A 57,671-nucleotide genomic window follows, 5' to 3' on the forward strand; every position below is an offset into this window, starting at 1 on the left:
ACGCCCGCGCCCAGCAGCATCCGCACGCCCACCGAGCGCACACGTGGAAATGCCGGACGCCGCACGCCTACGCGTGAGCCGCTTCGCGCCACAACACCCTCCCTACTGCTGCGACCGAACCCGGCTTTCCACCGGACCCGTGCGGGGAGGAGCGCTACCGCGGACGGTGCCCACGACGACGCGCAGACCACGCGACCTTTCAACAGCCACATGAGTCGTCACATCACTCTCGCGACACTTCTTCCCCAAAAAGTGCCACTGGCACCGTACGACACTTTGCGCTCGCTGGTGAACTCTTGTCACAAATGACGTCGACGTAATTCGACCAGCGGAAACAGTTCGAGAAGGGCGGGTCAGGAACCGGCGGGATGCTCGTCGGCGACCGGCGTCGCCTGCCGCGAGACCGGCGCATCTGCTGCATCTGCGCGACCTCGGCGGGCCTTGGCCACGAACGAGACTCCGGCGACGGCCGCGACCAGAACCACGAGCAGCGCCGTCACGAGCCCCCACTTGGGCGCCGGCTCGGCGATCCCGTCGACGAAGTTGTTCGCCGAATCGACCGCGTTGCCCGTGAACGTCCGATCCTGGGCACGCTCGAGCACGACGCGGCTCACGGTGTCGCTGTAGGTTCCGTTGGCCGACGGGCTCAGCACCAGGACCGTGCCGCCCTCGACGGTCCCGACCTCGGTGGCCAGGTCACGCAAGGGTTCGGGACCGCGCGGATCGGATTCGACGACGACGATGTGCAGATCGATCCCGTCGTCCTGCGCCCGCGCGACGACGGCGCGCAGGCCCTCGACGTCCGAGGCAGGGGCCGACACATTGTCGTCGGACAGATCCGCGAACACTGCGTCGAGAGAGACGTCGTCGGGGATCTTGGCGATGTTCGGCAGCAGGACAGGCGCGATAGAGGCAGACATCTCTCATCCGGGGTCGGGTACGACGGGCAGACTTGAATTGCACAGTACGTGACGTATCGACCCGGGCGCGCCGCCGCCGTTGCACCCGCGTGCCGACTGCGTGAGGATTGAAGCGACGCGGACGACATGGCAGTTCGATGGCAGTTCGATGGCAGTTCGAGGGTGCGACATCCGGCCCGAGCGCGCCCCCACAGCCTCACAGGACAAGCGTACTGTTAGACTCCTGGCGAGACGCTCGCGGAGCTGCCGGGCTCGGTCTGTGATCGAGCCAGTGCCTGCTCGCCTGCCTCGCTTCAGCCGTCGACACAGCCCCGTCGATGGCGAACCTCAAAGACGAGTGGAGCTGACGTGACCACCAGTATTGATTCGTTCGGCGCCAAGGGAACGCTCGAGGTCGGAGACAACTCGTATGAGATCTTCCGCCTCGCGTCCGTCCCCGGCACCGAGAAGCTGCCCTACGCGCTGAAGGTTCTCGCCGAGAACCTGCTGCGCACCGAGGACGGCGCCAACATCACCGCCGATCACATTCGCGCCATCGCGAACTGGGATCCCTCGGCCCAGCCGAGTGTCGAGATCCAGTTCACGCCCGCCCGCGTGATCATGCAGGACTTCACCGGCGTGCCCTGTGTCGTCGACCTCGCCACGATGCGTGAGGCCGTCACCACCCTCGGCGGCGACCCGAACAAGGTCAACCCGCTGTCCCCCGCCGACATGGTCATCGACCACTCGGTGATCCTCGACGTCTTCGGCCGCGCCGATGCACTCGAGCGCAACGTCGACCTCGAGTACCAGCGCAACGGCGAGCGCTACCAGTTCCTGCGCTGGGGCCAGGGCGCGTTCGACGACTTCAAGGTCGTCCCCCCGGGCATGGGCATCGTGCACCAGGTCAACATCGAGTACCTGGCACCGACCGTCATGACCCGCAACGGCCAGGCGTACCCCGACACCTGCGTCGGCACCGACTCGCACACCACCATGGTCAACGGCCTGGGCGTGCTGGGCTGGGGCGTCGGCGGCATCGAGGCCGAGGCCGCGATGCTCGGCCAGCCGGTCTCCATGCTGATCCCGCGCGTCGTCGGCTTCAAGCTGACCGGTGAGATCAAGCCCGGCGTGACCGCGACCGACGTCGTGCTGACCGTCACCGACATGCTGCGCAAGCACGGCGTGGTCGGCAAGTTCGTCGAGTTCTACGGTGCCGGCGTGGCCGAGGTGCCGCTGGCGAATCGCGCAACCCTGGGCAACATGAGCCCCGAGTTCGGTTCCACCGCAGCGATCTTCCCGATCGACGGCGAGACCATCAACTACCTGCGTCTGACCGGACGCTCCGAGGAGCAGCTCGCGCTCGTCGAGGCGTACGCCAAGGAGCAGGGCATGTGGCACGACGCTGCCCACGAGCCCGCATACTCCGAGTACCTCGAGCTGGACCTGTCGACGGTCGTGCCGTCGATCGCCGGCCCGAAGCGCCCGCAGGACCGCATCCTGTTGTCGGAGTCGAAGGACGCGTTCCGTCGCGACATCGTCACCTACGTCACCAACGGTGCCGAGGCTGCCCACTCGGACCTCGACGAGGCCGTCGAGGAGTCGTTCCCGGCTTCCGACCCCGCTTCGACGGCCGGCGTCTCCGACGTCGCCTCGGTGGTTCCGTCGGCGGCCAACGGTTCGCACGGGCGTCCGAGCAAGCCGGTGAAGGTCACGACCGAGCGCGGCGAGTTCGTTCTCGACCACGGCGCGGTTGCGGTTGCCGGCATCACGTCGTGCACCAACACGTCGAACCCGTCGGTCATGCTCGGCGCCGCACTGCTCGCCCGCAACGCGGTCGAGAAGGGCCTCGAGAGCAAGCCGTGGGTCAAGACCAACATGGCGCCCGGCTCGCAGGTCGTCTCCGACTACTACGAGAAGGCCGGCCTGTGGCCGTACCTCGAGAAGCTCGGCTTCTACCTCGGTGGCTACGGCTGCACCACGTGCATCGGTAACACCGGACCGCTGCCGGAGGAGATCTCCAAGGCGATCAACGAGAACGACCTGTCGGTCACCGCGGTGCTCTCCGGCAACCGCAACTTCGAGGGTCGCATCTCCCCCGACGTCAAGATGAACTACCTTGCGTCCCCGCCGCTCGTCATCGCGTACGCGCTGGCCGGCACCATGGACTTCGACTTCGACTTCGACGCTCTGGGCCAGGACAAGGACGGCAACGACGTCTTCCTGAAGGACATCTGGCCTTCGGCCCAGGAGATCGACGACACCATCAAGTCGTCGATCAGCCAGGACATGTTCCGCAAGTCCTACGCCGACGTCTTCAAGGGCGACGAGCGCTGGCAGAACCTGGCCACCCCGGCCGGCGACACCTTCGAGTGGGACGAGAACTCGACCTACGTCCGCAAGGCGCCGTACTTCGACGGCATGACGATGGACCCGGCCCCGGTCACCGACATCAGCGGCGCTCGTGTGCTCGCGCTGCTCGGCGACTCGGTCACCACCGACCACATCAGCCCGGCCGGCCCCATCAAGCCCGGCACCCCGGCCGCGCAGTACCTGGACGCCCACGGTGTCGAGCGCAAGGACTACAACTCGCTCGGCTCGCGTCGCGGTAACCACGAGGTGATGATCCGCGGCACGTTCGCGAACATCCGTCTGAAGAACCAGCTGCTCGACGATGTCTCCGGCGGCTACACCCGCGACTTCACCCTCGAGGGTGCGCCGCAGTCGTTCATCTACGACGCGTCGCAGAACTACCAGGCCGCCGGCATCCCGCTGGTCGTCCTGGGCGGCAAGGAGTACGGTTCCGGTTCGTCGCGTGACTGGGCCGCCAAGGGCACCAGCCTGCTCGGCGTCAAGGCCGTCATCGTCGAGTCCTTCGAGCGCATCCACCGCTCGAACCTCATCGGCATGGGCGTCGTCCCGCTGCAGTTCCCCGCCGGAGAATCTGCTGCCAGTCTCGGACTGGACGGCACCGAGACCTTCGACATCTCGGGCGTCGCCAAGCTCAACGAGGGCGTCACCCCGGAGACGGTCAAGGTCACCGCGACCAAGACCGACGGCTCCACGGTGGAGTTCGACGCGGTCGTTCGCATCGACACCCCCGGCGAGGCGGACTACTACCGCAACGGCGGCATCCTGCAGTACGTGCTGCGCAACATGATCCGGGGCTAGTCACCTGATCGTGTGATCTCGGTTCCCGCAGATCACTCAGCGCGTTGACGGCGGGCTCGGGACGTCAGTCTCGGGCCCGCCGTTGCAGTTTCGTACGAAAGGAAGTCGGCTGTGCCCAAGGTCAGTGAAGACCACCTCGCGGCGCGGCGGAGCCAGATTCTCGACGGCGCCCGCCAGTGCTTCGCGCAGTACGGCTACGACGGCGCCACTGTGCGCCGCCTGGAGGAGACCACCGGGCTCTCGCGCGGTGCGATCTTCCACCACTTCAAGGACAAGGACGGCCTGTTCCTCGCCCTGGCTCACGAGGACGCGAAACGCATGGCCGACGTGGTCGCCGAGGGTGGCCTCGTGCAGGTGATGCGGGACATGCTCGCCTCGCCCGAGCAGTTCGACTGGCTCGGCACCCGCCTCGAGATCGCCCGACGGCTGCGCACCGATCCCGAGTTCGCGCGGGACTGGACCCAGCGCAGCGCCGAACTCACCGAGGCCACCGTGCGTCGTCTCGAACGTCAGAAGTCCGCCGGACGCCTGCGCGACGACCTGCCCACCGATGTCCTGCTCGACTACCTCGACCTGGTGCTCGACGGTCTCATCGCCCGCATCGCGTCCGGGCACGGCGCCGCGAATCTCTCGGCCGTCCTCGATCTCGTCGAGGAATCGGTGCGACGCAGGGAAGCCTGACGCGTTCCCCACTGCCGAGGGTGCTTGTCGGCGGCAGACACTGCCCGATGCACCCCACGGCGGGCGTCACCCCGACTTCTTGCGCCGATTCGGCCCGCCCCGACGCCGCAGTGTCACGTCGGCCTCGACGAGCACGTTGTGGATGAACCCGTAGGAGCGGCCGGTCTGATTGGCGAGCGTGCGGATGCTCGCACCGGCCTCGTACTGCGTCTTGAGGTCATCGCGGAGCTTGTCACGCGATTCCCCGGTGATGCGGGCTCCCCGCGAGATTCCCGTGCTCTCCGCCATGACGACCTCCGGTCAGCTGAGCGAGCCTCGGTTCCAGGCTAGATCACCGATCGACGCGTGATCAACAAACCGAAAACTCGCTCAGCCAGCGGAGACGGGACGAATCAGGCGAGCTGGATGAGCTCGAGATACTCCTGCGACCAGTGATCCTCCTGGCCGTCGGGCAGCAGGATGACGCGCTCGGGGTTGAGTGCCTCGGCGGCGCCCGGGTCGTGCGTGACGAGGACGACTGCGCCTTTGTAGCTGCGCAGCGCGTCGAGCACCTGCTCACGCGAGATGGGGTCGAGGTTGTTGGTGGGCTCGTCGAGCAGCAGCACGTTCGCCGCCGACGACACCAGACCGGCCAGCGCCAGACGCGTCTTCTCACCACCGGACAGCGTTCCGGCCGGCTGCTCGAGCTGCGGGCCGGTGAACATGAAAGCACCGAGCAGAGAGCGCAGTTCCTGCTCCCCCGTGTCCGGCGCGGCGTGCCGGATGTTCTCCCACACGCTCGCGTCGTCGTCGAGGGTGTCGTGCTCCTGCGCGAAGTACCCGATCTTGAGACCGTGACCGGGGACGAGCTCGCCCGCGTTGGGCGTCTCGGTGCCCGCCAGGATGCGCAGCAGCGTCGTCTTGCCGGCGCCGTTGAGCCCGAGCACGACCACCCGGCTGCCGCGGTCGATCGCCAGATCCACGCCGGCGAAGATCTCCAGGGACCCGTACATCTTGGTGAGGTTCTCGGCCATCAGCGGGGTCTTGCCGCACGCGGCCGGCTCCGGGAAGCGGATGTGCGCCACCTTGTCGTCCACCCGGACCTCGTCGAGCGCGGCCATCATCTTGTCGGCCCGCTTGGCCATGTTCTGCGCGGCCGTCGCCTTGGTGGCCTTGGCACCGAGCTTGGCGGCCTGCACGCGCAGCGCGCCCGCCTTCTTCTCGGCGTTCGCGCGCTCACGGCGGCGGCGCTGCTCGTCGGTGGCGCGGGCGTCCAGGTACTTCTTCCAGCCCATGTTGTAGATGTCGGCCTCGCCGCGGACGGCGTCGAGGAACCACACCCGGTTCACGACGTCGTTGAGCAGGTCGACGTCGTGACTGATCACGATCAGGCCGCCGTCGTGGCTCTGCAGGAACCCACGCAGCCACGTGATGGAGTCTGCGTCGAGGTGGTTGGTGGGCTCGTCGAGCAGCAGCGTCGTGTTCGACTTGCCACCGGAGCCGTCGGACGCGGCGAACAGGATGCGAGCCAGCTCGACACGGCGACGCTGACCGCCGGAGAGCGTGCGCAGCGGCTGCTCCAGGATGCGATCCGCCAGCCCGAGGCTGTTGCAGATCCGCGCGGCCTCGGACTCGGCGACGTAGCCACCGAGCGCGGAGAACCGGTCCTCGAGCGAACCGTACTTGCGCACGGCCTTGTCGCGGACGGCGTCGTCGACGGCCTCGGCCATGATGTTCTGCTGCTTCTCCATGCTGCGCAGGATCTCGTCCAGCCCGCGCGCCGAGAGGACACGGTCCTTGGCGAGGACGTCGAGGTTGCCCTCCTTGGGGTCCTGCGGCAGGTAGCCGAGCTCACCGCTGCGGATCACCGCGCCCGCGTAGGGCTCGCCCTCGCCCGCGAGAATGCGCAGCGTGGTGGTCTTGCCGGCGCCGTTGCGTCCGACCAGACCGATCCGGTCACCGGCCTGGACACGCAGCGCCGGACCCGGAGCAGACAGCAGGGTCCGCACACCGGCACGAACTTCGAGGTCGGTGGCGGTAATCAAGCAAAACTCCTCGAGTGGACAAACAGTGGAACGGCCCCGGGCGTGGTGCGCACGAGCCTCAGGCGTCATCGTGCCCGTGGATAAGCACAAGAACCACCGATTTTACCGTGAGTCCGCGTAGCCGCCACACCCCGGTCGAGTGAGTCCGCTAACGTTCGGCTCCATGACACGTGCGAACGATCTGCAGGGACGAAACGCTCTGGTCACCGGCGCGAGCCGTGGCATCGGCAAGGCGATCGCCGCCGAGCTCCTGTCCCGCGGGGCCAACGTGGTCGTCACGGCCCGCAAGCCCGAACCGTTGGAGGAGGCGGCGAACGAGTTGCGGGTGCTCGGGCACGCAGGCAAGGTGCTCGCGATCGCCGGCAATTCCGGGGATGCGGCGGCCCGCCACGACGCCGTCGCCCGGACCGTGTCCGAACTCGGCTCCCTCGACATCCTGATCAACAACACCGGCATCAACCCGGTGTACGGGGCGCTGATGGACGCAGACCTGGACGCGATCCGCAAGATCTTCGACGTCAACGTCGTCGCCGCACTCGGCTACGTGCAGGAGGCGTACCGGGCCTGGATGGGCGAGCACGGCGGGGCGGTCGTGAACCTCGCGAGTGTCGCCGGTATCCGCTCGACCGGCGTCATCGCCGCATACGGCGCCTCGAAGGCCGCGCTCATCCGGCTCACCGAGGAACTCGCGTGGCAACTCGGCCCGAACATCCGGGTCAACGCGGTCGCCCCAGGCGTCGTGAAGACGAAGTTCGCGGCCGCGCTCGTCGCAGCCGGCGAGGATCAGGCGTCGTCGATCTACCCTATGAAGCGGCTCGGCACTCCCGAGGACGTCGCGGGCCTGGTCGGCTTTCTGGTGTCCGACGAGGCCGCCTGGATCACCGGTGAGACGGTGCGCGTCGACGGCGGCCTGCTCGCGACGGGCGCGCTCTGACCGGGACGGTCGATCTCGCGGTCGTCGGGCTGGGCCCCGCCGGGCGCGCCCTCGCTCACCGCGCGGCCGGCAGGGGGCTGAGCGTCGTGGCTGTCGACCCGCATCCGGACCGGCCCTGGTCCCCCACCTACGCGGCCTGGGTGGACGAGCTACCGCGCTGGCTCGGATCCGGTGTGCTGCGCTCTCGGGTGCCGCACCCGCAGGCCTTCGGAACGCGCACCCACCTGCTCGATCGGGCGTACGGGGTGCTCGACAACACCGCCCTGCACCGCGCGCTCGACGTCGCGGACGTCCGCCTGGTCCGTGGGCTCGCGGACACCGTCACCGCCGAGACTGTCGTGCTGCGCGACGGCACCGAGATCCGCGCGCACCGGGTGATCGACGCCCGCGGACTGCGCCCGGATCCGGCGCTCGCCGAGCAGACGGCATTCGGGATCGTGCTGCCGACGTCGGCGGCGGCGCCCGCGCTCGGCGACGCCGACTGCTGGTTCATGGACTGGCGGCGCGACAACGGCACGTCGCAGACCGATCCGCCGTCGTTCCTGTACGCCGTTCCGCTGAGCGACGACGCGATGCTCCTCGAGGAGACGTGCCTCGCCGGACGGCCGGGGCTGACGCAGGGCGAACTGCGCCGACGGCTCGACACCCGCCTGCGCAACCGCGGCGTCGAGCCGCCCGCCAATCTCGAGGTGGAGCGGGTCCGGTTCCCTGTCGAGGCGCCGCGCCACACGTCCGACGTGGCCGCGTTCGGCGCCCGGGCGGGGCTGATCCACCCGGGCACCGGGTACAGCGTCGCGGCGTCGCTGTCGGCGGTCGACGACGTCGTGGCCGCGCTCGTCGCCGGTCACGACGTCGGAAAAGCTTTGTGGCCGTGGCGGGCCCGCGCAGTCCTGTCGTTGCGCGAGGTCGGATTGGCCGCACTCTTGCGTCTCGATCCGGCGAACACCGCCGTGTTCTTCGATGCATTCTTCGCGCTGCCCGTCGAGCGTCAGCGCGCCTACCTGTCGGGACGTGACGACCTGTCCGGGACGGCCACCACGATGTGGACGCTGTTCCGGACCGTGCCGCCGCCGATCCGCCGGACGCTGGCCGAGGCCGGCATCCGGCGGTCGTGACTCAAGAGCCGAGCGAACCCGTCGGGATCCACGACGGCAGCCATCCGAGCGATCCGGTGGCGGGCGCTGCCGACTTCGGCAGCGGCGAACCGTCCAGGTCGACGGGCTGGGCGATCCCGAGGTTGTCGAGCACGGTGGGCGTGATGTCGGCGATGGTGACGTCGTCGTCGGTGGCGCCCGCCTGGTAGCCGGCACCGCGCGCGATGACGAACGTCGTTGCCTCCTCGGCGCTCTGGCCGCCGTGTCCGCCCGTCACCTTGTGACCGTGGTCGGAGGTGACGAGAATCGTCCACTTCTCGCCTGTCGCCCTCGAACGAGCGTCGACGGCGTCGACGATCCGGCCCACCTCGGCGTCGACTCGCTCGAGCGCCGGCACGTACTCCGATCCGGCAGTCCCCGACGAATGGCCGGCGCCGTCCACCTGATCGAGCTGGGTGAACACGAAATCTGGACCGTTGGTGGCGATCTCGGCGGCGACTGCTGTGGCGGTCGCCGTGTCCGTCGCAGCGTCACTGCCGGCGCCCGGCGTCGAGACGACGACGTCGGCCTTCGGTGTGCCGGAGTTCGAGATGGTCGCGATGCCGCCCCACGTCGCGATCGACGCGGTGCGCAGTTCCGGCTTGACCTGCTCGATGCGGGTGAACGCGGTCGGGTACAGGTCGTAGCGGGCGCCGTTGTACGAGTTGTCGACCACACCGTGCTTGGTGTGCCAGACACCGGTGAGAATCGTCGACCACGACGGCCCGGAGATCGTCGGGTGGCCGAGGATCGACGATTGGCCACTGGTGCCCTCGGCGACGAGACGGTGCAGGTTGGGAGTGTTCGCGGACTTCACGTGGTCGAGCATCGTGCCGTCGAGGCCGATCACGACGGTCTTGGTGACCGGTGCGGGTGCGGCGGCGGCGGTTCCGGCCGTCGCCGAGGCGACACCGGCGGCGAGCGTGCCTGCGACGAGGAGGAGGGACAGGGTCTTGGGGGAGGTGATTGTGTGGGTCACGAGCATCAGCCTGGATCGGACTAGACCAATTGTCTCCCCTTTGTCGCAACTGTTGTTTCAGCGTTCGCCGGTCGTTCGCCGGAGATGCCGCACGGTAGCCGGACGGTCGTTCGGACGTCGCCGAAATGTCTCGAGATGGTGATGATCTCCGCCGCGCACCACCCGCGGCGTCCCGTTCTGGGCGATAGTGGGGTGCATGCGATCCATCTGGAAGGGCTCCATCGCGTTCGGGCTGGTCAACGTGCCGGTCAAGGTGTATTCCGCGACGGAGGACCACGACATCCGCTTCCACCAGGTGCACGCCAAGGACGGCGGTCGGATCAAGTACAACCGCACGTGCAGCGAGTGCGGTCAGACGGTGCAGTTCGCGGACATCGACAAGGCGTACGACTCCGAGGAGGGTGACCGCGTCATCCTCACCGACGAGGACTTCGAGAAGCTGCCGGCGGCCGAGATGCACGAGATCCCGGTGCTGCAGTTCGTGCCGACCGAGCAGATCGACCCGATTCTGTTCGAGAAGAGCTACTACCTCGAACCGGACTCGGCCACGCCGAAGGCGTACGTCCTGCTGGCGAAGACACTGGAAAAGGCCGATCGCACCGCACTCGTGCACTTCACGCTGCGCCAGAAGACCAGACTCGCCGCGCTGCGCGAACGCAACCGCGTGCTGGTGATCCAGACGCTGCTGTGGCCGGACGAGGTGCGGGCCGCCGAATTCCCGTCGCTCGACGACGCGGAGGAACCGAAGGCCAAGGAACTGAAGATGGCGGGCACGCTCGTCGAGAGCATGGCCGAGGACTTCGATCCCACGGAGTTCACCGACGATTACCAGATCCAGCTTCGGCAGCTGCTCGACGACGCGATCGCGAGCGGCGGAAAGAAGGTGATCCCCGCCGCCGAACGCACCGAGGGCGGCGAGGACGCCGAAGTGGTGGACCTGGTTGCTGCGCTGCAGCGCAGCCTCGAGGCGGCGGGCGAGGACGTCAAACCCGCGCCGGCGAAGAAGAAGGCCGCCGGCCGCAAGCGTGCGTGACGGCTGCCCCGTCGACGGGCGGCTATCGCGCCCACTCGCCGGCGAGCGCCCGCAGATAGCGCCGGGTCATGTACCGCTGCACGGAACGTCCGATCGGACCGCCCACGCGCGTGAACCATCGGCCCGGCCGGGAGAACGCGGTGACGGTCGCGACGACCGGCCCGTCCGGTAGCCGCGACACACAGAACAGCTCCTCCCCCGTCTCCGGGTGCCCGGTGAGAGTGCCGTAGGCGAAGCCGCGGCGATCGGGCTCGTCGATCGCATGGACAACGCGACACGGGATCGAGAACCCGCACCAGCGGAGCAGCACATCGGTGCCGGGCTGCGCGGTGGGCGTGGCGGCCTCTACCCGCAATCCCGCGCGCCGGTGCACGTCCCACCGCATCAACGCGTCGGACGCGGCGAGGAACGTGTCCTCACCGCGTCCGATGTGTATCGATTTCCGGAAGTGCCGATACCCCGCCGGCAGCTCTCCGGCGGTGGCACCGACCTCCCGATAGGTCAGATCCCGGATGGACAGGCTAGACCGTGAACCCGAGGGCGCGCAGCTGCTCGCGACCGTCTTCGGTGATCTTGTCCGGCCCCCACGGCGGCAACCAGACCCAGTTCATCCGCAGCTCGTCGCACAGGCCGCTGTTCACCAGGGCCCGCTTCGACTGCTCCTCGATCACATCGGTCAGCGGGCAGGCAGCCGACGTCAGCGTCATGTCGAGCTGCACGACAGCGACGCCGTTGTCGTCGATCTCCTTGAAGTCGTAGACCAGACCGAGGTCGACGACGTTGATACCGAGCTCGGGGTCGACGACGTCACGCATCGCCTCCTCGAGCTCGTCGAGGCGCTCCGGGGTGAGGTTCGCGCCGTACTCGGCGGTGGCCGTCTCCTGCTCCGGGTTCTCGGGCTGGGCCTGCTCGGCCTGCGTGTCCGTCATGATGTCTGTCCTCCGGTTCGAGCCAGGTCGTTCTCGTCGTCGACTATTCGAACAACGGCGTCCTTGAAAGCCATCCATCCCAGCAGCGCGCACTTCACGCGCGCCGGGTACTTCGACACCCCACTGAACGCGATGCCGTCGCCCAGCACGTCCTCGTCGCCCTCGACAGTGCCGCGACTGGCCACCATCTCGTTGAACGCGTCGACGGTGCGCAGCGCCTCGTCGAGCGGCATCCCGACGACCTGGTCGAACAGCACCGACGTCGACGCCTGGCTGATCGAACAGCCCTGGCCGTCGTAGGAAATGTCGGAGACGACCGGACGACCGTCCTCGCCGTCGGTGAGGTGCGCACGCAGCGTGATCTCGTCGCCGCACGTCGGGTTGACGTGGTGTACCTCGGCCCCGAACGGGTCGCGCAGACCGCGCCCGTGCGGATGCTTGTAGTGGTCCAGGATCACTTCCTGGTACATCTGCTCCATACGCATGCTCAGTTCCCTCCGCTCACGCCGAAGAAATCCTGTGCCCGCCGGATACCGGCGATGAGTGCGTCGACCTCGTCGAGGGTGTTGTACAGCGCGAACGACGCTCGGGCGGTCGCGGCGATACCGAACCGCTGGTGCATCGGCCACGCGCAGTGATGTCCGACGCGGACGGCGACGCCGTCGTCGTCGAGGACCTGCCCGAGATCGTGGGCGTGGATCCCGTCGACGAGGAAGGACACGGCCGAACCGCGGTCGACACCGTCGGTAGGACCGACGATCCGCACGCCGTCGATTCCGGCGAGACCCTCGAGCGCCTTGGTGACGAGCTGGTGCTCGTGCGCCGCGATCGCATCCATCCCGATGTCCTCGAGATACTCGACGGCCGCCCCGAGCCCGACGACCTGCGAGGTCATCGGAACGCCGGCCTCGAACCGCTGCGGCGGCGGGGCGTACGTACTGCCCTCCATCGTGACGGTTTCGATCATCGAGCCGCCCGTGATGAACGGCGGCATCGACGTCAGGAGTGCACGGCGACCGTAGAGCACGCCGACACCGGACGGGCCGAGCATCTTGTGCCCGGAGAACGCCGCGAAATCGACGTCGAGCGCATGGAAGTCGACGGCGATGTGCGGCACCGACTGGCACGCGTCGAGCACCGTGACCGCGCCGACAGCCCGCGCGCGGCGAACCAGTTCGGCGACCGGCGAGATCGCACCCGTCACGTTCGACTGGTGCGTGAACGCGACAACCTTGACCTTGTCGGTCAGTTGGAGCGAGTCCAGGTCGATGCGACCGTCGTCGGTGATGCCGTACCAGCGCAACGTTGCTCCGGTTCGACGCGCAAGCTCCTGCCACGGAACGAGATTCGCGTGATGCTCGAGTTCCGTGACGACGATCTCGTCACCGGGACCGACGACCTTGTCGAACCGGTCGTCGCCGAACACGTACGCCACCAGGTTGAGCGACTCGGTCGCGTTCTTGGTGAACACCAACTCGTCCGGATCGGCACCGACGAACGATGCGATCGCGGCGCGCGCACCCTCGTACGCGTCGGTGGCCTCCTCGGCCAGCTGATGCGCGCCGCGGTGCACCGCGGCGTTGCACGTCGTCAGGAATTCCCGCTCCGCGTCGAGCACCTGCACCGGACGCTGCGAGGTGGCACCCGAATCCAGGTACACCAAGGGCTTTCCATCGCGCACGGTCCGCCCCAGGATCGGGAAGTCCTCCCGGATCCTGGTGACGTCCAGCGCAGCCGCCGTCGTGGTCATCGTCGACTACGCTCCGGCCGCAGCCTGGGTGAAGCGCACGTAGCCGTTGGCCTCGAGCTCGTCGGCGAGCTCGGCGCCGCCGGACTCGACGATCTGGCCGTTGACGAACACGTGCACGAACTCCGGCCCGATGTAGCGGAGAATGCGGGTGTAGTGCGTGATCAGCAGGATCCCGCCGTCCTCGCGCTCCTTGTAACGGTTGACGCCCTCGGACACCACGCGCAACGCGTCGACGTCGAGACCGGAGTCGGTCTCGTCGAGGATCGCGATCTTCGGCTTGAGCACGCCCAGCTGCAGGATCTCGTGGCGCTTCTTCTCACCACCCGAGAAGCCCTCGTTCACGCTGCGCTCGCCGAAGGTCGGATCGATCTCGAGCTCGCTCATCGCCTCCTTGACCTCCTTGACCCAATGGCGAAGCTTGGGGGCCTCGCCACGGACCGAGGTGGCCGCGGTGCGCAGGAAGTTCGACATCGAGACGCCGGGCACCTCGACCGGGTACTGCATAGCCAGGAAGAGCCCGGCGCGGGCGCGCTCGTCGACGCTCATCTCGAGCACGTTCTCGCCGTCGAGGGTGATGGAACCGGAGGTCACCACGTACTTGGGGTGACCGGCGATCGCGTACGACAGGGTGGACTTGCCGGAACCGTTGGGGCCCATGATGGCGTGCGTCTCGCCCGAGCGGACGGTCAGGTTCACACCCTTGAGGATGTTGATCGGCTCGGCGTTCTCGTCCGAGTTTGCGACGTTGACGTGCAGGTCGCGAATTTCAAGCGTAGACATTCGATTTCCTATACGGGTATCGGCGAAATATCGGGAAGGTGGCGAACCGGATCAGGCGCCGACCGCGGCCAGTTCGGCCTCGACCGCGGCCTGGAGACGCTCGCGCACCTCGGTGACCGCGATGCGGTTGATGATCTCGTGGAAGAAGCCACGCACGACCAGCCGCATCGCCTGCTCCTCGGGAATGCCCCGGGCGCGCAGGTAGAAGAGCTGCTCGTCGTCGAAACGTCCCGTGGCGCTGGCGTGCCCGGCACCGACGATCTCGCCGGTCTCGATCTCCAGGTTCGGCACCGAGTCGGCGCGAGCGCCGTCGGTGAGCACCAGGTTGCGGTTGAGCTCGAAGGTGTCGGTGCCCTCGGCCGCCGCCCGGATCAGCACGTCGCCGATCCACACGGTGTGTGCATCCGGCTTACCCGAGGTCGGATCACCTTGCAGCGCACCCTTGTACACGACGTTGGACTTGCAGTGCGGCTGCGAATGGTCGACGAGCAGACGCTGCTCGAAGTGCTGACCGGCGTCGGCGAAGTACAGGCCGAGCAACTCGGCGTCGCCACCGGGGCCGGCGTACTTGACCGTCGGGGTGATGCGAACCAGATCGCCACCGAGGCTCACCGACGTGTGCCGCAGCACCGCGTCGCGCCCGACCAGCGCGTGGTGTGCCGCGGCGTGGACGGCGTCGTCGGCCCAGTCCTGCACAGCGACCACGGTCAGTGAGGAACCGTCGCCGAGCACGAACTCGACGTTCTCCGCATAGGTTCCGCTGCCCTTCTGATCGAGCACGATCGTCGCCTTGGCGAACTCCTCGAGCCGGATCTGCAGGTGACCGAACGCGACCTCGCCCTCACCGGGGCCGGTGACGACGATGTTGATCGGCTCCGCAACCTCGGTCTCGCGACCGACGGTCACGACAGTGGCGGTCTCGAACGACGAGTACGCCTGCGCGGCAACACGATCGAACGGGACGCCGCCCTGTCCGAGACGCGCGTCATCGCGACCGACGGTCTCGACGGAGGCCTCGCCGCCGGTGATCTCGATCTTCGCGGAGCCCAACGGCCCGGCGGCGGCCGTGCCGTCGTGCAGTCCGCGCAGGCGGCGCAGCGGCGTGAAACGCCACGCCTCGTCGCGGCCCGCGGGGACCTCGAATGCATTCACGTCGAACGAGGTGAAGACCTCGCCCTTGTTGGTTGCGGGGGCGACATTCTCGCCGGCCGCCGCGCCCTGTACTCCCGTCACGGGGGTGCTCGGCGTCATTTCCCTCGTCGCTTCGCTCGTCACTAGCCCACCGCCCCTTCCATCTGCAGTTCGATCAGGCGGTTGAGCTCGAGGGCGTATTCCATCGGCAACTCCTTGGCGATGGGCTCGACGAACCCACGCACCACCATGGCCATGGCCTCGTCCTCGGTCAGACCGCGGCTCATGAGGTAGAACAACTGGTCGTCGCTGACCTTCGACACCGTCGCCTCGTGGCCCATCGTCACGTCGTCCTCGCGGACGTCGACGTACGGGTACGTGTCGGAGCGGCTGATCTGGTCGACCAGCAGCGCGTCACACTTGACGGTCGCCTTCGACCCGTGCGCACCCTTGTTGACCTGGACCAGGCCGCGGTACGACGCGCGACCGCCACCGCGGGCCACCGACTTCGACACGATGGTCGAGGAGGTGTGAGGTGCCAGGTGCAGCATCTTCGCGCCGGTGTCCTGGTGCTGACCCTCACCGGCGAAGGCCACGGAGAGGACCTCGCCGCGGGCATGCTCGCCCATCATCCACACGGCCGGGTACTTCATCGTGACCTTGGAGCCGATGTTGCCGTCGATCCACTCCATCGAGCCGCCCGCCTCGACCTTGGTGCGCTTGGTCACCAGGTTGTAGACGTTGTTCGACCAGTTCTGGATCGTCGTGTAGCGGCAGTGGCCGCCCTTCTTGACGATGATCTCGACGACCGCGGAGTGCAGCGAATCGGACTTGTAGATCGGAGCGGTGCAGCCCTCGACGTAGTGCACCGAGGCGCCCTCGTCCACGATGATCAGCGTCCGCTCGAACTGACCCATGTTCTCGGTGTTGATCCGGAAGTACGCCTGCAGCGGGATGTCGACCTTCACACCCGGCGGGACGTAGATGAAGGAGCCACCGGACCAGACGGCGGTGTTGAGCGCGGAGAACTTGTTGTCGCCGGCCGGGATGACCGAGCCGAAGTACTCCTGGAAGATCTCCGGGTGCTCGCGCAGACCGGTGTCGGTGTCGAGGAAGATCACGCCCTGCGCCTCGAGATCCTCACGGATCGAGTGGTAGACGACCTCGGACTCGTACTGCGCCGCGACACCGGCGACGAGGCGCTGCTTTTCCGCCTCGGGGATCCCCAACTTGTCGTAGGTGTTCTTGATGTCCTCGGGCAGGTCCTCCCAGCTCTCGGCCTGCTTCTCGCTCGAGCGCACGAAGTACTTGATGTTGTCGAAGTGGATACCGTCGAGGTTGGAACCCCAATGCGGCATCGGCTTCTTGTCGAAGGTCTTGAGCGCCTTGAGCCGGATGTCGAGCATCCACTCGGGCTCGTTCTTCTTCGAGGAGATGTCCCGCACGACAGCCTCGGACAGCCCTCGTTGCGCGCTGGCACCGGCGACGTCGGAGTCCGACCAGCCGTAGCCGTAGTGGCCCAGCGACGCGATCGCTTCTTCCTGCGTGAGCGGCGCCGCGGGTGTCACCTGGTCTGGTGTGACGGTCATGCGAGCTCCTTCCGGAGTCTTGTTACGTACCGGTGTGAGCTGTCCACCGGGGAGTACATCTATGAGGTCTTTCGGGGTAATGCGAGCGGAACGTGGGTAGTGCAGGCGCAGTCGCCGTTCGCGATGGTCGCCAACCGCTGGACGTGAGTGCCGAGAATTTCCGCGAACGCGGCCCGCTCCGCCTCGCAGAGTTCGGGGAACTCCTCCGCCACGTGCGAGATCGGGCAGTGATGCTGGCAGATCTGAACGCCGTTGCCGACGGGGCGGATCGACGCGGCGAAACCGGCTGAGGTGAACGCCTCCGCGATCTCCTCCGCGGTGGACTCCACTTCCTCCGGCTTGTCCTCTGCCACCGGGGCGACCTCGCCGACGATGGACTGCACCCGACGCCGGGCGAAGGCCTCGATGGCCGCGTCGCCACCGATCTCCCGCAGCTGCCGCATCGCGGCCCCCGCAAGGTCGTCGTACGTGTGGCCGAGCTTTCCCCGGCCGGCCGCAGTGATCTGGAAGAGTTTCGCGGGCCGACCACGGCCACGCTGCCGGCGGCTGGCCGCGCTGGCCTCCTGCGCCTCGCCGGCCTCGATGAGCACATCGAGGTGGCGTCGAACCCCCGCCGCGCCGAGTCCAAGCCGCCCGCCGATATCGGTGGCCGAAATCGGCCCCTCCTCGACGAGCAACCGCACCACCGCGGCGCGGGTATGTCCCTCGTGCGCACCGGCGGTGGACCCCGTCGAAGCAGCAGAGAATTGAACAGGCGCGTGACCTGCACTTTCCCCACTGGAACGTCGAGCCGCTTCCGATTTCACAACACCAGTGTGACGGAATTAAGCGCTTCGGTCCACGAAGGGTTACCTGCGTGATGTGGGACACAGCCTGCGCCCCACCCGCAGACACAACCGCGGCGGGAGCCCATCGTTCGCACCGCTACGCTGCACCGTGTGCCGCAGACCGAGATGGAACACGAGTCGGAAGCCCCGGCCCCGACTCGGGCCGCGAGGGCTGCCACGTTCGTCAAGCGTGCAATCGGCGTCGAGGGGCGCTCCCACCGGCCGTCGGTATCCGACCGCCTGCACGGCGACGAACCCGAAGCGCCCGGACTGAACTCCCGCGAGACGCGCCAACTGCACTGGATCCGACTCTTCGGCGCGACAGGCGCAGTCCTCATGGCCGTCGGCGCGCTCGGTGCCGGCGCGCAACCCGTCCTCCAGAACCCCGTCCAGGGCCTACGCATCCTCGGGCTACCCGCGCGCATGCCGAGCGCGACCCTGAGCATGGCCATGACCGGAACCGTCATGGTGGTGCTGGCCTGGCTGCTGCTCGGACGGTTCGCAGTCGGCAGCATGCGCGGCGGGCGGGCGCTGCGTCAGCTCAGCCGATCCCAACTCGACCGCACCCTGCTCCTGTGGGTGATTCCCCTCACAGTGGCGCCCCCGATGTTCAGCCGGGACGTCTACTCCTACCTCGCCCAGAGCGAGATCACAGCCCGCGGACTCGATCCGTACGAGATCGGCCCCGCGGGTGCCCTCGGCGTCGACCACGTCCTGACCCGGACCGTGCCGAACATCTGGCGCGAGACACCCGCACCGTACGGGCCGCTGTTCCTCTGGATGGGGCGCGGCATCACGTCGATCACCGGCGACAACATCGTCGCCGGCATCTTCCTGCACCGCCTGCTCGCCCTGGCCGGTGTCGCAATGATCGTGTGGGCGCTCCCCCGGCTCGCCCGCCGCTGCGGCGTCTCCAGCGTCAGCGCACTATGGCTCGGCGCCGCCAACCCACTCTTGCTGTTCCACCTGGTCGCGGGCATTCACAACGAAGCACTCATGCTCGGGCTGATGCTCGCAGGTGTCGAACTGGCACTGCGGGCGGTGGAGGGCACCGATCCGATACGCGGACGAACCCTGATGCTGTTGCTCGCCGGTGCATCGCTGATCGCGCTGTCGTCGACGATCAAGGTCCCGTCGCTGCTGGCGCTCGGGTTCGTCGGGATGGCACTGGCCAGACGATGGGGCGGCACCGCGAAGGCGCTCGCGAGCGCCGCAGCATTGTTCGCGGTGGTGGCCATCGCGGTCACGATGTTCGTCAGCGTCGCGAGCGGCCTCGGTATGGGCTGGACGCAGACACTGGGCACCGCCACCGAGGTCCGCAGCTGGATGTCGATCCCCACGCTCCTGGGGCTCGGGACGGGCCTGGTCGGGGTCCTGCTCGGGCTCGGTGACCACACCACCGCCGTCTTGAGCCTCACCCGTCCCATCGCTTCTCTGGTGGCGGCGTTCATCACGCTGCGCATGCTCATGTCGGTACTCGTCGGACGGATCCACCCCATGGGCGGACTGGGCGTCTCGCTCGGTGCGATCGTCCTGCTGTTCCCCGTGGTCCAGCCCTGGTATCTGCTGTGGGCGGTGATCCCGCTCGCAGCCTGGGCAACCCGGCCCGTGTTCCGGATCCCGACAATCGCCTTCTCGTCGGTGGTCTGCGTCATCCTGATGCCCAACGGCGCCGAGTACGAGCCGTTCATGATCGTCCAGGCCGCGGTCGCCACGACCCTCGCAAGCGTCGCCATCATCTTCCTCACGCGGAACCTGCTGCCGTGGCGCGCGCAGCAGACCACCGCACCGGCCTGAACGGGCCGGGGCTTACGCTGGTTCCTCGTGATTGGCAGAACGTCGGAGACGGCGTTGAAAAAGGGCGAGCCCGCAGTGCGCATCGAGGGCGTCGTCAAGACGTTCGGCGAGGTCCGGGCCGTCGACGGGCTCGATTTCACGGTCGCACCCGCGCAGGTGCTCGCGCTCCTCGGACCGAACGGCGCGGGCAAGACCACCACCGTGGAGATGTGTGAGGGCTTCGTCACACCCGACGCCGGTTCGGTGCGGGTACTCGGCCTCGACCCCATCGCCGACTCGGCGGCGCTACGCCCCCGGATCGGGGTCATGCTGCAGGGCGGTGGCGCGTATCCCGGCGCCAAGACGGGCGAGATGCTCGACCTCGTTGCGGCGTACTCCGCGGATCCCCTCGATCCCGACTGGCTGCTGCGCAGCCTCGGACTCCAGGACGCACGCCGGACGCCGTACCGGCGGCTGTCCGGCGGCCAGCAACAGCGTCTGTCGCTCGCGTGCGCGCTCGTCGGCCGTCCGGAACTCGTGTTCCTCGACGAACCAACCGCAGGCCTCGACGCGCAGGCGCGGCTGCTCGTCTGGGAACTCATCGACGCCCTGCGCCGCGACGGTGTCAGCGTGCTGCTGACCACACACCTGATGGACGAAGCCGAGGAACTGGCCGACGAACTGGTCATCATCGATCATGGCCGGATCGTCGCGTCCGGCACGCCGTCGGAGGTCACCCGCACCGGCGCCGAGGGCCGATTGAGCCTCGTCGCGCCGCCCGGCCTCGACCTCGCGCCGCTCCGGGCCGCGCTGCCCGCGGAGTTCCAAGCCCAGGAACTGTCCCCCGGCGACTACGTGGTGCGCGGAACCATCGATCCGCACGTCGTCGCGGCGGTCACCTCGTGGTGCGCCGGGCAGGACGCGCTGGCCACCGAGATCCGCGTGGACCAGCGCCGCCTCGAGGACGTCTTCCTCGAACTCACGGGACGGGAACTGAGGGGATGAGCGTGACGAATCACGACCGCCTGGCCGACAACCGATTCGCCGCCGGCACGTTCACCCCGCGCCCGCAGGCCGCACCGCCGCTGCAGATGCTGGTCGCACAGTCCAAGCTCGAACTGACGCTGCTGCTCCGGCACGGCGAGCAGTTGTTGCTGACGATGCTCATCCCGATCACGCTGCTGATCGGCCTGACGCTGCTGCCCATCGGCGACTTCGGCGGTGACCGCGTCGCCACGATCGTCCCGGCCGTGATGATGGTCGCGATCATGTCGACGGCGTTCACGGGACAGGCGATCGCGGTCGGCTTCGACCGTCGGTACGGCGCGCTGAAGCGTCTCGGCGCCACCCCGCTGCCCCGCTGGGGCATCATCGCGGGCAAGAGCGCGGCCGTGGTCATCGTGGTCGCGATGCAGACACTGCTGCTGGGGGCGATCGGCTTCGCTCTCGGCTGGCGTCCGAGTCTCCTCGGACTCGCGCTCGGCGCCATCGTCATCGCGCTCGGCACCGTGACATTCGCTGCGCTGGGTCTGCTGCTCGGCGGGTCGCTGCGCGCCGAGATCGTGCTGGCGCTCGCGAACATCCTGTGGTTCGCGATGGCCGGCATCGGCAGCGTCATCTTCGCCGACCAGATCAACGACGGCGTCCGGATCGTCGCCCAACTGATTCCGTCGGGCGCGCTGGCGCAGGCCCTCGAGGACGCGACCGCCGGGAGCCTCAATCTGGCCTGCATCGCGGTACTCGCGGCTTGGGCTGTGGTGGCCGGATTCGTCGCGACCAGGACGTTCAAGTTCGTCTGACACGAGTATTCGTGCATTCGGCTCGTGTCCGGCGAAACGGTTCACGGAACCGACCGTCCAGAACGACAATGACCGGCGTGACCCACTCCCTGATGACCGGCATCCGGCGAACCTCCATCGCGGCGTGCGGCGCACTCGCGCTGGCGCTCGCACCGCTGACGGCCGACGCGGCCCCCGTGTGGGGCCCCCTCGCGCCCGCGAACCCGTACCTGGGACCCGATGGGACCTCGACCATGCACGGCGACGCCGGATCCTCCGACGCCACCGAGCTGGCGGGTCCGGGCACCGGCGACGTCTCGATTGCCCAATACCCGTTGGCCTCGGCCTGCCCGACGTTGCTGCAGGGCTCGGACGGCCTGGTCGTGGCGTTGTGCACGACGATGATCGGCCAGAACCCGACCGTGCACCTGCTCGATCCGAACGCCTCGACGTTCCCGATCGGCGGCACCCTCGCGCAACTCCAGCTCACCAAGGGCAGCCTGCTCGGCGGCGTGTACGCGTACCTCGACTCGGAGGATCGCCTGGTCGTCGTCGACGGCACGCGGCACCTGCTGCGCATCGGGCACCAGCAGACCGGCGGCAGGTGGACGCTGAGTGTCGACGAGAACGTCGATCTGACGTCGGGGATCCCCGACGGCGACAACGTCACCGGCCTGGCGCCGGACTGGGCCGGCAACGTCTGGTTCGCGACGGGCGGCGGCGTCGTCGGCACGGTCGACGCCGCCAGTGTCACCCGGACCATCGACCTGCCCGACGGCGAGCAGGTGCAGAACAGCATCTCGACCTCGGAGGGCGGGACCGCCGTCGCGACGACGCACGCGACGTATCAGCTCAGCGCCGGGCCCGACGCGCAACCCGTCATCGACTGGCACCAGGACTACGACCGCGGCTCGGCCCGCAAGCCGGGACAGCTCAGCTGGGGTACGGGTTCGACGCCCACCTACTTCGGCCCCGTGACCGGCTCGGAGTACCTGACGATCGTCGACAACACGGACGGCCAGGTGAATCTGCTCGTGTACCGCTCGGCCACCGGCGAAGAGGTGTGCAAGGAGCCGGTCCTGCCGCCCGGCGACGACAACGGCAGTCTTTCGGGCAGTAGCGGCAGCCTGTCCGGAAGCACCGGAGGGTCGGGAGGCAGCCTGTCCGGCAGTGTCGGCGGCAGCACCGGTTCGGGCAGCGGCAGCGAGAACTCCCCCATCGGCATCGGACGTTCGGTGTTCGTCGCAAGCACCTACGGCTACCCGTACCCCACGGTTCCGGCCGGCGCCGGCGAAGCCGTTCCCGCATCGGCGCCGTTCCGCGGCGGCATGACCCGCGTGGACGTGGACACCGACGGCAACGGCTGCAGCACGGTGTGGCAGAACCAGGTCCGAAGCTCCGCGGTGCCGCACCTGTCCACGGCCGACGGGAACATCTACACGATGGTCCGCCAGGGACTCGACACGACCACGCCGCTGGACGGGTTCGCATACGCCGTCCTCGACCCCGAGACCGGCGCGGTGAAGTCCACCAAGACCGTCACCGGCACGCTGCTCGGCGACACGCTGCAGATGTCGGCGCTCATCACCGCCGACGGGCGCTACATGCAGGGCACCATCTCGGGAATCGTCTCGGTCAACCCGCCGGGCAGTGGCTCGGGCGGGTCGTCGGGGTCGTCGGAGTCATCGGGGTCGTCAGGGTCGTCGGGGTCGTCGGGGTCATAGCCTGCGCGGAGAATCACACCGGATGATGCGGGGGCAACTACACCTCGTAGTGGATGGACCTCTACCATCGGGGCGTGTTTTATCGCGGGTTTGTGAACCTGGTCAACCGTCTACCGCTGCCGTCGTTGGCGGTCCAGAAGTGGATCGCGATCGCGGTGATCGTGACGCAGGGCGGCATCGCCGTCACCGGATCCGTGGTCCGCGTGACGGCGTCCGGCCTGGGCTGCACCACGTGGCCGCAGTGCTACCCGGGCAGCTTCATCCCGACCGGTGATTCCACCGCACCCTGGTTCCACCAGTCGATCGAGTTCGGCAACCGGCTGCTCACGTTCCTGGTGGTCGCGACTGCGGCGGCCGTGGTCCTCGCGGTGACCCGCGCGGGACGCCGCCGTGAGGTGCTCGCCTACGCCTGGCTGATGCCACTGTCGACCATCGCTCAGGCCGTTCTCGGCGGCATCACCGTGCTCACCGGCCTGCTCTGGTGGACGGTGGCGCTGCACCTGCTGGTGTCGATGGCGATGGTGTGGCTGTCGGTGATGCTCTACCACAAGATCGACCAGCCGGACGACGGCGTCGAGGTCACGACCCTCCCCAGGCCGCTGAGCTGGCTCACCGCCCTCTCCGGTGTCGCCCTGGCCGGAACGCTCGTCGCCGGAACGATGGTGACCGGTGCCGGCCCGCACGCCGGCGACAAGAATCCGGAGCGCACGGTCGAACGCCTCGACCTCGACATCACGAACCTGGTGCATCTGCACGCCGAACTGCTGGTCGCCTATCTGGCGCTGCTCGTCGGTCTCGGCTTCGGCCTGTATGCCGTCGGCGCGAGTGCCGCCGTGAAGCTGCGATTGAAGGTCGTGGTCGCGCTGGTCGCGGCGCAGGCGTGCGTCGGCCTGGTGCAGTTCTGGACCCACGTACCTGCCGCGCTGGTGACCATTCACGTCGCACTCGCCGGTGCCTGCACCGCCGCCACCGCAGCCCTGTACGCGGCGGGCCGGATCCGTGAGCCGGTCAGCGACCGCACCGACGCCGAAGCAGTCGCGCCCGCCTGACCCGGCGTCACCCGCGAACGACGAAGGCCGGGGTCCTGCACATGTGCAGGACCCCGGCCTTCGAACGTGTCAGCGCTCGTTGCGCGCCTTGGGGAAGCGCGTCTGATGCGCCACCCAGCCCGCCATCTTCGCGTAGTGGCCCTTACGCGGGGTCACCACGCTCGTCAGGGCGCGATCCCACTCGGAGACAGTGATCTCGTCGAACGACGCCACGACCGCATTCGCGATCGCAACGGTGTCGACCACCTGGTCGCCGAGGATGCCGTCGGCGCCGACGAGGGTGATCCGCACACCCGCACGACCGACCGGCTGGATGACCGCGCTCGCGGTTCCGCCGTGCTCGGAGACGAACTTCCGGATGGCGGCGACCGTGCCCGAGGGCAGGACCGGGGCCGCAGCGGTGCTCTGGGTATCGGTGCTCATGGGGTCAGACTACTGTGCGGTAGCCGAGCGACCGCTACGACCGTCCCATCGATCGATGTGTGGCGCGGTGTAGAACAAGAACATGCGTGCAATCGTGGTTTCCGAGAACGGCGGTCCCGAGGTCCTCACTCCCACCGATGTGCCCGATCCGCAGCCCGGGCCCGGCGATCTGCTGGTCGCCACCGATGCCATCGGTATCAACTTCATCGATACCTACATTCGCGCCGGAACCTACGCCTCGGAGCTGCCCTACATCCCGGGCAACGAGGGCACCGGAACCGTCGTCGCGGTGGGATCCGACGTCACCGAGTTCGGTGTCGGTGATCGCGTCGCCTGGGCGGAGGCGCAGGGTAGCTACGCCGAGAAGGTCGTCGTGCCGGCCGCCCTCGCGGTGGACGTGCCCGCCGGCGTCGCACCCGAGCAGGCCGCGTCGGCGCTCCTGCAGGGCATGACGGCGCACTACCTGATCGAATCCACGTATCCGGCGCGCGCGGACGAGACGATCCTCGTCCACGCCGGAGCAGGCGGTGTCGGACTGCTGCTGACCCAGATGGCTGCCGCGAAGGGCGTCAAGGTCATCACTACGGTGTCGACGGACGAGAAAGAGTCGCTCTCGCGTGACGCCGGCGCCTGGCGGGTGCTCCGCTACGGAGACCGACTCGCCGCGAAGGTGCGTGAACTGACCGGCGGCGAGGGGGTCGCCGCGGTGTACGACGGTGTCGGCAAGGACACGTTCGACGCCAGCCTGGAATCGCTGCGGATCCGCGGCACCCTCGTGCTGTTCGGGGCGGCGAGTGGACCGGTTCCGCCTTTCGATCTGCAGCGCCTCAACGCCGGCGGGTCCCTGTTCGTCACCCGCCCGACCCTGGCCCACTATGTGCGGGACCGCGAAGAACTGACGTGGCGTGCGGGCGCCGTGCTCGACGCGATCGCCGCGGGCACGCTGAAGCTGCGGGTCGGTGGAAGCTATCCCCTGGACGAGGCCGCGCAGGCACATCGCGATCTCGAGGGCCGCAAGACCACCGGTTCGATCGTGCTGGTGCCCTAGGACGCGACACCCGTACGACGACGAAGGCCCCGGTCGCACCCGACCGGGGCCTTCGTCATATGTGTTGTCAGAAGTAGCTGGCGATGGTGTTCCAGCCGAGCACCGAGTCCACGGCGAGGCCGCAGCACACCACCGCGAGGTAGTTGTTCGACTGCAGGAAGAGCTTGAGCGGCTTGACCGAGCCGCCGCCGCGGACGCTGTTGTACAGCTGGTGCGCGACGAAGAGGAACCAGGCACCGGCGAGCAGTGTGACGACCGCGTAGATCCATCCTGCGGCCGGGACCAGCGCGAGCGAGGCGAGAACCGTGGCCCACGTGTAGATGACGATCTGCTTGGTGACGTGCGTTTCGGTAGCGATGACCGGGAGCATCGGCACGCCCGCGGCCTTGTAGTCCTCCTTGTAGCGCATCGCGAGGGCCCACGTGTGCGGCGGCGTCCAGAAGAAGATGATCAGGAAGAGGACGACCGGCTCCCAGCTGAGCGATCCGGTGACCGCCGCCCAGCCGACCATGACCGGCATACAGCCGGCCGCGCCGCCCCAGATCACGTTCTGCCACGTGCGGCGCTTGAGCACCATCGTGTAGACGAGGACGTAGAAGGCGATCGTCAGGACGACGAGCAGACCCGCGAGCAGGTTCGTCCGCCACCACAACCACACGAACGACGCGACACCCAGGGTCATGCCGAACACGAACGCGTGCCGGGTCGGAACGGCCTGACGAGCGAGGGGACGCAGCGCTGTCCGCTTCATCACCTTGTCGATGTCGGCATCGACGACGCAGTTCAGGGAGTTGGCGCTCGCGGCGCCCAGCCAGCCGCCGAACAGCGTGCTCAGGATCAGTACCAAATCGATGTGACCGCGATCCGCCAGCAACATCGCCGGAATCGTCGCGACGAGCAGCAGCTCGATCACCCGCGGCTTCGTCAGCGCGATATACGCCAGAATCGTCGACGACATCCGACCCCAGAGCGTGGTGGTGTCCCGCGCAGCCTTCGAATCCGATGCGTCGGTGGGGCTGCCGAAACCATGTCCGCTCGGCCGATGCCCTGTACGCACGCTATCTCCTTGCCCCACGCGACTACATCCTCGCTTACTACTGCACTACTACAAACGATGGTAGACGGCGGCAACCCCTGAACCGAATCGACCCGATCGGGGCGGCACACTAGGCTGGAAGCGCACTCGAGGTACGGCGGCGCCCACTGCACCCTCGGGACACCCTCCGGCTCCACGTACAACCATGTCAGGAGACATCTGCCCGTGTCGATCACAGACGAGATCCGCGTCCTCACGCAACCGGTCCACCCCACCGACTGGACCGACCTGGACACCAAGGCCGTCGACACCGCCCGCGTCCTCGCCGCGGACGCCGTCCAGAAGGTCGGCAACGGCCACCCCGGTACCGCGATGAGCCTCGCGCCGCTGGCGTACACGCTGTTCCAGCGTGTCATGCGGCACGATCCCGCGGATGCCGACTGGATCGGGCGTGACCGATTCGTCCTCTCCTGTGGCCACTCGAGCCTGACCCTGTACGTCCAGCTGTACCTGGCGGGCTACGGCCTCGAACTCGACGACTTGAAGTCGTTGCGCACGTGGGGCTCCAAGACGCCGGGCCATCCCGAGCATGGGCACACGCGCGGCGTCGAGATCACCACCGGACCGCTCGGCCAGGGTCTCGCGTCGGCTGTCGGCATGGCGATGGCGGCCCGCCGCGAGCGCGGCCTGTTCGACCCTGACGCGGCTCCGGGTGAGAGCCCGTTCGATCACCACATCTACGTGGTCGCCTCGGACGGCGACATCGAGGAGGGTGTCACGTCGGAGGCGTCCTCGATCGCCGGTGTGCAGCAGCTGGGCAACCTCACGTTGATCTACGACGACAACAAGATCTCGATCGAGGACGACACGGCGATCGCGCTGTCCGAGGACACCGCCGCCCGCTACGAGTCCTACGGCTGGCACGTTCAGGTCGTCGAGGGCGGCGAGAACGTCGTCGCGATCGAGCAGGCGCTGGAGAAGGCTCGCGAGGTCACCGACCGCCCCTCGCTGGTCCTGCTCCGCACCATCATCGGCTACCCGGCGCCGACCAAGATGAACACCGGTGCCGCGCACGGTGCCGCGCTGGGCGCCGACGAGGTCGCCGCAGTGAAGACGGCGCTCGGGTTCGACCCCACTCAGACCTTCGAGGTGGCCGCGGAGGTCATCGCCCACACCCGCAAGGTCGTCGACCGCGGCGTGCGTGCGCACCAGGAGTGGCAGGCGCAGTACGACGAGTGGGTGCAGCGCGCGCCCGAGGGTAAGAAGCTTCTCGACCGCCTGACCGGCCGGGACCTGCCCGCCGGCTGGGCCGATGTGCTTCCGACATGGGAGCCGGACGCGAAAGGCCTGGCCACCCGCAAGGCGTCTGCCGCCGTGCTCAACGCCGTCGGCCCCGTCCTGCCCGAGTTGTGGGGCGGTTCGGCGGACCTCGCGGAAAGCAACAACACCACGATCAAGGGCTCCGATTCGTTCGGCCCCACCTCCATCTCGACCGACATGTGGAACGCCCAGCCGTACGGCCGCACCCTCCACTTCGGTGTGCGCGAGCACGCGATGGGCTCGATCCTCAACGGCATCGCCCTGCACGGACCGACCCGCCCCTACGGTGGCACCTTCCTCGTCTTCAGCGACTACATGCGACCCGCGGTGCGCCTCGCGGCGATCATGAAGACCCCGGTCGTCTACGTGTGGACGCACGACTCGATCGGTCTCGGCGAGGACGGGCCGACGCATCAGCCGATCGAGCACCTCGCAGCCCTGCGGGCGATCCCCGGCCTGTACGTCGTCCGACCCGGCGACGCCAACGAGACCGCACACGCTTGGCGCGCTGTGCTGGAGAAGGGCTCCGACGAGGCGACTCGCGCGCCCGCCGGTCTGGCACTGACCCGACAGGATCTGCCGGTCCTCGAGGGCACCGACTACGACGGTGTCTCGCGAGGCGGCTACGTTCTCGCCGAGGCATCCACCGGGAGCCCCGAAATCGTCCTCATCGGCACCGGTTCGGAGCTGCAGCTCGCGGTCGCAGCTCGCGAGGCACTCGAGGCCGACGGGGTCCCCACCCGGGTTGTCTCGATGCCGTGTGTCGAGTGGTTCGACGCCCAGGACCAGGCCTACCGTGACGGCGTCCTGCCGCCCACCGTCAAGGCCCGGGTCGCGGTCGAGGCCGGTATCGCGATGCCGTGGCACCGATTCGTCGGCGACGCCGGTGAGATCGTGTCGATCGAGCACTTCGGCGCGTCCGCCGACTACAAGACCCTGTTCCGCGAGTTCGGCATCACCGCCGAAGCCGTCACCGCGGCTGCGCAGCGCTCGCTCGCTCGAGTGAAGGGATGAATTGCACGATGACTCAGAACGCGAATCTGCAGAAGCTGTCCGAGGCCGGCGTCTCGGTGTGGCTGGACGATCTGTCCCGCGACCGGATCGAGTCGGGCAATCTCGCCGAACTGATCGCCACCAAGAGCATCGTCGGTGTCACCACGAACCCGTCGATCTTCCAGGCAGCACTCAGCAAGGGGCACGTCTACGACGCTCAGGTCCGTGAACTTGCAGCACGCGGCGCCGACGTCGAAGCCACCATCCGCACGGTGACCACCGACGATGTGCGTGCTGCGTGCGACGTGCTCGCCCCGCAGTTCGAGGCGAGCCACGGCAAGGACGGCCGCGTGTCGATCGAGGTCGATCCACGACTGGCCCACGACGCAGACAAGACGGTCGCACAGGCGATCGAGCTGTGGAAGATCGTGGACCGCCCCAACCTGTTCATCAAGATTCCGGCGACGGAGGCCGGTCTGCCGGCGATCACCCGAGTGATCGGCGAAGGCATCAGCGTCAATGTGACCCTGATCTTCTCGGTCGAGCGGTACCGGAAGGTCATGGAGGCCTACCTCGACGGGCTCGAGGCGGCCAAGGTTGCCGGACACGATCTGTCCGGAATCCATTCGGTGGCATCGTTCTTCGTCTCCCGGGTGGATACCGAGATCGACAAGCGACTCGACAAGATCGGCACCCCGGAAGCGCTCGCGCTGCGCGGTAAGGCCGGTGTCGCCAACGCCCGCCTGGCGTACGCCACGTATCAGGAGGTCTTCGAGGTCGACTCGCGGTTCCATGCCCTCCTCGACAGCGGCGCTCGTCCGCAGCGCGCACTGTGGGCATCGACGGGCGTCAAGAACCCCGCCTACCCCGACACCCTCTACGTCACCGAGCTGGTCGCCCCCAACACGGTGAACACGATGCCGGAGAGCACCCTCGACGCGGTCGCTGACCACGGCGATATCACCGGCGACACCACCTCGGGTACCGCGGTCGAGTCCCAGAAGATCTTCGACGAGCTCGCGGCCGTCGGCATCGATCTCACCGACGTCTTCGTGGTGCTCGAGAACGAGGGTATCGACAAGTTCGAGGTGTCCTGGAACGAGCTGCTCGACGCGACCGCTCAGCAGCTCTCCGCTGCTCGAGAGAGCTGATCCGTGAGCGGACCCGCGGCGGACGGTTGGATCAACCCACTACGGGACAGCAGGGACCGGCGACTGCCTCGCATCGCCGGCCCCTGTGGCCTTGTGATCTTCGGTGTCACAGGCGATTTGGCGCGCAAGAAGCTGATGCCCGCGGTGTACGACCTCGCCAACAGAGGCCTCCTGCCGCCCGGGTTCGCTCTCGTCGGGTTCGCCCGGCGGGACTGGGCGGACCAGGATTTCGCTCAGGTCGTGCACGATGCGGTGCGCGAGCACGCGCGCACCCCGTTCAGCGAGGACGTCTGGGAACAGCTGTCGAAGGGCATCCGCTTCGTGCAGGGCAGCTTCGACGACGAGGCAGCCTTCACGGAACTGTCGAACACGTTGGCGACCCTCGATCGTGAGCGGGGCACCCGCGGCAATCACGCGTTCTACCTGTCGATTCCGCCCGCCCAGTTCCCGACCGTGTGCGAACAGTTGTCGAACTCGGGCCTCGCGAAGTCGGCGGACGGGCAGTGGCGGCGCGTCGTCATCGAGAAGCCGTTCGGACACGACCTCGAGAGTGCACGGGAACTGAACGCCGTCGTGAACAACGTGTTCCCCGAGGACATGGTGTTCCGAATCGATCACTACCTGGGCAAGGAAACGGTCCAGAACATCCTGGCGCTCCGTTTCGCGAACCAGTTGTTCGATCCGATCTGGAACGCCCACTACGTCGACCATGTGCAGATCACGATGGCCGAGGACATCGGCCTGGGCGGCCGCGCCGGCTACTACGACGGCATCGGTGCCGCGCGCGATGTGATCCAGAATCACCTGCTCCAACTGTTGGCGTTCACCGCGATGGAGGAGCCCGTCAGCTTCGAGCCGTCCGAGCTGCAGGCCGAGAAGATCAAGGTGCTCTCGGCGACCCGCTTGGCCGAACCGCTCGACGAGACCACCGCGCGCGGGCAGTACGTGGGTGGCTGGCAGGGCGGACGCAAGGTCATCGGGCTTCTCGAAGAGGAGGGCTTCGCTCAGGACTCGACCACCGAGACCTACGCGGCCATCACGCTGGAGGTCGACACCCGACGCTGGGCCGGGGTTCCGTTCTATCTGCGGACCGGAAAGCGGCTGGGCCGCAGGGTCACCGAGATCGCGGTCGTGTTCAAGCGCGCCCCGCATCTGCCGTTCGACGCGACGATGACCGAGGAACTCGGACAGAACGCGCTCGTGATCCGGGTCCAGCCCGACGAGGGCATCACCATGCGCTTCGGATCCAAGGTCCCCGGGTCGAGCATGGAGGTCCGCGACGTCAACATGGACTTCAGCTACGGGCAGGCGTTCACCGAGTCGTCACCCGAGGCATACGAGCGCCTGATCCTCGACGTCCTGTTGGGCGAGCCGTCGCTCTTCCCGGTCAACGCCGAGGTCGAGTTGTCTTGGAAGATCCTCGACCCGGTCCTCGAGCAGTGGGCGAAGCAGGGACGGCCGGAACCGTACGAGGCAGGCACCTGGGGTCCGCCGTCGGCCCAGGAAATGATGCGCCGCACCGGTCGCGAATGGAGAAGACCGTGATCATCGAGCTGCCGGGCACCACCACAGGCGCGATCAACAAGAAGCTCGTCGAGCTGCGAGAGACGGGAGGCGCGGTCACGCTCGGCCGCGTCCTCACGCTCGTGGTCTGCACCCGCGAGAGCAAGAACTCCGAAGACGTCATCGACGCCGCCAACGAGGCGAGCCGCGAGCACCCCTGTCGCGTGATCGTCGTCGCTCGCGGATCACGTTCGGAGGAGACACATCTCGATGCGGAGATCCGTGTGGGCGGCGACGCCGGCGCCTCCGAGGTCGTGATCCTGCGCGTGTACGGCGAGCTCGCCGACCACGAGGCCAGCGTCGTGGTCCCGTTCCTGCTGCCCGACACCCCCGTGGTGGCGTGGTGGCCGGAGGACGCTCCCACCGTGCCCGCACTGGACCCGGTGGGCCGGTTGGCCATTCGCCGTATCACCGATGCAACAGGTGCCGACGATCCGACCGCGACCATCAAGAGTCGTCTCGGGTCGTACACGGCCGGCGACACCGACCTGGCGTGGAGCCGCGTCACCTACTGGCGTGCGCTCCTGACCTCCGCGCTCGATCAGCCGCCGCACGAGCAGATCGTGTCGGCGACCGTGTCCGGTCTCGCGACCGAGCCGGCGCTCGATATCCTGGCGGGCTGGCTCGCCGGTCGCATCGACGGTCCTGTCCGGCGGCAGACCGGTGAGCTGTTCGTGGAGTTGAAGCTCGCGAACGACACCATCGCGATCAGCCGCCCGCAGGTGGAAACCACTGCGACACTGACCCGTACCGGCCAGCCCGACGCCCTCGTCGCCCTGGCGCGCCGCGAGACGCGGGACTGCCTGGCTGAGGAACTCCGGCGCCTGGACCCGGACGAGATCTACGAAGCCGCCCTGACCGGACTGTCGAAGGTGGAATATGTCTGACCTGAACGAGATTCAGCGCTTCGCCGACACCGATGCCCTCGTGCGTGCGGCGGCCGAGCGATTCGTCGACACCGTCGTGGCCGCACAGCGCGAGCGCGGTTCGGCCTCGGTGGTACTCACCGGCGGCGGCACCGGCATCGCCCTGCTCGAGCACGTGCGCGCCAACCCCGGTGCCATCGACTGGTCGGCGCTGGACGTGTTCTTCGGCGACGAACGCTTTCTGCCCACCGGCGATCCCGAGCGCAACGAGGTGCAGGCGCACCACGCACTGCTCGACCACGTTCCGGTCGATCCCGCCCGCGTCCACGTCATGGCGGCCTCCGACGGCGCCTACGGCAGCGATCCCGTCACGGCCGCCGCCGCGTACGGCGAGGTGCTCGAGACGTTCGGCGCCGACCGCACCGGCCCGCTGTTCGACGTCCATCTGCTCGGCATGGGCGGTGAGGGGCACGTCAATTCGCTGTTCCCCCACACCGATGCGGTCCGTGAATCGGAGCAGTTGGTGGTCGCGGTCACCGACTCCCCCAAGCCGCCGGCGGTGCGCGTGACCCTCACGTTGCCGGCGCTGCAGTCCGCGCGCGAGGTGTGGCTGATCGTCTCGGGTGAGGCGAAGGCCGACGCGGTCGCCGCGGCGGTCGGCGGCGCCCACCCGGACGAGATCCCGGCCGCGGGTGCACGCGGCAGCGAGAAGACCGTGTGGCTGCTCGAAGAGTCCGCGGCGAGCGCACTCCCCCGCTCCTGACCTCGCACGTCATTCCGGCTGGTCCTCGACGGGCTCACCCGGAATCGGCGGCGGGAACTGACCGGTGTCGGCCACGATCGATCGTGGCCGACACCCAGTAGACAACAGTGCGCCGCTGCGTGGTCCGCCGGCGCCGCGTGATCCGAGACGCCGATACGTCGTTTCCCTCGGGCATCGCTCCATAGATTGGCTCCCTCCCTGGCAGTCCCCGATCACTTCCGTTCGATCAGTAGGACGTGCCCTGGCTCCGATCGGTTCCCTCGGTCGTACACGCGAACCGGGCGGTAGCCTGTGGCGTGTGGATCGCGATGAGTATCTGGCGGCGCTCGCCGACGTGCTGAACCGTCACACCGACGCCGCTGCCACCAAGCTTTCAGCGATCCTCGACGTGCTTCCGGCGGAGGCCACCGAGCTGTGTATCGACGTGTTTCCCGACCAGGACGGTGAGGGCACATTCGATGTGTGGGTTCGCCTCGATGGACCGGACTACTTCACGCTGAACAATCGGATCGACGCCCACCGCCATCTCTTCGGCGTCGTCTACACCGAGGACGGCGTCGAACCTGACGTCCCGCTCATGTCGGGAGACGCGCCCTTCGTGGTCGAGGATGCCGTCGTCGATGCCGCCGCGACCTGGCTGACGGAATTATGGTCCCGGGTGGGCGCAGGCCGCTCCTCGCTACCGTGGCCCGTCGACGGCGAGGACGGCTGCGGGACCGTCACACCGTTGCTGTTCGAGCCGACTCGGCGCTGAGACAGAGACTTCGTCACCGGCGCAGCGCGTCCGACAGTTCCGCGATCAACCCCGTCGCCGGGCTCATCGGGTCGGCCCGGCCACTCGGGACAGTGCCGCGCCCGTTCTGACCTCCCGCGGACGCGATCGCGCGGGCAGCGGGTCAATTCGGGAGCGGCGTCCACCGGCCGACATCCGTCGCCGACGGTCACCCGCTGTTGCGCAGCGCCGTCGCGAGACCGTTCATGGTGAGCTGGATGCCGCGCCGGACACCATCGGAGTCGTCGCCGGCGCGGTAGCGGCGCAACAACTCGACCTGCAGGTGGTTGAGCGGCTCGAGGTACGGAAAGCGGTTGTGCACCGACCTATCCAGCGCCGGGTTGTCCCACAGCAGGTTGTCATGACCGGTGATGGCCCGGTACATCGCGAGGGTCCGCGCATGCTCGGCCGCGATCTTGCCGAACACCTCCTCGCGCAGCGCCGCGTCGGGCACCAGCTCGGAATACCGTGCGGCCAGGCCCATGTCGGACTTCGACATCACCTGCGCCATGTTCGAGAGCACCGTCCGGAAGAACGGCCACCGCTCGTAGAGGTCGGTGAGCGTCGCGAGACGATCCTCGTCGTCGCCGACCCACCGCTCGAAAGCCGTTCCGGTGCCGTACCAGCCGGGCAACATCACCCTCGACTGGCTCCACGAGAGCACCCACGGGATGGCGCGCAGGTCCGAGATCGACTCCGTCGGTTTGCGCGATGCCGGACGGCTTCCGATGTTGAGCGCGCCGATCTCTGCGACGGGTGTCGACGCCTTGAAGTACTCGACGAATCCGGGGGTATCGTGCACGAGGTCGGCGTAGGCCACGCGTGCCAGTTCGGCGAGTTCGTCGAGGATCGCGTATGCGGGGACGGCGTCGTCGCCCAGGCCCTCGACGTCGAGCAGCGTCGACTCGAGGGTCGCGGAGACCAGCGCCTCGAGATTGCGGCGCGCCAGGCGGGGTTCGGCATACTTCGCGGCGATGATCTCGCCCTGCTCGGTGATCCGCAGCGAGCCCTCCACCGCACCAGGTGGCTGCGCAAGGATCGCGTCGTAGCTGGGTCCGCCGCCGCGGCCGACGGTGCCACCGCGACCGTGGAAGAGCCGCAACCGGATTCCGGCCTCCCGCGCGACCCGCACGAGGTCCAGTTCGGCCCGGTACAGCGCCCAGTTCGCGGCGAGGTATCCGCCGTCCTTGTTCGAGTCGGAGTAGCCGAGCATCACTTCCTGGCTCTGTCCGCGATTGGCGACCAGCGCCCGATAGACCGGGACATCCAGGGTCGCGGTGAGAGTCTCCGCGCCGTGCCGCAGGTCCTCGATCGTCTCGAACAAGGGCACGATCCCTACCGTGCACCGCGGACCCTCGGCGCCGTCCGGATCGAACAGTCCCACCTCCGCGAGCAGGATCGCGGCCTCGAGCATGTCGCTGACCGACTCGCACATGCTGATGACGTAGTTGGGGATCGCCTCGGGCCCGATGCGGTCGACGGCGTCGGCCGCGGCCCGCAGGATGCCGAGTTCCTTCGTGGTGAGTTCACTGAACTCGGCGTGCGGCCCGGCCAATGGACGGCGGGTCGCCAACTCTCGCGACAGCAACGCCACCCGCGCGTCCTCGGGCAGCGACCGGTAGTCCGGATGAACGCCGGCCCACGCGAGCAACTCGGCGACGACGGTCTCGTGGACCTCGGAGTTCTGCCGCATGTCCAGGCCGGACAGGTGGAAACCGAACACCTCCACCGAGTTCCGCAACTGCGCCAGGCGGTCGTCGGCGACGGCGCCGTCGCCGTGCGAGCGCAACGACGCATCGACCACCTCGAGGTCCGCGAGCAATTCGGCCGGTCCGGTGTAGCCCTGCAGTTCGCCGGCGACCGCGTGCACCGCGGGGTGCCCGAGAATCCGCGCGGCCGTGACGGTCAGGCGGGCACGCATGCCCCGCACGGCCCGCCGGTACGGTTCGTCCGCCCGGAACGCCGATTCATCTGCCGACTCGTCCGCCAGCGCTTCGAGGTCCGGGGTGACCGTGACCAACCGGGCCGACATCGACAGTTCCCGTTCGAGTACCTCCAACTCCGCGAGGTGGTGCTCGATCGCGGTCTCCGCGGCGCGGTGCGTAGCCCGCGCAACCACGTCGGCGGTGACGTACGGATTACCGTCGCGGTCGCCGCCGATCCAGGATCCGGGTCGCAGCATGGGGTCAGCGAGCACTTCGGACTCCGGCCACCGGGCCCGCAACGCGTCCCTCAGTTCGGCATTGATCCGGGGCACCACCTCGAACAGCGAGGCATCGTAGTATCGCAGCCCCACCTCGATCTCGTCCTGGATCCGCAAGCGCGACAGCCGAATCAACGCGGTCTGCCACAGCGTGAGGACCTGCCGCCGCAATTGCTTCTCGACGACGTCCGACTCGCCGGGGTCGCCGGACACCCACTCACGCCGCCGCATCAGTTCCATGATCCGGTTCTGCGTCTCGAAGATCGTGCGGCGCCGAGTCTCGGTGGGATGCGCGGTGATCACCGGCGCTACGAGCGCCCCGGCCAGCGCCGCGGCCGCGATCTCCGGATCGACCGGCGCCGCATCGAGTTTCGCGTAGGTGGCGGCGAGGCTGCTGTCCTGGGGTGGTTCTCCGGCCCGGACATGGATGGCACGCCGTCGTTCGCGGTGAACGTCTTCCGCAACGTTTGCGAGCAACGCGAAATGACTGAACGCGCGGATCACGGGGATTGCGTCAGCGGTGTCGATGGTCGCGAACATCTCGGCCAGATCGGCGCGGTCGATCTCCGACCGGCGGACCCGGAACGACTCCACCCGAGCGCGTTCGACCAGGTCGAAGACGTCCTCGCCCGCCTGTTCGCGGACAATGTCGCCGAGGATTCCGCCGAGCAGTCGAATATCTTCGCGCAGCGGCTCGGTGGCCGCGCGCGACGCGGAAGGTGCCGAAGTGGTTGCCGACGAATCCGAGGTCCCGGTCATCACCTGATTATCGGCTGACGACCGGCCACCCGCACGACAACGAGGAGGCTGGCCTCAGCCCTTGGAACGCACCTTCGATCGGGGTGAGCCGGACGACCACCCACGGGGTGTCGAGGGCGTCGTGCGCCCTCCGCTCAGTACCTGCGTGTCAGCTGAACTTGATCTCGAGCCCGATGCCGAGGATCGCGATGACCCAGATCGCGGCCGTGAACACCGTCATGCGGTCGAGGTTCTTCTCGACGACGCTCGATCCGGCCAGGCTCGACTGGACGCCGCCGCCGAACAGGCTGGACAGACCGCCGCCCTTGGCGCGGTGCAGCAGGATCAGCAGGATCAGCAGCAAGCTGGTGATGACCAGCAGGATGTCCAGAAACAGTGCCATCTCGGTATTCGCTGCCCTTCACGCACGACGGATTCGGCCACTAGCGCGCCCAGCTTACCTGTTAACTGCGCGATCGAACGCGAACTCGGCCTTCGTGGCGTACCAGTCGAACCTGACCAAAGGGACGCATCGCCCGATCAGGCGTGAAGCCCTCCTCGCTGGGGTGCTGACTGCCCGGAAGGTAGTGGGGCACGTTGTGCCACAAAAGTGGGGCATCTCACTGCGCCCACAGCTCTGCGCCGCACCACCCGAGCCGCCGTGGCAAAACACACCTACCAGGGGCATCGTCGCGAGCCGGGGCCGGGCCGTCGCCGACATCGACCACCCCTTCTGGACGTCGAAGCCGGCTATCTGCAGACCGGGCTCGCCGAGCTGGCGGTGAAGTACGGGACGGTGGACAACTATCTGCGCGGCGGTCTCGATCTGTTGCCGGTGACCATCGAGAAGCTGCGCATCAAGCTCTTCGGCTGAGCTAGGCCGTGAACGGTGCCGGGCACGAATGAGATCCGCCCGTGCCCGGCGACTCGTCGACTCACTGAGTGAGACAGATCACTCACAGGGTGGAGTGCGGCGATACCTTCCCGGCAGAACACACCACATTGCGGAAGGAATCTCTGTGACGAAGCCTGTGCACCACAAACGTTTCCGACGTAGCCGGACAACCGCCGCCCTCACCCTGACCGGGGCCCTGCTGCTCGCCGGATCCGCCATCGCCGACGCAGCCTCGTTGCCCGCGTTCGGCTCCGCGGACGCCGGCTCGACCGCGCCCGCCCGAGAAGACACACCACGCCTGGCGTCGGTGAACAACTTCCGCGATATCGCGGGCACCGGTGACGGGTACGTCGGCCTCGGCGGTCTCCGCGTCAACGGCGGCCTCTTCTATCGTTCGAACACGCTCGCGCCGAACCCCGCCGACCTCGCGACTCTCGAGTCGCTCGGCCTGACGACCGTGTACGACCTGCGCACCGACCAGGAGATCGCGGCGAAGCCGGACGTCCTGCCCGCCGAGGTCCGGTACCGCCAGATCCAGGTTCTCTCGGCCGATCCCAGCGGCGACATCGCCGGGCTGCGAACCCCCGAGGAGGCCCGCGCCTACGTGCAGGACGGCTACCGTTCCACCGTCAACGATGCGACATCGCGGAGCGGATACCGGCAGTTGCTCACCGAACTTGCCGATACAGCGGGACCGCAGGTGTTCCACTGCACCGCCGGCAAGGATCGAACAGGCTGGGCGACGGCTCTACTGCTCGGCATCGCGGGCGTGTCGCGGGAGACCATCCTGGCCGACTATCTGCTGTCGAACGACTACTCGGCCGACACGATCCGAGCGACGCTCGATCGGATCACCGCCGTCAAGGGTCCGGAGGCGGCAGAGATCTACCGGCAGCTGATCGGGGTCGACGCCAGCTACCTCGAGGCGTCGTTCGCAGAGGTCGACGCCAACTACGGGTCGTTCGATCGATACCTCGTCGATGGCCTCGGGCTCTCCAAGAGCACCATCGTGAAGCTCGCGGCGAAGCTGCTCGTGTGACCCGATCCACGACGAACGCGGGGCTCGGCGCCAGGTTCGCTCGCCGGGCAATGCTGACGGTGCGGGTCAGCGTCACACCTTCCAGGTACGTGATCCGCAGCCCCGGATAGTGCAGTGCCGCCATTCGGGGCGCGACGCTCACACCGATACCGCGGGCCACGAATCGGAGTACCGCGTCCAACTCGGCGCCCTGCACCACAGTGTTCGATCGCAGCCCTGCCACAGCCAACGTCTGGTCGAGGGACGATCGAAGGTCGTAGCTGTCGTGGCACGCCACGAACTCCTGTGCGGAGAGTTCCTCGAGGGTGATCGTGCCGCCGTCGGTCGGTGGCGGCAGAGCCGCCGACGACACAACCACGAGTTCCTCCTGCAGCAGCGTTGTCAGGTCGAGGCCGGAACCAATCGTGCCGGGCTCGGCGACCACCAGCGCCACATCCAACTCCCCCTGTTCGATTTTGCTTGTCAGGGTGCGTGATCCGGCTTCGGTGACGTGCAGGTCGACACCGGGATGTGCGGCGCGATAGCGGCTGAGGACGTCGGCGACGAGACTGATGCACAGGCTCGGTGTGGCCCCGAGCCGGAGTCGCCCCCTGGTCAGTCCGGCGAGTTCACCGATCTGCCGGTACGCCGCTGCCCTGTCCTCGAGCATCCGCAGGGCCACGGGCAGCAGTACCTCGCCCGCAGCGCAGAGGGTCACCGCGCCCACGCCCCGGTCGAACAGGCGGACACCCAGATCCTTTTCGAGCGCGGCTATTTGGCGGCTGAGCGACGGCTGCGCGATGCCGACCTCGTAGGCGGCCTGGCTGACCGACAAGCCGCAGTGCTGTCGAAACGAAAAACGCGGGGCGCGTGACCTTTCCGGCCACGCGCCCCGCGTTCGTTCGGTTGCTACCCGATCACGGGAGCGGTCCACCGGCCGCGATGGCCGACAGGGTGGCGAACTCGTCCGCCTTGAGCGATGCTCCGCCGACCAGTCCACCGTCGACGTCGGGCTGAGAGATGAGCTCGCCGACGTTCTTGGCGTTGACCGAGCCGCCGTAGAGCACCCGCACTGCCTGCGCGATCTCCGGCGAAGCCAGTTCGCCCAGGGTGGCACGCACCGCGGCGCACACCTCCTGGGCGTCGGCGGCCGAGGCCACCTTGCCGGTGCCGATGGCCCACACGGGCTCGTACGCGACGACGATCTTGGCGATCTCGTCGGCCGACAGACCCGCGAGCGAGCCCTTCAGCTGCGCGACGTTGTACGCCACGTGCTCACCGGCCTCGCGGATGTTCAAACCCTCGCCGATACAGACGATCGGGGTGATGCCGTTCGCCAGCGCCGCCTTGGTCTTGGCCAGCACCGTCTCGTCGGTCTCGCCGTGCAGCGTGCGCCGCTCGGAGTGCCCGACGACGACGAACGTGCAGCCCAGCTTGGCCAGCATGGAACCGCTGATCTCGCCGGTGTAGGCACCCGACTCGTGGGCGGAGACGTCCTGCGCACCGAAGGTGAGCGGGAGCTTGTCGCCCTCGATCAGCGTCTGCACGCTGCGGATGTCGGTGAACGGCGGAATCACCGTTACGTCGACCTTCTCGAAGTACTTGGCGGGCAACGAGAAAGCGATCTTCTGCACCAGGGCGATGGCCTCGAGGTGATTGAGGTTCATCTTCCAGTTGCCGGCGATGAGTGGCTTCCGTGCCATGCCTCAGTCCTCCAGTGCTTCGATGCCGGGCAGGGTCTTGCCCTCGAGGTATTCGAGGGACGCGCCGCCGCCGGTCGAGATGTGCGAGAAGCCGTCCTCGGGCAGGCCGAGCTGGCGCACGGCCGCCGCGGAATCGCCGCCGCCGACGACGCTGAACGCGCCCTTGCCGGTGGCCTCGATGATCGCCTCGGCGACACCCTTGGTGCCGGCTGCGAACTTCGGGAACTCGAACACACCCATCGGGCCGTTCCAGAACACCGTCTTGGCACCCGAGAGGATCGCCGCGAAGCGCTCCACCGACTCCGGTCCGATGTCCAGGCCCATCCAGCCGTCCTCGATCTCGAGGACGGAGACCGTCTTCGACTCGGCATCCGCCGAGAAGGAGTCCGCGATCACCACGTCCTGCGGGATGTGGATGACGTCCGCGAACCGCTCGAGCAGGTCCTTGCAGGTGCCGATCATCTCTTCCTGGCACAGCGAGTTGCCGACCGAGATGCCCTGCGCGGCAAGGAAGGTGTAGAACATGCCGCCACCGATGACGAGCGTGTCGACCTTGGGAGCCAACGCCTCGATCACGGCGAGCTTGTCCGACACCTTGGAGCCACCGAGCACGACCGCGTACGGACGCTCGGAGTCCTGGGTCAGCTTCTGCAAGACCTCGACCTCTTCCGCGACCAGGTTGCCCGCGTAGTGCGGGAGCAGCTGGGCCACGTCGTAGACCGACGCCTGCTTGCGGTGCACGACACCGAAGCCGTCGGAGACGAACGCGCCGTCGCCGTCGACCAGGTCGACGAGCGCCTTGGCCAGAGCCTGACGCTCGGCGTCGTCCTTGCTGGTCTCGCGCGGATCGAATCGGATGTTCTCCAGCAGCAGGACATCGCCGTCCGTGAGGCCCTCGGAGCGCGCGAGCGCATCCTGACCGACGACGTCACCGGCGAGCTGGACGTTGCGGCCCAGGACCTCGCCGAGCTTCGCGGCGACCGGCGCCAGAGACAGCGCAGCGTCGACCTCGCCCTTCGGGCGGCCGAGATGCGCCATCACGATCACCTTGGCGCCCGCCTCGGCCAGCGCCGAGATGGTCGGCGCGGACGCGACGATGCGGCCCGGGTCAGTGATGGTGCCGTTGTCCAGCGGGACGTTCAGGTCGGAGCGCACCAGCACGGTACGGCCCTCGACGCCCTCGTCCAGCAGGTCCTTCAGCGTCTTGACTGCCACGGCGTCAGAGGGACTTCGCGACGAGACCGATGAGGTCCGCGAGACGGTTCGAGTAGCCCCACTCGTTGTCGTACCAGGAGACGATCTTGACCTGGTCGTCGATGACCTTGGTCAGGCCGGCGTCGAAGATCGAGGAGTGCGGGTCGGTGACGATGTCCGACGACACGATGGGAGCCTCGGTGTACTTCAGGATGCCCTTGAGCGGTCCCTCGGCAGCAGCCTTCATCGCGGCGTTGATCTCGGCGGCAGTGGCCGGCTTGCGCAGGTTCGCGGTGAGGTCGGTGACCGAGCCGGTCGGGATCGGCACGCGCAGGGCGTAGCCGTCCAGCTTGCCCAGCAGCTGCGGGAGGACCAGGCCGATGGCCTTGGCCGCACCGGTGCCGGTCGGGACGATGTTCAGCGCTGCGGCGCGCGCGCGACGCAGGTCGCTGTGCGGCGCATCCTGCAGGTTCTGATCCTGGGTGTACGCGTGGATCGTGGTCATCAGACCCTTGACGATGCCGAACTCGTCATCGAGGACCTTGGCGATCGGTCCGAGGCAGTTCGTGGTGCACGAGGCGTTCGAGATGATGTTCTGGCTGCCGTCGTACTGATCGTCGTTGACGCCCATCACCACGGTAAGGTCCTCGCCCTTGGCGGGCGCAGAGATGATGACCTTCTTGGCGCCGGCCTCGAGGTGACCCTTGGCCTTCGCGGCGTCGGTGAAGATGCCGGTGGACTCGACGACGACGTCGACGCCCAGCTCGCCCCAGGGGAGCTCGTTGAGCGGGCCGCGGTGTGCGAGCGCCTTGATCTTGGTGTCACCCACGACGATGGTGTCGTCGCCCTCGAGCGAGACGTCGTACGGCAGACGACCCAGGATCGAGTCGTACTTGAGCAGGTGAGCCAGCGTGGCGTTGTCGGTGAGGTCGTTGACCGCCACGATCTCGATGTCGGTGGTGCCGAGCGCCTTCTGCGCGTCGACCGCCCTGAAGAAGTTACGCCCGATACGACCGAACCCGTTGATGCCTACCCGGACCGTCACAGTTAGCTCCTTTGCCCATCTACTCTGGTGTGCAGTTTTAGCCCGCGCGAATGTCGCGAGCACGTCGATAGCCACGACGATCGAACCGATATGCAGGACCCATCGGTCGATGTGTGTCCCACCCTAGTTGGCGGAGCGCGGTCGGCGCGCATCTGCCCCGGTCACCGGAACCGGTGCCCGTCACAGCAAGGTGAACGAGACCTCGACGAGACCATTCGGCCGCCGTCAGGCCTCTTCGAGCAACTCGGGGGTCACGGCCGACTCCGTGTCGGGGAGTCCGAATTCCTTCGCCTTGCGATCGGCCATCGACAGCAGACGACGGATCCGTCCGGCGACCGCGTCCTTCGTCATCGGCGGGTCCGCGAGCTGACCGAGTTCCTCGAGCGAGGCCTGTCGATGCTTGACACGGAGAGAGCCCGCGGCCGCGAGATGATCGGGCACGTCCGCGCCGAGGATCTCGAGCGCACGCTCCACCCGAGCAGCGGCCGCGACGGCTGCCCGTGCCGAGCGGCGCAGGTTGGCATCATCGAAGTTCGCCAGACGGTTGGCCGTCGCACGCACCTCGCGGCGCATGCGCCGCTCCTCCCACGTCAGGCGCGTGTCCTGCGCACCCATCCGCGTGAGCAGCGCACCGATGGCCTCGCCGTCCCGGACGACGACACGGTCGGTGCCCCGGACCTCACGGGCCTTGGCCGCGATGCCCAGCCGGCGCGCGGCGCCGACCAGGGCGAGCGCGGCCTCCGGACCCGGGCAACTGATCTCGAGCGCAGACGAGCGGCCCGGTTCGGTGAGCGACCCGTGTGCCAGGAACGCACCCCGCCAGGCGGCCTCGGCGTCTCCGACGCTGCCACCGACCACCTGCGCGGGAAGGCCCCGCACCGGCCGACCACGCATGTCGAGGAGCCCGGTGCGTCGGGCCAGCGCCTCACCGTCCTTCGCGACGCGAACCACGTAGCGCGAACTCTTGCGCAGGCCACCGGCACTGAGCACGTGTACATCCGTCTGGTACCCGTACAGGTCGAGGATCTCGCCGCGCAGCCGCCGCGCGGTCGAACCGAGGTCCACCTCGGCCTCCACCACCACGCGGCCGCCGACGATGTGCAGACCGCCCGCGAACCGCAGCAGCGCCGACACCTCCGCCTTGCGGCAGCTGATCTGGGTGATCGTGAGCCTGCTGAGCTCGTCCTTGACCTCGGCTGTCATCGCCACGAGGCGCTCTCCCTTCCACCGACTGTCCGTTCGGCGGCTCGTTCGATGTCGTCGCGGCCGGTCGCCGGACCGGCCTGCCTGTGCCGCTCCGCGAGGAGCGCGAGGACATCCGCGAGCTTGGCCGCGTGATGCTTGTGGCTGCCGTCCTCCGCGACGTCCGCGTAGACGACCTCGGCGCCCAGTTGCCTCGCCGCCCGACACAGGTGGTCCCGTTCGCGACCGGCCGGCACGGACGCCGAGTCGACGACGACGTGGTCGACACGAAATCCTGGCGCGTGTTGGCACAGTACGTGCAGATGACGCTCCGCGGAGAATCCTGCGGTCTCCCCCGGCTCCGGCGCGAGGTTGAGAACCAACACCTTCCTGGCCGACGTGCGCATCAACCCGTCGAGCAGTTCGGGAATCAACACGTGCGGGATCACACTCGAGAACCACGATCCGGGGCCGAGGATCGCGAGGTCCGCCGTCGCGAGCGCCGCGAGCGCGTCGGGGCAGGCAGGCGGATCGGCGGGTAGCAGGCGCACCCGGCGAACCTTGCCGGGGGTGGTGGCCACCGCGACCTGGCCGCGGATGCAGCGACTGACCCGAGGATCCGTCTCGAGGCCGACCACGTCGGCCTCGATCTGCAGGGCCTGCGTCGACATCGGCAGCACTCGCCCCTCGACCTGGAGTAGACGGGCGAGGGTGTCGAGTGCCGCGATCGGGTCGCCCAGCACCTCGGTGAGGCCCGCGAGGATCAGGTTCCCGACGGAGTGCCCCGCGAGCGCGCCGGACCCGCCGAAGCGGTGCTGCACGGTCTCGGTCCACGACTGGACGTCCGGGGTCTGCGCGGCCAGTGCCGCGAGTGCCATCCGGAGATCGCCTGGCGGAATCATCCCCAGTTCGTTGCGCAGTCGCCCCGAGGAACCACCGTCGTCGGCGACGGTGACGACGGCGGTCACGTCGGAACTGAGCCGACGCGCCGCGCTGAGCGTCGCGTAGAGGCCGTGGCCGCCGCCGAAGGCGACGATCCTGGGCGCACGGCCATCGGTGCGGGTCGAGACGTCCGTCATTCGCGCCCCACATCGCGGTGGACGACGCGGACGGACAGACCGTCCTCGCAGCCGAGTCGCGCAGCAAGTGCCTCGGACATCGCAACGCTCCGATGCTTGCCGCCGGTGCAACCGACCGCGATCGTCATGTAGCGCTTTCCCTCCCGGCGGTATCCCGCCGTCGTCAGTGCGAGGAGTCGCATGAAGGTGTCGAGGTACTCCTCGGCCCCGTCACGGGACAGGACGTAGTCCCGTACCGCCTCCTCCAGCCCGGTGTGCGGGCGAAGTTCCGGAATCCAATGGGGATTCGGCAGGAATCGGACATCGCAGACCATGTCCGCGTCCATCGGCAGCCCGTGCTTGAACCCGAAGGACTGCACGGTCACCTGGATCGCGCCGGTGGCCTCACCACCGAAGGCGGTCTCGATCTTCTCGCGCAGTTCGCGCACCGACAGCGCCGAGGTGTCGACGACGAGATCGGCGGACGCCCTGACCTGAGCCAGCTTGGCCCGTTCGGCCGCGATTCCCTCGGACAGCGTGCCTTCCTTGCTGTCGCTCTGCAACGGATGGCTGCGGCGCACGTGCTCGAAGCGCCGGACCAACACCGGATCGTTGGCCTCGAGATACAGCACCCGGATCTGCACCGGCATGGCTTCGAGGGCGGTGACGACCCGGCCGAGGTCACCCGTGAACGGTCGGCTGCGGATGTCGATCACCACCGCGAGGCGGCTGATCGGCGGATCCGACTCCACGCCGAGTTCGACCATCCGCGTGATCAGTTCGGGCGGCAGGTTGTCGACCACGTACCACCCGAGATCCTCGAGCAGCTTGGCCGCCGTGCTGAGCCCCGCCCCGGACAGACCTGTGACCAGCGCGACCTCCACGTCTCCCCCACCACGTACCTGCTGGTCGTTCACTCGCGACTGTGTCCTGTTCGTTCCGATGCGCCGATGTCCGTCACATCATCCCCCACCACGACGCCTCCCGCAGCGACATCTGCGGCGGCCTCGCCGGTCGAGGGCGCTCCGCGCTGCCCGGACGTCGGTTCGGCGAGGGCCGCGAGCACGGCCTGCGCGGTGGTGACGCCGATGCCGGGCACCGCCGTGATCTCCTCCACCGTCGCCTCGCGGAGCTTGGCCACCGAGCCGAAGTGCGTGACGAGTGCGGTACGGCGCGTCTCTCCCAGGCCGCGCACCGAATCAAGCGCCGACGCCGTCATCCGCCGCGAGCGCTTGCTGCGGTGGAACGTGATCGCGAAGCGGTGCGCCTCATCGCGGACCCGCTGCAACAGGTACAGCGACTCGCTCGTGCGCGGCAGGATCACCGGGTCCTCCTCGTTCGGCACCCACACCTCCTCGAGTCGCTTCGCCAGACCGATCACCGCGACGTCGGTGACCCCGAGTTCGTCGAGCACCTCCGCGGCCGCGTTGACCTGCGGGGATCCGCCGTCGACGACGAACAGGTTGGGCGGGTACGCGAACTTGCGAGGCCGGCCGGTCTGCGGATCGAGGGCCGCTTCGGGCGCCTGGTCGCCGCCATCAGCACCGGCGCCACCACCGGAGGCGGCGTCCCGGTTGTGTCGCAGGAACCGGCGCCGGGTGACCTCCGCGATACTCGCGACGTCGTCCGAACGCCCGTCGCCGGCGGCCTCCCTGATCGCATAGTGCCGGTAGTCGGACTTGCGCGGCAGTCCGTCCTCGAAGACCACGAGCGACGCGACCACGTCGGTGCCCTGCACGTGACTGATGTCGACGCACTCGATCCGCAACGGGGCCGAATCGAGATCGAGTGCCTCCTGAATGCCCTGCAGCGCAGCAGATCTCGATGTGAAGTCGCCCGCACGCCGCAGTTTGTGCTGCGCCAGCGACTCCTTGGCGTTGCGTTCGACGGTCTCGGCGAGCGCCTTCTTGTCGCCGCGCTGCGGGACCCGGAGCTGAACGGCCGAACCTCGCAGCGTCGAGAGCCACTGCTGGAGACCCTCGACATCCCGCGGCAGCGCCGGTACCAGCACCTCGCGCGGAACGGCATTCGCCGGCTGGTCGGCCTGCGCGCCGCCCTCGGAGAGCGCGGCCTGCTCACCGTAGAACTGGGTGAGGAACTGCTCGACCAGGATCGCCAGTTCGGACTCGTCGCCCGTGTCCGCCGCGACCGCGTCGCGTTCGATGGCGTCGCCGGCCTTCTCCACCACCCAGCCGCGCTGTCCGCGGACCCGCCCACCGCGAACGTGGAAGACCTGCACCGCCACCTCGAGGTCGTCGGACGCGAATGCCACGAGGTCGGCGTCGGTGCCGTCACCGAGCACGACGGCCTGCTTCTCGAGAGCTTTCTTCAACGCGCCGACGTCGTCACGAAGCCGCGCGGCGGTCTCGAAGTCGAGGTCCTCCGCCGCGTCGTGCATGCGGGTCTCGAGCTGCCGGACCAGGCGATCGGTGCGGCCCGACAGGAAGTCGCAGAAGTCCTCCACGATCTCCCGGTGCTCGGCGGCACTGACCCGCCCCACGCACGGCGCCGAGCACTTGTCGATGTAGCCGAGCAGGCACGGCCTGCCGATCTGGTTGTGACGCTTGAACACTCCCGCCGAACACGTGCGCGCCGGGAACACCCGCAGCAGCAGGTCGAGGGTCTCGCGGATCGCCCACGCGTGCGAGTACGGACCGAAGTAGCGCACACCCTTGCGCCGCGGTCCGCGGTAGACGAACAGCCGCGGGAACTCCTCGTTCAGGGTCACCGCGAGGACCGGATACGTCTTGTCGTCCCGGTACCGGACGTTGAACCGAGGGTCGAACTCCTTGATCCAGTTGTACTCGAGCTGGAGCGCCTCGACCTCGGTACTGACGACGGTCCATTCGACGCTGCCCGCGGTGGTCACCATCTGACGGGTGCGCGGGTGCAGCGACGAGACGTCGGCGAAGTACGAGTTGAGCCGCGAACGCAGACTCTTGGCCTTGCCGACGTAGATCACGCGGCCGTGCGGGTCTCGGAACTTGTACACGCCCGGATCCGCCGGGATGGTTCCCGGCGCGGGTCGATAGGTGGAGGGATCGGGCACGGTTCCAGGCTAGTCGGAGGTACCGACGGCACTCACTCGGCGCGTGAGCCCGTGTACTTCGCCTCGAGGTCGCGGAACCTGCGAACGGCCTGCACGGCATGCTCACGGTCGTTCGCCTGGATCGCCATCACCGGGACGTATTCGTCGTCGGGCAGTTCGATCCGGGCCCACGACGCGCCGTCCGGGAACGACATGCCCTGGTCGAGATCCCAGTCGACGACGCGCTCACCGAGGATGTTGCGCACCGCGATGCCGCGCGGACCGACCCGCAGGCGCGGACGGGTGAGCAGAAGCACACCACCCGCGAGAAGGAGACCGATACCGGCCATCGCGAACTGGTCGACGAGACGGAAGTACACACCCGTCGCGGACGTGCGCAGCAGGATGGCCAGCGTGACGTGCACCAGTACGAGCACGCCGGCCGCGATCATCGCGTAGCGCGGCGACTTCTTGGACCGGACCTCGAAATCCCAGTCACTCTTCGTGCTCATCGCGAGGTCGACCCCGTCCGCTTCCGTCGTAGCTGCGCAAGCGTCACGGCGGTGTCGATCGCCGCCGCACACGCCTCGCCGCCCTTGTCCTCGACCGAACCCGGCAGACCGGAACGGTCCAGCGCCTGCTGCTCGGTGTCGGTGGTGAGCACACCGTTTCCGACCGGGACACCCTCGTCGAGGGCCACCCGCGTCAGACCGGCCGTCACCGCGTCGCACACGTACTCGAAATGCGGTGTGCCACCGCGGATGACGACACCGAGCGCGACGACGGCGTCGTGCGACTTCGCGAGTTCCTGAACCACGACCGGCAATTCGACCGCGCCCGCGACGCGAATGATCGTCGGGTCCTCGATCTGAGCCTGCTTGGCGACCCGCTTGGCGCCCGCGACGAGCGCCTCACTGATCTCCGGATGCCACTGCCCCGCGACGATCGCGAGCTTGAGGCTCTTCGCCATCCCCAACTGGAGATCGGGGCGCCCCTCACCGCTCACAGCGCGTCACCGGCCTCGAACTCGTCCAGGCCCACCATGTCGTGGCCCATGCGGTCACGCTTGGTGCGCAGGTAGGTCAGGTTCTCGGCGTTGGCGCGCAACGGCATCGGAACTCGGTCGGTGATCTGGAGTCCGTAGCCGTCGAGCCCGACCCGCTTGGCCGGGTTGTTCGTCAGCAGGCGCATCGACTTGATGCCGAGATCGACGAGGATCTGCGCGCCGATGCCGTAGTCCCGCGCGTCGGCGGGCAGCCCGAGCTGCAGATTGGCGTCGACGGTGTCCGAACCGGCGTCCTGCAGCTGGTAGGCCTGCAGCTTGTGCATCAGGCCGATGCCGCGACCCTCGTGGCCGCGCATGTACAGGACCACACCGCGGCCCTCCTGCGCGACCATGTCGAGCGCCGCGTCGAGCTGCGGACCGCAGTCGCAACGCAGCGACCCGAACACGTCGCCCGTCAGGCACTCCGAGTGGACGCGCACCAGCACGTCGTCGCCGCCGTCGACGGAAAGGTCGCCGCGGACGAGCGCCACATGCTCGACCTCGTCGTAGATGCTCTTGTAGCCCACAGCGGTGAAGTCGCCGTGACGGGTCGGGATGCGCGCCTCGGCCACCCGAACAACGTGCTTCTCGTGCTTGCGGCGCCACGCGATCAGGTCCGCGATCGAGATCAGGGCCAGATCGTGGTCGTCGGCGAAGACACGCAGCTCGTCGGTCTGGGCCATGTGGCCCTCGTCCTTCTGGCTGACGATCTCGCAGATCACGCCGGCCGGACGCAGATCGGCCATCCGGGCCAGATCGACCGCGGCCTCGGTGTGTCCCGGACGACGCAGCACGCCGCCCTCCTTCGCCCGCAGCGGCACGACGTGACCCGGGCGGGTGAAGTCGTTGGCGCCGCTCTCCGGATCGGCCAGCAGACGCATCGTCGCGGCACGATCCGACGCCGAGATACCGGTGCCGATGCCCTCGCGGGCGTCGACGGTCACGGTGTAGGCGGTACCGTGCTTGTCCTGGTTGGTCGCGTACATGGGCGGCAGGCCCAGCCGGTCACAGTCCTCGCCGTCGAGCGGAACACACAGGTACCCCGACGTGTAGCGCACCATGAACGCCACGAGTTCGGGGGTGGCCTTCTCGGCGGCGAAGATGAGGTCGCCCTCGTTCTCGCGATCCTCGTCGTCGACCACCACAACCGCTTTACCTGCGGCGATGTCTGCGACTGCGCGCTCGATGCTGTCGAACCTGGTCACGTGCTTGGGCTCCAAAATCTTGAACTGGTGTGCTCGAGTATGTCCCGGCGCATCGCTTCAGATGCACCTCAACAGTACGACCTCGCGTGACGAGGTCGTTATTCCGGCTACCGTCCGGCAGCCGTGTGCAGGCGCTCGACGTACTTGGCGATGACGTCGACCTCGAGGTTGACGGGCGTGCCCGGTTCCGCCGCACCGAGGGTGGTCAGCGCGAGCGTCGTCGGAATCAGCGAGATCTCGAAGTATTCGGCACCCGGTTCACCGCCGAGCGCGGACACCGTGAGGGAGACCCCGTCGACGGTGATCGAGCCCTTCTCCACGACGTAGCGCGAGATGGTCGACGGCAGCGAGATGCGCACGACGGTCCAGTTCTCGGACGGCGTCCGGCTGATGACCTCGCCGGTGCCGTCGACATGCCCTTGGACGATGTGCCCGCCGAGGCGACTGTTGATCGCGGCCGCGCGCTCGAGGTTGACGCGGCTACCGACCTGCAGTGCGCCGAGACTCGACCGCACCAGCGTCTCGCGCATGACGTCCGCGGTGAACGCCTCGCCGCCCTGGACGTCGACCACCGTCAGACAGACGCCGTTGACGGCGATCGAGTCGCCGTGGCCGGCGTCCGAGGTGACCAGCGGTCCCTTGACGGTGAACCGGGCCGCGTCGGCCAGATCCTCCTTGGCGACGATCTCGCCGAGTTCCTCGACGATTCCGGTGAACATGTCTTCGCTCCCTTGGATCGATCAGCTACTGATCACGGGGATCAGATTCAACAACAAGTCATCGCCGAGGACCTCGACGCTCTCCCGCCGAAACCGTAGCGCCTCGGCAATCGTGGACACCCCAGCATCTTCCACTGCGTGGGACCCCGCGCCCAGCACGACGGGTGCGAGGTACGCCTGGATCCGATCGACCCGTCCGGCGGCGAGGAAGGCACCCGCCAGCCGCGGCCCACCCTCGACGAGCACGTCATCGTGATCCGTCAGAGCTGCGAGAACGTCGTCGACGTCCCGGGTGCGCACCATCAGGGTGGGCGCCGCGTCGTCCAGCACTCTCGCGGTGGCCGGGATGTCCCGCGTTCCGACCACGACCCGCAGGGGCTGGTGCGGGGCGAGGGAGCCGTCGGGCAACCGCGCGGTGAGCCACGGATCATCGGCGAGGACCGTCCCGGTGCCGACGACGATCGCGTCGAGCCGCGCCCGGTCGGCATGCACGCGGGCGCGCGCGTCGGGTCCGGTGATCCACTGGCTCGTGCCGTCGTCGGCGGCGCTGCGGCCGTCGAGTGTGGCGGCGAACTTCCACGTCACGTGCGGGCGCCCGGTCCGCTGCCGGTGCAGCCACGCACGGAGCGGACCGCGTTCGACGTCGTCGGCGAGCAGCCCGCCGACAACCTCGATCCCCGCCCCGCGCAGGGCGTCGGCGCCACCCGCGGCAGTCGGGTTGGGGTCGCCCACCGCGTAATGCACCGACTCGACGCCGGCGTCGATCAGGGCCTGGGAGCACGGGCCGGTCCGGCCCCGGTGATTGCAGGGCTCGAGCGTGACGACCGCGGTTCCGCCGCGGGCCCGCTCCCCCGACTCGGCCAACGCGACCACCTCGGCGTGCGGACCACCGGGCGGACGCGTCGCGCCCACACCGACGACCTCACCGGACGCGTCGAGAATCACCGCGCCGACCGGAGGGTTGGGGCTGGTGCTGCCGCGCGCAGCCTGGGAGGCGTCGATCGCGAGCCGCATCGCGGCGTCGAGCGAGGTCACCGCGAGTCTCGTCAGATCGCCAGCGTCAGGTGCGGCGATGCCTTGGCCGCCTGCTCCCGCAGTCCGCGGACCGCCGCGGCGGGGTCGGCGGCACCGTAGACCGCGGATCCCGCGACGAAGCAGTCGATGCCGGCCTCGGCGGCCTGTTCGATGGTGTCGACGTTGATGCCGCCGTCGATCTCCACCAGCAGCCGCAGGTCCCCGGAGTCGACGAGCTTGCGGACGGCGCGGGCCTTGTCGAGGACCGCCGGGATGAACGACTGTCCGCCGAATCCGGGTTCGACGCTCATCACGAGCAGCGTGTCGAAGCTCTTCAGGATCTCGAGGTACGGCTCGATCGGCGTGTTCGGCTTGATGCTCAGGCCGGCCTTCGCACCCGCGGCGCGGATGTCACGAGCGACCGCGATCGGGTCGTCCGTGGCCTCGGCGTGGAACGTGACGTTGTGCGCCCCGGCTTCCGCGTACGGCGGCGCCCAACGGCCCGGATCGTCGATCATCAGGTGGCAGTCCAACGGGATGTCGGTGGCCTGCAACAGGCTCTGCACCACCGGCAGTCCCAGCGTCAGGTTGGGCACGAAGTGGGCGTCCATGACGTCCACGTGCAGCCAGTCGGCGCCGGCCACGGCGTCGGCCTCCTCGGCCAGGCGCGCGAAATCGGCGGAGAGGATGGACGGTGCGATCATCGGGGTTGCCACGACGGCGAGTTTAGTCGGCGGACCGCGACCGATCGCCGGTGCCGGGGTGCCGCCTGGCGGGCACCCGTCCGGCAGGCTGTGTCACCACCGGCCCCGCCGGCGGATGCACCGTCGGCATCACGCGAACCTCGTTGTGGTGCAACGTGATCGACGTACCGTCGTGCTGCAGCGTCAACTCGTCGCCCACCACGAGGTGGTACCGCGTCTCGACGTGGTCGATCTCCACGCGCAAACGACATCCCGCGGCGGCCACCCCGAACGCGAGGCGATCGATGCCCTGCGGCAGCGTCGGCCGGAACGTGATCCCGGACCGACGTCGGCGCGCGCCACCGAATCCTTGGACGAGGACGATCCAGATGCCGGCGAGCGAGGCGAGGTGCAGGCCGTCGCTGGTGTTGTGTTCCAGGTTGTGCAGGTCGATCAGCGCCGTCTCCCCGAGATAGTCGAGGGCGAGATCGACGGCGCCGACGTCGGCGGCGACGACCGCCTGACTACACGCCGACAGCGACGAGTCCCGCACCGTGAGCCGCTCGTAGTACGCGAAGTTCCGCGCCCTCTGCTCGTCCGTGAACTCGTCGGGGACCCACTGCATCGCCAGCACGACGTCCGCCTGCTTGACCACCTGCTTGCGGTACAGGTCGAAGTACGGAAAGTGCAGCAGCAGCGGATACTGCGCAGGCGACGTCGACGCGAAGTCCCAGACCTGGCGATCGGTGAATCCGGAGGACTGCGGATGCACGCCGCGCGGCCCGTCGTACGGGACGAACATTCGCGCCGCGGCGGTGCGCCAGCCACCGAGTTCCTGGTCGGTGATCCCGAGATCGGGCATCCGCTCGCGGTGGCATTCGACCACCGCGACCGCCGATTCCAGATTCTCGCGCGCCATCAGGTTCGTGTAGAGGTTGTTGCGCACGAGCGCGCTGTACTCGTCCGGGCCGGTGACACCGTCGATGCGGAACGACCCCTCCTCGTCGAAGTATCCGAGCGAGTGCCACAGCCGGGCCGTCTCGACCAGCAGGTCCAGGCCGACGGTCCGTTCGAATTCGCCGTTGCCGTTGGTCCGGATGTAGCCGATCGCCGCGCGCGCGATCGCCGCGTTGACATGGAAGGCGGCCGCACCCGCCGGCCAGTAGCCGCTGCACTCCTTGCCGGTGATCGTCCGCCACGGGAAGGCTGCCCCCTCGAACCCCAGTTGGCGGGCCCGGTTGCGGGCCTGATCGAGCGTCGAATGCCGCCAGCGGAGCGCGTCGGCCACGGCCCGCGGCAGGACCGACGTCAGCACCGGCAGCACGAACATCTCGGTGTCCCAGAAGGCATGACCGTCGTATCCGCGGCCCGTCAGCCCCTTCGACGCGATCGCGGTGCCCTCGGCGCGAGCCGACGCCTGCAGGATGTGGAACAGCGCGAAGCGCACCGCCTGTTGGATCTCGGGGTCGCCGTCGACGGTCACGTCGGCGAGCGCCCAGAACGCGTCGAGGTACGCGCGCTGCTCGGAAACCAGCCCGTCCCAGCCACTCTCGCGGGCGAGCGTCAACTCCCCCGCCACCTGGTCCCGCATCGCCGGGGCGGTGCGGCGCGCCGACCACGCGTGCGACACATACTTGACCATCCGCACGCGTTCGCCCTGCGACAGTTCCGACGTGATCGTCACCCGGCCCTGATCGGGGTAGCTCTCGACGTCGATGTGCACGCCCGGTCCGGTCACCTCGTGGTCCATCGCAACGGCGATCCGCAACCCACTCTGGGCCGTGGTGTGAGTCAGTTGGACGAGGGCCTCGTGGTGGAAGTTCTCCTCCGCGAAGAGCGGTTCCGCCAGGACCGCGGCCGCACGCGGGTCCGCCTCCTGCTGCGGCATCGGCTCGTTCGCGACGAGTTCCGACTGCAGGACCACGCGGGCGGGGCCGTCCAACGCCTCGACGACGTAGTCGATCGCCCCGACCGTGCGTTGCGTGAACGACACAAGTCGTGTCGTGGTGACCCGGACGGTCCGGCCCGCGGGCGAGCGCCACTCGACCTTGCGCCGCAACACTCCGGCCCGCAGGTCCAGTTCCTGTTCGTGCACCAGGATCTTGCCTCGGCGGACGTCGAACGGTTCGTCGTCGACGAGCAGGCGCACGATCTTGCCGTCGGTGACGTTGATGATGGTCTCGCCCGAATCGGGGTAGCCGTAGCCGGGCTCCGCGTACGGCATCGGCCGTACCTCGTACACACCGGCCAGGTAGCTACCGGGCAGGCCGTGCGGGTCCCCCTCGTCGAGGTTGGCCCGCCAGCCCAGATGCCCGTTCGCGAGCGCGAACAACGATTCCGTCTGTGCGAGGACGTCGAGGTCGAGGGTCGTCGCGCGGAGACTCCACGGTTCGACGGTGAAGGCGGGATGGGTGATCATGCGGCCGTCCTCCCACTCACGGGCCGGCCCACTGCGATCGGGCCGGTGAGTCCACGCTAGGACAGTGGCGCGCTCACGGCACGAGAACGGCGGCGCCGCCGAACACTCCACCGGCGAGGTCGGCGAGCGCCTTGTCTGCCGCATCGAGCGGATATCGATGCGCGCTGACCCGCAGGCGGTGCTGCTGCGCGAACGCGAGGAACTCGCGCGCATCGTCCCGGGTGTTCGCGGTGACACTGCGCAGTTGGCGCTCCCGGAACAGGTGACGCTGGTAGTTCAGCGGCGGGATGTCGCTGAGATGAATGCCGGCAACCGCCAGCGTGCCGCCCGCGTCGAGCGCCTCGAGCGCCGGAAGCACCAGGTCACCGGCAGGGGCGAACAGAATCGCCGAATCCAGCGGCTCCGGGGGCGGATCGGCTGCCCCCTGAACGGATGCGGCGCCCAGGCTGAACGCAAGTTCGCGGGCCTCGGCCCCGCGAGTCATCACGTGCACCCGCGCGCCCCGGGCGAGTGCGACCTGCGCAGTCAGATGCGCGCTGCCCCCGAACCCGTAGATGCCGAGACTGCCGCCGTCAGGCAGATCGGCCCGCTGCAATGAGCGATAGCCGATGATGCCCGCGCACAGCAGCGGAGCCAGTTCCACGACCGGGTAGCCGGTCGGCAGTTCGAGGGCGTAGTCGGCGGGCACCGTCGTGTACTCGGCGTAACCCCCGTCGGCGTCCCACCCGGTGTACGTCGAATAGGGGCACAGGTTCTCGTCGCCGCGAACGCAGTACCGGCAATGCCCGCAGGTGCCCCGCAGCCACGCGACACCGACCCGCTGCCCCACCGAGAATCGACCACCGGCCTCGTCGCCGACACCGACGACCTCCCCGATCACCTCGTGCCCGGGCACCACGTTGAGCCGGTGCGGCCGCAGCTCGCCCTCGACGACGTGCAGATCGGTTCGGCAGACACCGCATGCCAGCACTCTGACCAGGAGTTCCTTGCTCGTCGGCCGCGGGAGCAGCTCGCGCCCCAGATGCAGCGGACGATCGGTGAGCGGGCCCGGTCTCGTGGTCCGCCAGGCGCGCATGGTGGTGGCCGGCATCGTTGTACTCGAGGTGCGCGAGTTGTCAGTCCGCATACAAGATCCGTACTTCGTCGCGAAGGCGCCGGCGGGACCGGTACACGGCCTCTTCGGAGAGTGCCGCGGTCGCCACTTCCAGGATGCCTGGTTCGACGCGCCCACAACAAGGGGGAACCGGAGGAACCGGTCGGCCCGGCGGCAGATCTCATGCGCAGACGGGAACCAGCAGTCAGGATGGAGACACCTTCGCCCCCCGAACGGAGGACCGCTCGATGGCCACAAGCCCGAACGACCTCGCAACCGACGACGAACTCCGACTGCTCCACCGGTACTGGATGGCGGCCAACTATCTGACGGTCGCGCAGATCTACCTGCGCGACAACGTCCTGCTCCGACGACCGCTGGTGCCGCCGGACATCAAACCCCGCCTGCTCGGGCACTGGGGCACGAGTCCCGGCCTGTCACTCGTGTATGCGCACCTCAACCGGCTCATCCGACGCACCGACGCGGATGTGCTGTTTATCGCCGGGCCCGGTCACGGCGGCCCGGCCGTCGTGGCGAACACGTATCTGGAGGGCACGTATTCGCAGTTGTATCCGGATGTGACACCGGATGAGGCGGGGCTGCGCAGGCTGGCGCGACAGTTCTCGACCCCGGGCGGAATCCCGAGCCATTCCGGTGTCGAGACTCCGGGCTCGATCAACGAGGGCGGCGAACTCGGCTATTCGCTCGCGCACGCCGCCGGCGCCGCGATGGACAATCCGGATCTGATCGTCGCATGCGTCGTCGGCGACGGCGAGGCCGAGACCGGTCCCCTGTCCGCTTCGTGGAAGGTGCCGTTCTTCCTCGACGCCACGAGGGACGGCGCCGTGCTGCCGATTCTGCACCTCAACGGCTACAAGATCTCCGGACCGACGGTGCTCGGGCGCCGCACCGACGACGAGGTGCTCGCGGTGATCCGCGCCTTCGGGTGGGACGCGGTGCTCGTCTCCGGCGACGATCCGATGCAGGTGCACCGCGACCTGGCCGAAACCCTCGACCGCGCCCATACCGCGATCACCCGAATCCGCCGCGACGCCCGCGACTCGGGCTTGCCGGACCGGCCGCGCTGGCCCGCTATTGTGCTCCGCACCCCGAAGGGCTGGACGGGCCCGGACGTCGTCGACGGCGTCCAGGTGGAGGGGACGTTCCGCGCGCACCAGGTCCCCATCGCCGACGTCCGCGAGGATCCCGCCCACCTGCTCAGGCTCGAGGAATGGATGCGCTCGTACGCACCGGACGACCAGTTCGATCCGCAGGGCCGCCTGGTACCCGAACTCGCGGCGCTCGCC

General features: G+C 68.3%; 52 protein-coding genes and 1 pseudogene (2 of these 53 cut by a window edge). 20 read left to right on the forward strand and 33 right to left on the reverse strand.

Annotation, left to right across the window (positions count from 1 at the left end):
- Positions 1-20: the beginning of an NlpC/P60 family protein gene (locus C8K36_RS13685; RefSeq protein ID WP_107985198.1), read on the reverse strand. 1,387 nt of this gene lie to the left of the window's left edge; the window shows 20 of its 1,407 coding nt (coding positions 1-20); its start codon is at positions 18-20; the stop codon falls past the left edge of the window.
- A gap of 333 nt (positions 21-353) precedes the next feature.
- Entirely contained in the window at positions 354-920 is a 567-nt protein-coding gene (locus tag C8K36_RS13690) for a DUF6676 family protein (protein WP_107985036.1), read from the reverse strand.
- A 348-nt stretch (positions 921-1,268) separates the two neighbouring features.
- Between C8K36_RS13690 and acnA the strand changes: the two genes are divergently transcribed.
- Complete coding sequence (acnA, locus tag C8K36_RS13695; protein WP_107985037.1) at positions 1,269-4,070, forward strand: aconitate hydratase AcnA; 2,802 nt, start codon at positions 1,269-1,271, stop codon at positions 4,068-4,070.
- Positions 4,071-4,181: 111 nt separating this feature from the next.
- On the forward strand, positions 4,182-4,751 hold the full coding sequence (locus tag C8K36_RS13700; protein WP_107985038.1) for a TetR/AcrR family transcriptional regulator: 570 nt from the start codon (positions 4,182-4,184) through the stop codon (positions 4,749-4,751).
- A 66-nt stretch (positions 4,752-4,817) separates the two neighbouring features.
- Here the strand turns inward: C8K36_RS13700 and C8K36_RS13705 are convergent, their stop codons facing one another.
- Together C8K36_RS13705 and C8K36_RS13710 are read right to left on the reverse strand one after the other, a co-directional pair.
- Complete coding sequence (locus tag C8K36_RS13705) at positions 4,818-5,039, reverse strand: helix-turn-helix domain-containing protein (protein ID WP_107985039.1); 222 nt, start codon at positions 5,037-5,039, stop codon at positions 4,818-4,820.
- Between the two features lie 104 nt (positions 5,040-5,143).
- A complete protein-coding gene (locus C8K36_RS13710) occupies positions 5,144-6,775 on the reverse strand; it encodes an ABC-F family ATP-binding cassette domain-containing protein (RefSeq protein WP_107985040.1) in 1,632 nt (543 codons plus the stop codon).
- A gap of 163 nt (positions 6,776-6,938) precedes the next feature.
- Here C8K36_RS13710 and C8K36_RS13715 point away from each other — a divergent pair, with 163 nt between their 5' ends.
- Together C8K36_RS13715 and C8K36_RS13720 are read left to right on the forward strand one after the other, a co-directional pair.
- Positions 6,939-7,709 carry an SDR family oxidoreductase gene (locus tag C8K36_RS13715; RefSeq protein WP_107985041.1) on the forward strand — a complete coding sequence of 257 codons (771 nt, stop codon included), beginning with the start codon at positions 6,939-6,941 and terminating at the stop codon, positions 7,707-7,709.
- The gene (locus C8K36_RS13720) at positions 7,706-8,824 is read left to right on the forward strand and encodes a lycopene cyclase family protein (protein ID WP_107985042.1); all 1,119 of its coding nucleotides are present in this window, start codon (positions 7,706-7,708) and stop codon (positions 8,822-8,824) included. The genes C8K36_RS13715 and C8K36_RS13720 overlap by 4 nt, the downstream gene beginning before the upstream one ends.
- 1 nt (position 8,825) lies before the next feature.
- Here the strand turns inward: C8K36_RS13720 and C8K36_RS13725 are convergent, their stop codons facing one another.
- Entirely contained in the window at positions 8,826-9,821 is a 996-nt protein-coding gene (locus C8K36_RS13725; RefSeq protein ID WP_420910884.1) for an alkaline phosphatase family protein, read from the reverse strand.
- Positions 9,822-10,017: 196 nt separating this feature from the next.
- On the opposite strand from C8K36_RS13725, the gene C8K36_RS13730 reads away from it, so the two are divergent.
- On the forward strand, positions 10,018-10,854 hold the full coding sequence (locus C8K36_RS13730) for a Ku protein (protein WP_107985044.1): 837 nt from the start codon (positions 10,018-10,020) through the stop codon (positions 10,852-10,854).
- Between the two features lie 22 nt (positions 10,855-10,876).
- Here C8K36_RS13730 and C8K36_RS13735 read toward each other — a convergent pair whose 3' ends face one another.
- The 8 genes from C8K36_RS13735 to C8K36_RS13770 are packed head-to-tail and all read right to left on the reverse strand — an operon-like array spanning position 10,877 to position 17,719.
- Positions 10,877-11,368 (reverse strand): DUF1990 domain-containing protein, encoded by a 492-nt coding sequence (locus C8K36_RS13735; RefSeq protein WP_107985045.1) that lies wholly within the window; start codon positions 11,366-11,368, stop codon positions 10,877-10,879.
- A gap of 7 nt (positions 11,369-11,375) precedes the next feature.
- Positions 11,376-11,783, reverse strand: a complete 408-nt coding sequence (locus tag C8K36_RS13740) for a metal-sulfur cluster assembly factor (RefSeq protein ID WP_107985046.1) — start codon at positions 11,781-11,783, stop codon at positions 11,376-11,378.
- Positions 11,780-12,268, reverse strand: a complete 489-nt coding sequence (gene sufU, locus C8K36_RS13745) for a Fe-S cluster assembly sulfur transfer protein SufU (protein ID WP_107985047.1) — start codon at positions 12,266-12,268, stop codon at positions 11,780-11,782. Before sufU ends, C8K36_RS13740 begins: the two co-directional genes overlap by 4 nt.
- Positions 12,269-12,270: 2 nt before the next feature.
- Positions 12,271-13,533: a cysteine desulfurase gene (locus C8K36_RS13750; RefSeq protein ID WP_107985048.1), complete on the reverse strand. Its 1,263-nt coding sequence runs from the start codon at positions 13,531-13,533 to the stop codon at positions 12,271-12,273.
- A 6-nt stretch (positions 13,534-13,539) separates the two neighbouring features.
- Entirely contained in the window at positions 13,540-14,313 is a 774-nt protein-coding gene (sufC, locus tag C8K36_RS13755; RefSeq protein ID WP_107985049.1) for a Fe-S cluster assembly ATPase SufC, read from the reverse strand.
- A 51-nt stretch (positions 14,314-14,364) separates the two neighbouring features.
- Positions 14,365-15,564 (reverse strand): Fe-S cluster assembly protein SufD, encoded by a 1,200-nt coding sequence (gene sufD / locus C8K36_RS13760; RefSeq protein ID WP_107985199.1) that lies wholly within the window; start codon positions 15,562-15,564, stop codon positions 14,365-14,367.
- 23 nt (positions 15,565-15,587) lie between these two features.
- A complete protein-coding gene (gene sufB, locus C8K36_RS13765) occupies positions 15,588-17,033 on the reverse strand; it encodes a Fe-S cluster assembly protein SufB (RefSeq protein WP_107985050.1) in 1,446 nt (481 codons plus the stop codon).
- 59 nt (positions 17,034-17,092) lie between these two features.
- On the reverse strand, positions 17,093-17,719 hold the full coding sequence (locus C8K36_RS13770) for a helix-turn-helix transcriptional regulator (RefSeq protein ID WP_420910885.1): 627 nt from the start codon (positions 17,717-17,719) through the stop codon (positions 17,093-17,095).
- 252 nt (positions 17,720-17,971) lie between these two features.
- On the opposite strand from C8K36_RS13770, the gene mptB reads away from it, so the two are divergent.
- From mptB to C8K36_RS13795, 5 genes are all read left to right on the forward strand, one after another.
- Positions 17,972-19,657 (forward strand): polyprenol phosphomannose-dependent alpha 1,6 mannosyltransferase MptB, encoded by a 1,686-nt coding sequence (gene mptB, locus C8K36_RS13775; RefSeq protein WP_420910886.1) that lies wholly within the window; start codon positions 17,972-17,974, stop codon positions 19,655-19,657.
- Positions 19,658-19,711: 54 nt separating this feature from the next.
- A complete protein-coding gene (locus tag C8K36_RS13780) occupies positions 19,712-20,641 on the forward strand; it encodes an ABC transporter ATP-binding protein (RefSeq protein WP_107985052.1) in 930 nt (309 codons plus the stop codon).
- Complete coding sequence (locus tag C8K36_RS13785; protein ID WP_107985053.1) at positions 20,638-21,435, forward strand: ABC transporter permease; 798 nt, start codon at positions 20,638-20,640, stop codon at positions 21,433-21,435. The genes C8K36_RS13780 and C8K36_RS13785 overlap by 4 nt, the downstream gene beginning before the upstream one ends.
- A gap of 68 nt (positions 21,436-21,503) precedes the next feature.
- Positions 21,504-23,138, forward strand: a complete 1,635-nt coding sequence (locus tag C8K36_RS13790; protein WP_107985054.1) for a hypothetical protein — start codon at positions 21,504-21,506, stop codon at positions 23,136-23,138.
- A gap of 74 nt (positions 23,139-23,212) precedes the next feature.
- Complete coding sequence (locus C8K36_RS13795; RefSeq protein WP_107985201.1) at positions 23,213-24,187, forward strand: COX15/CtaA family protein; 975 nt, start codon at positions 23,213-23,215, stop codon at positions 24,185-24,187.
- 69 nt (positions 24,188-24,256) lie between these two features.
- Here the strand turns inward: C8K36_RS13795 and C8K36_RS13800 are convergent, their stop codons facing one another.
- Positions 24,257-24,610 (reverse strand): hypothetical protein, encoded by a 354-nt coding sequence (locus C8K36_RS13800; RefSeq protein WP_107985055.1) that lies wholly within the window; start codon positions 24,608-24,610, stop codon positions 24,257-24,259.
- Between the two features lie 82 nt (positions 24,611-24,692).
- On the opposite strand from C8K36_RS13800, the gene C8K36_RS13805 reads away from it, so the two are divergent.
- A complete protein-coding gene (locus C8K36_RS13805; RefSeq protein WP_107985056.1) occupies positions 24,693-25,658 on the forward strand; it encodes a quinone oxidoreductase family protein in 966 nt (321 codons plus the stop codon).
- A 67-nt stretch (positions 25,659-25,725) separates the two neighbouring features.
- Here C8K36_RS13805 and C8K36_RS13810 read toward each other — a convergent pair whose 3' ends face one another.
- Entirely contained in the window at positions 25,726-26,715 is a 990-nt protein-coding gene (locus tag C8K36_RS13810; protein WP_107985057.1) for a heme o synthase, read from the reverse strand.
- Positions 26,716-26,919: 204 nt separating this feature from the next.
- Between C8K36_RS13810 and tkt the strand changes: the two genes are divergently transcribed.
- From tkt to C8K36_RS13840, 6 genes are all read left to right on the forward strand, one after another.
- The gene (tkt, locus tag C8K36_RS13815) at positions 26,920-29,028 is read left to right on the forward strand and encodes a transketolase (protein WP_107985058.1); all 2,109 of its coding nucleotides are present in this window, start codon (positions 26,920-26,922) and stop codon (positions 29,026-29,028) included.
- An 8-nt stretch (positions 29,029-29,036) separates the two neighbouring features.
- Entirely contained in the window at positions 29,037-30,158 is a 1,122-nt protein-coding gene (gene tal / locus C8K36_RS13820; RefSeq protein ID WP_107985059.1) for a transaldolase, read from the forward strand.
- A gap of 3 nt (positions 30,159-30,161) precedes the next feature.
- The gene (gene zwf, locus C8K36_RS13825; RefSeq protein ID WP_107985060.1) at positions 30,162-31,703 is read left to right on the forward strand and encodes a glucose-6-phosphate dehydrogenase; all 1,542 of its coding nucleotides are present in this window, start codon (positions 30,162-30,164) and stop codon (positions 31,701-31,703) included.
- The gene (gene opcA, locus C8K36_RS13830; protein WP_181319539.1) at positions 31,700-32,608 is read left to right on the forward strand and encodes a glucose-6-phosphate dehydrogenase assembly protein OpcA; all 909 of its coding nucleotides are present in this window, start codon (positions 31,700-31,702) and stop codon (positions 32,606-32,608) included. Before zwf ends, opcA begins: the two co-directional genes overlap by 4 nt.
- Positions 32,601-33,350 (forward strand): 6-phosphogluconolactonase, encoded by a 750-nt coding sequence (pgl, locus tag C8K36_RS13835; RefSeq protein ID WP_107985062.1) that lies wholly within the window; start codon positions 32,601-32,603, stop codon positions 33,348-33,350. Before opcA ends, pgl begins: the two co-directional genes overlap by 8 nt.
- 298 nt (positions 33,351-33,648) lie before the next feature.
- Entirely contained in the window at positions 33,649-34,104 is a 456-nt protein-coding gene (locus C8K36_RS13840; protein WP_107985063.1) for a DUF6389 family protein, read from the forward strand.
- Between the two features lie 187 nt (positions 34,105-34,291).
- On the opposite strand, the gene ppc is transcribed toward C8K36_RS13840, so the two are convergent.
- Positions 34,292-37,084, reverse strand: a complete 2,793-nt coding sequence (gene ppc, locus C8K36_RS13845) for a phosphoenolpyruvate carboxylase (RefSeq protein ID WP_181319540.1) — start codon at positions 37,082-37,084, stop codon at positions 34,292-34,294.
- Positions 37,085-37,232: 148 nt separating this feature from the next.
- Positions 37,233-37,466: a preprotein translocase subunit SecG gene (gene secG / locus C8K36_RS13850; protein WP_107985065.1), complete on the reverse strand. Its 234-nt coding sequence runs from the start codon at positions 37,464-37,466 to the stop codon at positions 37,233-37,235.
- Positions 37,467-37,724: 258 nt separating this feature from the next.
- On the opposite strand from secG, the gene C8K36_RS25185 reads away from it, so the two are divergent.
- Both C8K36_RS25185 and C8K36_RS25190 read left to right on the forward strand, forming a co-directional pair.
- A complete protein-coding gene (locus tag C8K36_RS25185) occupies positions 37,725-37,937 on the forward strand; it encodes a tyrosine-protein phosphatase (protein WP_258195405.1) in 213 nt (70 codons plus the stop codon).
- A gap of 145 nt (positions 37,938-38,082) precedes the next feature.
- Complete coding sequence (locus C8K36_RS25190) at positions 38,083-38,997, forward strand: tyrosine-protein phosphatase (RefSeq protein ID WP_258195406.1); 915 nt, start codon at positions 38,083-38,085, stop codon at positions 38,995-38,997.
- 73 nt (positions 38,998-39,070) lie between these two features.
- Here the strand turns inward: C8K36_RS25190 and C8K36_RS25450 are convergent.
- The 16 genes and pseudogenes from C8K36_RS25450 to C8K36_RS13940 form a co-directional block, all read right to left on the reverse strand.
- Positions 39,071-39,976: pseudogene (locus tag C8K36_RS25450) on the reverse strand (LysR family transcriptional regulator); the annotation flags it as partial.
- Positions 39,894-40,679, reverse strand: coding sequence for a triose-phosphate isomerase (gene tpiA, locus C8K36_RS13870; protein ID WP_107985068.1), 786 nt, complete (start codon positions 40,677-40,679; stop codon positions 39,894-39,896). The pseudogene C8K36_RS25450 and the gene tpiA, both read right to left, overlap by 83 nt.
- A gap of 3 nt (positions 40,680-40,682) precedes the next feature.
- A complete protein-coding gene (locus C8K36_RS13875) occupies positions 40,683-41,894 on the reverse strand; it encodes a phosphoglycerate kinase (protein ID WP_107985069.1) in 1,212 nt (403 codons plus the stop codon).
- A gap of 4 nt (positions 41,895-41,898) precedes the next feature.
- Positions 41,899-42,918, reverse strand: a complete 1,020-nt coding sequence (gene gap / locus C8K36_RS13880) for a type I glyceraldehyde-3-phosphate dehydrogenase (RefSeq protein ID WP_107985070.1) — start codon at positions 42,916-42,918, stop codon at positions 41,899-41,901.
- Positions 42,919-43,143: 225 nt separating this feature from the next.
- Positions 43,144-44,121: a DNA-binding protein WhiA gene (gene whiA, locus C8K36_RS13885; protein ID WP_181319557.1), complete on the reverse strand. Its 978-nt coding sequence runs from the start codon at positions 44,119-44,121 to the stop codon at positions 43,144-43,146.
- Positions 44,118-45,179, reverse strand: coding sequence for a gluconeogenesis factor YvcK family protein (locus C8K36_RS13890; protein ID WP_107985072.1), 1,062 nt, complete (start codon positions 45,177-45,179; stop codon positions 44,118-44,120). Before C8K36_RS13890 ends, whiA begins: the two co-directional genes overlap by 4 nt.
- Positions 45,176-46,075 carry an RNase adapter RapZ gene (gene rapZ / locus C8K36_RS13895; RefSeq protein ID WP_107985073.1) on the reverse strand — a complete coding sequence of 300 codons (900 nt, stop codon included), beginning with the start codon at positions 46,073-46,075 and terminating at the stop codon, positions 45,176-45,178. Before rapZ ends, C8K36_RS13890 begins: the two co-directional genes overlap by 4 nt.
- Entirely contained in the window at positions 46,072-48,207 is a 2,136-nt protein-coding gene (gene uvrC, locus C8K36_RS13900) for an excinuclease ABC subunit UvrC (RefSeq protein ID WP_107985074.1), read from the reverse strand. The genes rapZ and uvrC overlap by 4 nt, the downstream gene beginning before the upstream one ends.
- A 32-nt stretch (positions 48,208-48,239) precedes the next feature.
- Positions 48,240-48,698: a PH domain-containing protein gene (locus tag C8K36_RS13905; protein ID WP_107985075.1), complete on the reverse strand. Its 459-nt coding sequence runs from the start codon at positions 48,696-48,698 to the stop codon at positions 48,240-48,242.
- A complete protein-coding gene (gene ribH, locus C8K36_RS13910; protein ID WP_107985076.1) occupies positions 48,695-49,192 on the reverse strand; it encodes a 6,7-dimethyl-8-ribityllumazine synthase in 498 nt (165 codons plus the stop codon). The genes C8K36_RS13905 and ribH overlap by 4 nt, the downstream gene beginning before the upstream one ends.
- Positions 49,189-50,436: a bifunctional 3,4-dihydroxy-2-butanone-4-phosphate synthase/GTP cyclohydrolase II gene (locus C8K36_RS13915; RefSeq protein WP_107985077.1), complete on the reverse strand. Its 1,248-nt coding sequence runs from the start codon at positions 50,434-50,436 to the stop codon at positions 49,189-49,191. The genes ribH and C8K36_RS13915 overlap by 4 nt, the downstream gene beginning before the upstream one ends.
- A 107-nt stretch (positions 50,437-50,543) precedes the next feature.
- Positions 50,544-51,155: a riboflavin synthase gene (locus C8K36_RS13920; RefSeq protein ID WP_107985078.1), complete on the reverse strand. Its 612-nt coding sequence runs from the start codon at positions 51,153-51,155 to the stop codon at positions 50,544-50,546.
- A 21-nt stretch (positions 51,156-51,176) separates the two neighbouring features.
- Positions 51,177-52,169 (reverse strand): bifunctional diaminohydroxyphosphoribosylaminopyrimidine deaminase/5-amino-6-(5-phosphoribosylamino)uracil reductase RibD, encoded by a 993-nt coding sequence (ribD, locus tag C8K36_RS13925; RefSeq protein ID WP_107985202.1) that lies wholly within the window; start codon positions 52,167-52,169, stop codon positions 51,177-51,179.
- Positions 52,170-52,201: 32 nt separating this feature from the next.
- Positions 52,202-52,885 carry a ribulose-phosphate 3-epimerase gene (gene rpe / locus C8K36_RS13930; RefSeq protein WP_107985079.1) on the reverse strand — a complete coding sequence of 228 codons (684 nt, stop codon included), beginning with the start codon at positions 52,883-52,885 and terminating at the stop codon, positions 52,202-52,204.
- Between the two features lie 10 nt (positions 52,886-52,895).
- Positions 52,896-55,271, reverse strand: coding sequence for a glycoside hydrolase family 65 protein (locus tag C8K36_RS13935; RefSeq protein WP_107985080.1), 2,376 nt, complete (start codon positions 55,269-55,271; stop codon positions 52,896-52,898).
- Positions 55,272-55,344: 73 nt separating this feature from the next.
- Complete coding sequence (locus C8K36_RS13940) at positions 55,345-56,361, reverse strand: zinc-binding alcohol dehydrogenase family protein (protein ID WP_181319542.1); 1,017 nt, start codon at positions 56,359-56,361, stop codon at positions 55,345-55,347.
- Positions 56,362-56,612: 251 nt separating this feature from the next.
- Between C8K36_RS13940 and C8K36_RS13945 the strand changes: the two genes are divergently transcribed.
- A protein-coding gene (locus tag C8K36_RS13945; RefSeq protein WP_107985081.1) for a phosphoketolase family protein crosses the window boundary here: on the forward strand, positions 56,613-57,671 show its 5' portion. 1,329 nt of this gene lie beyond the right edge of the window; the window shows 1,059 of its 2,388 coding nt (coding positions 1-1,059); it begins with the start codon at positions 56,613-56,615; its stop codon lies beyond the right edge, outside the window.

It is taken from the genome of Rhodococcus sp. OK519 (genome assembly GCF_003051005.1).
Taxonomy (GTDB): Bacteria; Actinomycetota; Actinomycetes; order Mycobacteriales; family Mycobacteriaceae; genus Prescottella.

Excerpts from the sequence above, each read along its gene's own strand:
- C8K36_RS13715 (WP_107985041.1), top strand. The coding sequence starts at position 6,939 with ATGACACGTGCGAACGATCTGCAGGGACGAAACGCTCTGGTCACCGGC.
- sufU (WP_107985047.1), bottom strand. The coding sequence starts at position 12,268 with ATGCGTATGGAGCAGATGTACCAGGAAGTGATCCTGGACCACTACAAG.
- C8K36_RS13805 (WP_107985056.1), top strand. The coding sequence starts at position 24,693 with ATGCGTGCAATCGTGGTTTCCGAGAACGGCGGTCCCGAGGTCCTCACT.
- C8K36_RS13935 (WP_107985080.1), bottom strand. The coding sequence starts at position 55,271 with ATGATCACCCATCCCGCCTTCACCGTCGAACCGTGGAGTCTCCGCGCG.
- sufD (WP_107985199.1), bottom strand. The coding sequence starts at position 15,564 with ATGACGCCGAGCACCCCCGTGACGGGAGTACAGGGCGCGGCGGCCGGC.
- C8K36_RS13690 (WP_107985036.1), bottom strand. The coding sequence starts at position 920 with ATGTCTGCCTCTATCGCGCCTGTCCTGCTGCCGAACATCGCCAAGATC.
- C8K36_RS13750 (WP_107985048.1), bottom strand. The coding sequence starts at position 13,533 with ATGACCACGACGGCGGCTGCGCTGGACGTCACCAGGATCCGGGAGGAC.
- C8K36_RS13940 (WP_181319542.1), bottom strand. The coding sequence starts at position 56,361 with ATGCCGGCCACCACCATGCGCGCCTGGCGGACCACGAGACCGGGCCCG.
- C8K36_RS13705 (WP_107985039.1), bottom strand. The coding sequence starts at position 5,039 with ATGGCGGAGAGCACGGGAATCTCGCGGGGAGCCCGCATCACCGGGGAA.
- pgl (WP_107985062.1), top strand. The coding sequence starts at position 32,601 with ATGTCTGACCTGAACGAGATTCAGCGCTTCGCCGACACCGATGCCCTC.
- tpiA (WP_107985068.1), bottom strand. The coding sequence starts at position 40,679 with ATGGCACGGAAGCCACTCATCGCCGGCAACTGGAAGATGAACCTCAAT.
- C8K36_RS13730 (WP_107985044.1), top strand. The coding sequence starts at position 10,018 with ATGCGATCCATCTGGAAGGGCTCCATCGCGTTCGGGCTGGTCAACGTG.
- C8K36_RS13890 (WP_107985072.1), bottom strand. The coding sequence starts at position 45,179 with ATGACGGACGTCTCGACCCGCACCGATGGCCGTGCGCCCAGGATCGTC.
- C8K36_RS13905 (WP_107985075.1), bottom strand. The coding sequence starts at position 48,698 with ATGAGCACGAAGAGTGACTGGGATTTCGAGGTCCGGTCCAAGAAGTCG.
- whiA (WP_181319557.1), bottom strand. The coding sequence starts at position 44,121 with ATGACAGCCGAGGTCAAGGACGAGCTCAGCAGGCTCACGATCACCCAG.
- C8K36_RS13920 (WP_107985078.1), bottom strand. The coding sequence starts at position 51,155 with ATGTTCACCGGAATCGTCGAGGAACTCGGCGAGATCGTCGCCAAGGAG.
- sufC (WP_107985049.1), bottom strand. The coding sequence starts at position 14,313 with ATGTCTACGCTTGAAATTCGCGACCTGCACGTCAACGTCGCAAACTCG.
- C8K36_RS13800 (WP_107985055.1), bottom strand. The coding sequence starts at position 24,610 with ATGAGCACCGATACCCAGAGCACCGCTGCGGCCCCGGTCCTGCCCTCG.
- C8K36_RS13740 (WP_107985046.1), bottom strand. The coding sequence starts at position 11,783 with ATGACGGACACGCAGGCCGAGCAGGCCCAGCCCGAGAACCCGGAGCAG.
- C8K36_RS13785 (WP_107985053.1), top strand. The coding sequence starts at position 20,638 with ATGAGCGTGACGAATCACGACCGCCTGGCCGACAACCGATTCGCCGCC.
- C8K36_RS13790 (WP_107985054.1), top strand. The coding sequence starts at position 21,504 with ATGACCGGCGTGACCCACTCCCTGATGACCGGCATCCGGCGAACCTCC.
- ribD (WP_107985202.1), bottom strand. The coding sequence starts at position 52,169 with ATGCGGCTCGCGATCGACGCCTCCCAGGCTGCGCGCGGCAGCACCAGC.
- secG (WP_107985065.1), bottom strand. The coding sequence starts at position 37,466 with ATGGCACTGTTTCTGGACATCCTGCTGGTCATCACCAGCTTGCTGCTG.
- tal (WP_107985059.1), top strand. The coding sequence starts at position 29,037 with ATGACTCAGAACGCGAATCTGCAGAAGCTGTCCGAGGCCGGCGTCTCG.
- sufB (WP_107985050.1), bottom strand. The coding sequence starts at position 17,033 with ATGACCGTCACACCAGACCAGGTGACACCCGCGGCGCCGCTCACGCAG.
- ppc (WP_181319540.1), bottom strand. The coding sequence starts at position 37,084 with ATGACCGGGACCTCGGATTCGTCGGCAACCACTTCGGCACCTTCCGCG.